Below are 57,671 nucleotides of genomic sequence, written 5' to 3' on the forward strand. Positions count from 1 at the left end.
CGGCCGCGGGGATCAGAGCCGCTGAGCTCAGGCCTCGCCGACGCCTCGGCCCGCCATAGCATCGTCGGGTGAGCGAAGAACGCAGCGGTGACCGTTTCGGCGTCGATCATTCTGGAGAGGTCGATCCTTCCGGAGAGACAGCGGTCGAGTCGTTCTTCACCGCCGACCGCGCCAAGGCGTTCATCGATGCGGTGGTCGCGATCGCGCTGACGCTGCTCATCCTGCCGCTGCTCGACGCCATCACCAGCCTGGTGCCCGAGCACGGTTCCAATGTGCCCACCGCTGCGCAATGGTTCACCGACAACTGGCTGCTGCTTCTGGCGTTCTTGATCAGTTTCGTCTTGATCGCGATGTTCTGGATCAACCATCACCGAATGTTCGCGGGCGTGCGGCGGGTGACTACAGGACTGCTGTGGCTGAACGTGGCGTGGCTGCTGACCATCGTCTGGCTGCCGGTGGCGACGGCCATGATCAGCATCCTGAACAGCGAAGAGCCGCTCGTGAAAGTGTCGTACGTCGGAACGATGACCCTGACCAGCCTGGTCGCGCTCGCTCAGGAGCTGTTCCTTCGCGCACATCCCGCGCTGCACGACATCGCGCCGGATGCCCTGTTGCGTGGCATCGCCGTGAACATCGCGATGGCGGTGCTCTTCGGTGGGAGCCTCGTGCTCGCCATCCTCGTGCCCGACGTCAGCTACTTGGCGCTGTTCCTCCTCATGCTGACGGCGCCCGTGGCCCGTCTGATCGGGCGGATGCTCGGGGTGCGGCGACTCGCCCGGCCCGCGTCCCACTCGTGAAGCGAGACCCGATCGGCTTGTTGCTTCTGGGCTATTGCCACGACGTTGAGAGTCACGTCGAAAATCGTGCTGCGCCAGCCGACCGTAGTGGCCTGAGGCTGATCGGGCGGATGCTCGGACTGCGGTGGGCGAGAGCACCTGCGCAGCGCGAGTCTCTACGGCCACATCACGGCGGCCGGACTCAGCGCGAGAGTCCGAGCCGATCCGCGATCTCGGGAAGCGCCCGTGCGAAGACGTACCGCACCGTGTTCCAGTCGTGTCCCGAGTCCGGCGACACGATGAGTCGTGTCTTCATGCCGGCGCGGGCAGCAGCCGAGTGCAGCGTTCTGGCGTAGCCGGAAAAGGTGACGTCCTGGCTTCCGGTGCCGAAGATCGCGACGCTGTCAGGGTAGGGCGTGTGCTCGGCCAGGAGTGTCAACGGCTTGGCCGCGTCGTAGGCCGCGGCCGACCCGTTGAACGCCTTGGCGACCGTGTCCGGCCCGATCGTCGGTTCCCGTTCACCGAGCACGTCGATGACGGATGCGAACAGGTCGGGATGCCCGGCACCGAATTGGATCGCGCAGGTCCCGCCTTCGGAATAGCCGCCCACCGCCCAGTAGCGGCCGCTGTCGGCCACCGGCAGATGGCCGCGCAGCCACGTCGGCACGTCGACAGTCAGGTAGGTGGCGGCGTTGCCGAGCGGGGAGTCGACGCACATCGGGTTGCGGCCCGGGTACGCAAGCTGGTCCGCTGCGACCACGATCGGTGCGAGGCCGTTGTGTCGCGCGGCATACGCGTCGAACGTCTCGGCGACGCGGCCGGAGGTGAACACGTCCGACGGAGCGCCGGGCTGCCCTGCGAACAGGACCATGACGGGGAGAACGGGCGGGTTCTCCACCAGCGCGGCCGGTGGCAGGTAGATGATTGCGGGTCGGGCGTGGAACTTCGAGCGCGTACCCGGAATGGTCGCGGTGCCGACGATTCCGTGTCGGGGCATGTCGTGTGGCGCGATCCAGTCGGTGCCCAGGTGGGCATCCATCCTCCCAGCGTGTCCCGACAGACGCGCTTCCGGCAGCGCGGAGTACGGCACGATTCCGAGCGCGTCTCGAAGATGCGGGTACGCGCCGTAATCCACGTTGATGCCGGCAGCTGCGGACGCCAGAACGAGCGGCACGAAGATCAGGGCGATCGCCTTGCGCCACCATCTGGTGCGCCACAGATTGATCGCCGCCAACGACACGCCAGCACACGCCAGGGCGATCCACATGCGCGTCACCGGTTTGAGCGCGACATCGAACGTGTCCCAGACATCACTGACGAGCCACCCGATGAGCACCCCGAACCCGGCACCCACCGCGAGCGCTATCGCGATGCGAAGCAGCCGTGCCCGTCGCAGCGGTCCGCACACGAGATACAGCGCCAGCGCAGCCACGCTGCCGTACAGCGGGAAGAGGAACTCGGCATGATCGATGCGCAGCATCGACAGCCAATAGGGCATCCGATCGCTCCTGCAGAAGAGGCGTCCACGTCCGCGGAAGCTGAGGTGCGGATCCCGGCTCGGCCGTGGAGGATTCCGGAAATCGAACCTGACAAGGCGCCCCGATAGGCGCATCCCCATGACTCGTCGCCCACTGTATCGCATCGACCGGGCGTCGCCGCGAGGCGATCGGAGGGCCGGGGCGTGACGGGCATCCGGTGTCCTCATCGATGCGTGATGCCCGTTACCTCGAGCAACCGGAACACCGGATGAGAGCGGATGACGGGAATCGAACCCGCGCTATCAGCTTGGGAAGCTGAGGTTCTGCCATTGAACTACATCCGCGTGCCGCTGACACGGCATCCATCATCGTAGCCGACGGCATCCGACGGACGCGATTCGTTCGGTCTCACGTACCCCGACCAGCATTCGCTTCGGCCGAGTGAGCAAGCTCCCTCGGCTCTCAGCTCAATCGCCGGTGCTCGCGCTTCGCGCTCAACCGACTCAATCGCTTCGGCCGAGTGAGCAAGCTCCCTCGGCTCTCAGCTCAATCGCCGGTAGCCTGGATGTGTGCTGCTCTCCGATCGCGACATCACGGCCGAGCTCGACGCGGGACGCATCGCTCTGGAGCCATACGATCCGGCGATGATCCAACCGTCGAGCATCGACGTGCGCCTCGACCGCTTCTTCCGACTGTTCGACAACCACAAGTACGCGTTCATCGATCCGGCTCAGGATCAGCCCGAGCTGACGCACTTGGTGGAGGTGGACGGCGACCAGCCGTTCATCCTGCATCCCGGCGAGTTCGCGCTCGGGTCGACGTTCGAGCGGGTCACGCTGCCCGACGACGTCGCCGCACGCCTCGAGGGCAAGAGCTCGCTCGGGCGTCTCGGCCTGCTCACCCACTCCACCGCCGGATTCATCGACCCGGGATTCACCGGCCACGTGACCCTCGAACTCAGCAACGTCGCCACACTGCCCATCAAGCTCTGGCCGGGCATGAAGATCGGGCAGATGTGCTTCTTCCAGCTGTCGTCGCCGGCCGAGCAGCCGTACGGCTCCGCCGCATACAGTTCTCGCTATCAGGGCCAGCGTGGGCCGACGGCATCCCGCTCGTTCCTGGGCTTCCACCGCACCGATGTCAGTGGCACGGATGCCAGCGGCACCAGTGCCGGTGGGACCGACATCGGCAGCACCCATGTCGATAGCACCGATGCTGCCCGCGCCGATGCCGGCAGCACTGACGACGGCAGCACCGGCGTCGGCGAGCCCGCACGCCAGGCGGCACCGACCGCGAGCTGACCATTCGGGACACGGAGGAGGGCGAGCCGATGGACGACGAACCAGGTGCCGGTTCGGTCGCCGAGGACTCCTCCGGCACTGTGGCGCAGCGGATGTTCGCGGATGCCCTCGTCAGCGCGGGACCGTCGCCGGAGCATCCGAAGCGGATGACCCGGTTCGGGCAGCTCGTCGGCGCGTGGCGCGTGCGCGGACGGCGGCTCGACGAGTCGACCGGCGAGTGGCGCGAACGGGACTTCACCTGGCTCGTCTCGTGGGTGATGGACGGCCGTGCCATCGAGGACCTCGAGGTCGTCGAGAAGGACGGGCGTCAACAGACCATCGCGGTCGCCGTACGGGTGTACGACCCGGCGGCAGGCATCGTGCGGGTGAGCTACTTCTCACCCGCACTGAACCAGTACGCGAACCTCGTGGCGCAGGGCTGGCGAGACGGCATCCGTCAGGACGGCACGCAGAACGACGAGCGGCCCATCCGCTGGAACTTCAGTGCGGTGTCGGCGCAGAGCTACGCGTTCGACGGCTGGGTGAGCGACGACGACGGCGCCACCTGGAAGCTTGTCGAGCACCTCGAAGGCGAGCGGCTGGGCTGAGCCGGCCTCGCGCGCATCGAACCCGGACGCCGCCGGATGCCCGTGCGACGAATCGGAGACACGCCGAGCGCGCTCGCTCACGTGGCGATTCTGGAGCCTGCGCCCGGCGTGCCTCCGATTTGCGGCACCGCGTCGACAGCGGGCACGCCCCACGAGCTCGTGGAACGGGGCCCCTCGCTTCGCTTGCGCGGGGCGCTGATTCGACACTTCAACAAGCTAAGGACAGGCCAAGCTCAGCAGCGCGGTGCAAGGCCGCTCAGCTGAGCTGGTTCTGCTTCGCCTTCACGGGGATCATCACGGCCAGCCCGACCGCGAGTACGAGCACGATGCCCAGGATTCCCCAGTACTGCGCTCCGCCGAAGGTGACGAAGAGTCCGAACATGAGCGGCGCGATGAACGTTGCGGCGCGGCCGGTCGTGGCGTAGAGGCCGTAGACCTCGCCCTCGCGTCCAGGAGGGATGAGGCGCCCGAGGAACGTGCGGCTGGCCGACTGCGCCGGCCCGACGAAGAGGCAGAGGGCGAGGCCGAGCGTCCAGAATACGATCTGCCCGCCGTCATGCAGCACGAACACGAGCGATCCGCAGATGACGAGGCCGATGAGCGATGTCAGGATGACCGGCTTCGGCCCGAGCAGGTCGTCGAGTGTGCCGACCGCGATGGTGGCGATGCCCGCGACGACGTTCGCGGCGATGGCGAAGATGATGACCTCGCCGGGCGAGAAGCCGAACGATCCAGCGGCGAGCACTCCGCCGAACGTGAACACGCCGGTCAAACCATCACGGAAGATCGCGCTGGCCAGCAGGAAGTAGACGGTGTGGCGGCTGGCCTTCCAGAGCCGTGCGATATCGCTGCCGAGAACGGCGTACGAGCGGAAGAAGCCCACCCGAGGCCGCCCGAAGTCGGCGAGGGCGCGATTCTCCGGAACCGCGAACAGCACGGGGAGCGCGAACACGGCGAACCACAGTGCGGCAATGAGCATCGAGACGCGCACCGAGAGACCGTTCGCACTCGTCACTCCGAACAGGCCGACGCTCGGGTGGATGAATCCGAAGTAGACGATGAGCAGCAGTGCGATTCCGCCGACGTAGCCCATGCCCCAGCCCAGACCGCTCACTTTGCCGATCGTCTTCGGAGTGGAGATCTGGCGGAGCATCCCGTTGTAATTGACGCCCGCGATCTCGAAGAACACCGTGCCGACCGCGAGCAGTGCGAGGCCCAGCCAGACGAACGACGGTGCTGCCTGCACGAAGAACATGAGCGCCAAGCACACGACGACGACACCCGTGTTCAGGCCGAGCCAGAGCTTGCGGCGCCCGGAGGTGTCGGTGCGTTGCCCGAGCACTGGGGCGAGCAGCAGCACGACGATTCCAGCGGCGCTGATCGCCCAGCTGAGAAGCTGAGTGAGCTCCGTCTTGTCGCCGAACGACTTGCCCGTCAGATACACGCTGAAGACGAACGTCGTGGCGACCGCGTTGAAGGCAGAGGATCCCCAATCCCATGCGCCCCAGGCGAGCACCCGCCCGAATCCGGTTCTTGTCGGGAGGCTGGGCGCCGTCGCGGTCGTCGCTCCGGCGGGCGCGGCCAGGGCGTCGTCGCCGGAGCCGCTCGGGTGGTCGGTCATGCGCCAAACACTAGCGATTGAGCGGGTTCCGTGGCGCCGAACCCTTCGGTACTAGCCCGAAAACAGGCAAACCGCTCGGGAACAGGCACAATTGGCCTGTTCCCGGGCGGTAGGCGCTTTCCTGCCTGTTTTCGGTCGGGGAGCCCGACCTACGTCGGTCGGAGTCCCCCACCGGTCGGGGAGCCCGACCTACGTCGGTCGGAGTCCCCCACCGGTCGGGGAGCCCGACCTACGTCGGTCGGAGTCCCCCACCGGTGGGGGAGCCCGATCTGCTTCGGTCGGAGTCGCCAACGCACTTCGGTCGGAGAGCCCGACCTGCTTCGGTCGGAGTCCCCGACCTGTTCGACGGGAGAGCCCGACCCGTGGGTGGGATGGCGGGAACTGCGGCGGAGGGAGGGGAACGACCTCAGGCGTCGTTCTCGGCGAGCCAGGCGTAGGACTGCGCGATCCCGTCGAAGACGTCACCACGGTAGGCGTCGAACTCGACGACGCGCAGCGCGTTCGGGGCGGCCTGCAGAATGGCCAGAACGTCGAGGTCGCCCTGCCCCGCCGGAGTCTGGTTCTCGAACGCCGCCTTCAGCGCATCCGGCACGATCAGTGCGCTCTCGCTGCTGGGCAGCACGTTCGCGATGTCGTCGGTGATCTTGCCGTCCTTCACATGCAGTGCGCGCACCCGGTCGCCCAGCGAGCGCAGCACGGCTGGCGTGTCGGCGCCGCCCACGGTCGCCCAGAACGTGTCGACTTCGAGCACCGTGTCGGGGCCGAGCAGTTCGATGAACAGGTCGTAGACGGGGCGGCCGTCCACCTTGTTCACGAACTCCCACTGGTGGTTGTGATAGCCGAACTCAAGCCCGCGCGACCTGGCCTCGGCGGTCAGCTCGTTGACCCGCTCCGCGATGCGGTGCACGTCATCGGATGTCTGCCACCTGTCGGTCGGGATGAACGGGTCGATCACCGTCGTCATGCCCAACTCGGCGGCGGCGTCGAAGATCGATCCCGGGGCATCCGAGTCGATGACGGGCGCGTGACCGGACGGTGCGGTGAGGCCGGATGCCGCGAACGCGCGCTTGTAGTCGGCTGTACGCAGGTGGAAGGCGTACGGCTCGACCTGGCGGAAGCCGATCTCGGCGACACGGGCGACGGCGCGGTGGAGGTCTTCGTCGATGGCGTCGCGCACCGAATACAGCTGAACGGAGGGGTTGGACACGGTTGCTCCTTCACATGGTGGTCATTGCAGAACAGCAGAACGCGTCGAGAACAGCAACTCTGCTGCTGTTCTCGACGCGAGAGCGCGATCTCTGCTGGTCTGCCTGCGCGGGCGGCGTGTGGCTGCGGTCATCTGCAGAGGGCGGATGGCGGTGGGCGGCGAACCGCCGGCATCCGAGCCGTCGAACCGTGGGGCGGGAACGGTCGGCCGGAGAGCGGTCGGCCGCGAAGGGGCGGCCGGAAAACACACGGTCGGCCGGAGGGCGGTCGGCCGGAGAACACACGATTGGCCGGAGGGCGGTCGGCCGGAGAACGCGCGATCGGCCGGAGGGCGGTCGGCCGGAGAACGCGCGATCGGCCGGATGGAAGTGCTTCAGATTTCCGGCGTACCGTGCGATTTCCGGCGTAGCGTGCGACATCCGGCGCGTGCCGCAGTTCGCGGCGCGGCGTGCGATGTGCGGGATGGCGCGTTTTCGACCGCAAGGGGACGGATGTGCCCACTTCGGGAGCATCCGTCCGCGATCGGCCGACCTAGACTCGGCTCATGATCGGCTGGGGGCGGCTCACGGGCGCTCTGGCCATGACTGCGGTGGCGGTCGCGGGCATCCTGATGGTGCCTCCGGCCGGCAAGCAGTTGATCGAGGACGGGCTGCAGGCGCTGTGGAGCATGTCGCCGAAGCAGGCGCAGGCGTACCTGCTGAAGAATCCCGCGATCGCCATCGACCTGGCGAATGCCGACGGCCGGTACGTCGACGAGTTGTGGAACGATGCGTCGGCGAAGGAGCGCGCGGCCGCGCTGCGCAACGCGCCGCAGCTGATCGGCAACCTCGATGGCGTCGACTACGCGGATCGCGACAAGGCGAACCGCATCTACCTCACCCGCGCGCTGGCGTCGACGAGGAAGCGGGTGGCATCCGCACCACAGGACGAGTCTGCGCGGTTCCGGCTGCGCGCGCTGAAGGCGGTGAAGGCGACACTCGGCGGTTCGCGCAACCCGCGCAGGTACCTCATCGAGCTGACGCCTGCGCCGCGTCCGCTCGCTGCGGTGGCCGTCGGCAACCCCGACACGGCGATGCAGGTCACGTTCGATGTGCCGGGCATGGGCACGTACGCCGACGACATGCAGCTATGGACGCAGGCCGCGCAGAACGTTTACGACGAGCAGGGCAAGGCGGGTGCTCCGGCGAACCGCTCGGTGATCGCCTGGATCGGATACGTGACCCCGCCGCCCGGCATCGACGCGGCGCTCGGCGCCTATGCCGCACGCGGAGCGCCACGTCTGGTGACTGCGCTGCGCGGCTTCAAGGCCAGCCGCGGCGGTGCGAAGAAGGTGGACATCAGCATCATCGCGCACTCCTACGGCACGACGACGGCGGCGAACGCGCTGGCATCCGCACGACTCGGGGTCTTTGCGTTCGTCATGCTCGGCTCCGCCGGCATCGAAGAGAACATCAAGGATGCCCGTGCCCTGCATTGCGAACGCGTGTACGCCGGTGAGGCCGCCGGCGACACTCAGGCGCAATGGGGACGGCTGACACGCAGGGATCCGCGGGCGCCGTCGTTCGGGGCGAGGGCTTTGCACGTCGAGGGATCCGGCGGCAAGCTCCCGGTGACCAACCACGAGCCGATCAAGCACTCGAACTGGAACAACGACCCCACGTCGGCCGCCTACGCACGGTTCACCGACATGGACGAGCTCACGAAGAAGTACAGCGACCACGTGACCACGTTCGGATACCTGGATGCCGGCACCGAGTCGCTCGCGAACGCTGCCACCGCGACGACGCGCGACCCGTCACGCGGACTGCTCTGAGGTGCACCGCTGGTTTCGACAGGCTCAACCGGCGGGAGGGGTCGAAGGGTTGAGAGTGCGGCTGGGCGGTGGTTTCGACGGGCTCGACCGGCGGGAGGGGTCGAAGGGGCGAGAGCGCGGCTGGACGGTGGTTTCGACAGGCTCAACCGGCGGGAGGGGGTGGAGGGTGCCGGATGTGGTGGTTTCGACAGGCTCAACCGGCGGTGGGGGTTGAAGGGGCGAGCAGGCGGGCGCGCTCCTGCTCGTTGAGGCGCACCATCGGTCGGTCGCCGAGCCGGGCATCCAGGCTCACCGCCGCGTTGATCAGAGCGAGGTGGCTGAACGCCTGCGGGAAGTTGCCGAGGTGCTCGCCGCGCCTGCCGAGCTCCTCGCCGTAGAGGCCGAGGTGGTTGGCGTAGCTGAACATCTTCTCCAGCGTCCACCTGGCCTGCTCGACCATGCCGGACTGAGCCAGCGCCTCCACGTACCAGAACGAGCAGAGCGAGAACGTGCCCTCGTCGCCGGCCAACCCGTCCGGCGCCGCCGACGGGTTGTAGCGGTACAGAAGGCTGTCGGAGACGAGCTCGTCGCGGATCGCGCCCAGCGTCGAACGCCAGCGCGGATCGTGCGGCGACAGGAATCCGCTCGTCGGCATGACCAACAGCGAGGCGTCGAGCACGTCCGATCCGTAGTGCTGCACGAATGCCTTGCGATCCGCGTTCCAGCCGCGGGCCATGATCTGGCGATAGACGGCATCCCGCTGCTGCGTCCAGTCCGCGACGGCGCCGGGCCAGCCGCGGTCGTTGCTCATGCGGATCGCCCGGTCGAACGCGACCCAGCTCATCAGGCGGCTGTACGTGTGATCCCGGGCACCGCCGCGGCTCTCCCAGATGCCCTCGTCCGGCCGGTCCCAGTTCGTGCTGAGCCAGTCGACCATGCCAGCGATGCCGTCCCAGTCGCTGTTGTCGATGCACGCGCCCGCGCGGTCGGCCAGGGCGAGGCATCCGACCACCTCGCCGTAGACGTCCAGTTGCAGCTGATCGGCGGCACCGTTGCCGATGCGCACCGGCCGCGAATCGCGGTATCCGGCGAAGTGGGTGAGCTCCTCCTCGACGAGGTCGGATGATCCGTCCACCCGGTACATGATCTTCAGCGGTCCGGATGCGTCGCCCTCGTGCTCCTTGACGCGGTCCGAGATCCAGCGGGTGAACGCCTGCGCCTCGTCCGTGTAGCCGAGCCCGAGCAGCGCCTGCACCGAGAACGAGGAGTCGCGCACCCACGAGTACCGGTAGTCCCAGTTGCGCTCGCCGCCGATCTGCTCAGGCAGCCCCGCGGTGGGTGCCGCCACGAGCCCGCCCGTCGGCGCGTAGGTCATCATCTTGAGCGTCATCGCCGAGCGCATCACGTGCTCGCGCCAGCGCCCGCGGTACGAGGATGCGTTCACCCAGGTGCGCCAGAAGCGTCCGGTGCGCTCGAGCGTGTCGAACGCGGCACGCGGGTCGATCCGCTCCGGCGTCGTGTCGGCACCCGAGCGCAGAATCAGTGCCCGCAGCTGGCCCGCGGAGAGATCGCAGACCCCGCGCGCCGATCCACCGTGCGCCTGCAACGGGATGCCCGTGCTCAGGCTGAGGCGCAGGCCGGGCGTCTCGAAGACCGCCCCTGCGTCATCCACGTGCAGGTCGTGCGCGGCGCGCCCGTAGTCGAACCGAGGCGCGCACTCGATCTCGAACCGCATACTTCCGCGCACGACGTGCACCAGGCGCACGAGGTCATGTCGCGAGGTCGCCCGTTGCGGATCATCCGCAAGCGGCATGAAGTCGATGATCTCGCCGACGCCGTCGTCCGACATGAACCGAGTGATCAGAATGGCGGTGTCGGGCATGTAGAGCTGCCTCGTCACGAAGCCGCCGCCCGCCGGTCTGATGCGGAAGTGTCCGCCTCGCTCCCGGTCCAGCAGCGACGCGAACACGGTAGGCGAGTCGAACCGCGGACAGCAGAACCAGTCGATCTCCCCCTTGTGCGACACCAGCGCCGCCGTCTGCAGATCGCCGATCAGGCCATGCTCTTCGATCGGTGAGTACCCGTCCACGAGATCCCCCGCCCCCCGACGTGATGGTGGTTCCACGCTATTGCGAGCATCAGAGCTTGTCCATGTTCGCCTGATCGGGCTGAACGGGCCCCGTGTTCGGGGGCCAGCGGATGCGACGGCATCCGGCTTACATTCGGCGATAGGGCCGCGGACCAGGCTGCCCGGCCTGTGTCGCGGGCGCAGCACCACCCGACATGCCGCCGCAGCCCCGCTCACCGGTCTCGCCCCGCCGGCCGCCGTTGGGCAGGGTTGGGCAGGGCACGCATGTCGTCCTTTCTTTACAGCGTCGGCCGGTGGGCGTTTCGCGCCCGTGCCCTCGTTCTCGCACTCTGGCTGGTGCTCGTGGCGCTCGCCATCGCAGGCGCCGCGTTGTTCGGCACGGGCACCCAGAACACGTACGCGATCCCGGGCACCGAGTCGCAGCAGGCGCTGGATGCCCTGGCCCGCACGTTCCCTCAGGTCAGCGGCGCCTCCGCTCAGCTGGTGGCTGTCGCACCGAAGGGCGGGAGCGTGAAGGATGCCGCGTTCCAGTCCGCCGTCGAGGCGAGCGTCACGCGGCTGGAGGCCATCCCGCAGGTGACGTCGGCCACCTCACCGTACTCGTCGACCTCGAGTGCGAACATCAGCAAGGACGACTCCGCGGTGATCGTCCCGATCCAGCTCGAGGTGGCGCAATCCGCGGTGCTGCCCACCACGGCGGATGCCCTCCAAGCCGAGGCGCACCACCTTCAGACGCAGCTGCCGAAGGGATCGCAGGCCTCGATGGGAGGCCAGCTGTTCGCTCAGACGGCGGCGGGAATCAGCGTCACGGAGCTGCTGGGCATCCTCGTCGCCTTCGTCGTGCTCGCGTTCACGTTCGTCTCGCTGCTGCTGGCGGCGATGCCGCTGGTGACGGCGTTGCTGGGTGTCGCGGTGTCGCTGTCGATCATCGTGGCCATGACGTCGGTCACGACCATCACGTCGACGACGCCGCTGCTGGCGCTCATGCTCGGACTGGCGGTGGGGATCGACTACGCCCTCTTCATCACCTCGCGACATCAGGACCAGGTGCGTAGCGGGATCGACCCGGAGGAGTCGGCCGCGCGGTCCATCGCGACGGCGGGGTCGGCCGTGGTGTTCGCGGCGGTGACCGTGATGATCGCGCTGCTCGGGCTGAGCGTGGCGGGCATCCCATTTCTGACCACGATGGGTGTGGCCTCGGCCGGGGCGGTGGCGCTGGCCGTGCTCGTCTCCACGACGCTGACGCCCGCGCTGCTCGGATTCCTCGGCTGGCATGTCGTGCGGCGCAAGTACCGTCCGCCGAAGCCATCGAAGCCATCGAAGCCAGCGAAGCCATACGCGGCCGAGGTGGCCGAGCACGCGGGCGGTGAGGACCCCGATCCGGCCGATTCGATCACGGAGTTCGAGGCGGTTGATGCGGCGGCACGGTCGGAGGCGGCCGATCAGCTCGAGCCGGATACCGAGGAGAGCGTCGAAGAGGACGCCGAGGAGGGAACTGAATCGACAGGAGATTCCGATGAGGAGGAGCAGACTGAAAGTCCGACCGCTGACCGACCGCCGAGACGGCGGTCGGCGCTGGCGTCGCGGAGGAGCCCAGAAATGGCCTCCTCCCCAAGCTCCAGCGCGCACGGATTCTTCTTCGGCTGGGTGCGCGGCGCGACCAAGTGGCCCATCCTCACCGTGGTGATCGTCGTCGTCGGGCTGGGCCTGCTCGCCGTGCCCGCCGCACACCTGCGGCTGGCGCTGCCGGATGCCGGATCCCTGCCGGAGCACGAACCCGGCCGCGTCACGTACGACCTGATCGACGAGCATTTCGGACCGGGATACAACGGCCCTCTGATCGTGACCGGGTCGATCATCCAGAACAACGACCCGGTCGGGCTGATGAACGACCTCGGCGCGAGCATCGCCAAGGTGCCAGGCGTTGTCGCGGTGCCGCTGTCGACGCCGAACCAGCCAGGTGACACGGGGATCGTGCAGGTCATCCCGTCCGGAGCACCCGACTCGAAGGCGACACAGGATCTGGTCGCCCGCCTCCGCGGCATGCACGACCAGTTCCAGAAGCAGTACGGCGTCGACCTCTCGGTGACCGGCTATACCGCCGCCGGCATCGACGTCTCCGCGCGGCTGGGCCAGGCGCTGCTGCCGTTCGGCATCCTCGTCGTCGGCCTCTCGCTGGTGCTGCTCGCGATGGTGTTCCGGTCCATCGTCGTGCCGGTCACCGCCGCACTCGGCTACCTGCTCTCGATCGGCGCCGCGTTCGGGGTCACGAGTCTGGTCTTCGAGAACGGGATGCTGGCCGGGCCCTTGGGCGTGGCATCCCTCGGCTCCGTGATCAGCTTCATGCCGATCATCCTGATGGGCGTGCTGTTCGGGCTCGCGATGGACTACGAGGTGTTCCTGGTCAGCCGCATGCGCGAGGATTACGTGCACCACGGCGATGCGCACGAGGCGATCGTGACCGGATTCCTCGGCTCGGCCAGAGTGGTCACGGCGGCGGCGATCATCATGTTCGCGGTGTTCGCGGCGTTCGTTCCCGAGGGCGACGCCTCCATCCAGCCGATAGCGCTCGGACTCGCGGTCGGCGTGGCGATCGACGCGTTCATCGTGCGCATGACGCTCATTCCCGCCGTGCTCATGCTCTTCGGACGGCACGCCTGGTGGATGCCCCGCTCACTCGAGCGCGTGCTTCCGCACTTCGACGCGGAGGGCGAGGGCATCGCGCGGGAGCTCGAACTCGCCCACTGGCCTGGAGAGGTCCAGCCGCCCGGGAAAGCCCAGCCGCTCGGAGGAGCCCGGTCACCCGGAAACGCCCAGTCGCCCGGGGAGGCGCGGCCGCCCGGATCGAACCGGCCGCCGGGGGACGGCGAGCGGTTCGCCGTGGCCGCCGAAGGCGTGTCGCTCACGAAGTCCGGGCTGGAACTCGTGAGCGGGTTCGACGCTATGGTGCCGGCCGGGAGCGTGCTCATCGTGCGCTCGAGCGATCGGCTGGCGGCCGCAGCCCTTGTCGCCGCGCTCTGCGGGCGGTATCCGGTCGCATCCGGAAAGCTCAAGGTCGCGGGGCTGGTGCTGCCGACCCGTGCCGGGGCGGTGCGCAAACGGTCGACGCTCGTGCAGGTGCGGCCATCGCCCGCGCCCGTCGAGGAGGTGCGGAGAGCGCTCGACGCCGACGCGGAGATCCTCGGCCTGTGCGACCTGGACAGCCTCGGCGAGCGAGGCGAGCGGGCAGCGATTGCCGAGCTGTTGACCCGCGCGCGATCCGCGCGGCTCCCGGTGACGGATGCCCGTGCAATCCACGCCGACGCCGTCGCGATCACGATCGTCGCCTCGTGCGCCCCCGACGCGAACATCGCCGAGATTCTGGGCGCCGCGTCCACCGGCGCGGGGCTGTTCGACGAACGCGCCGTTGTCGAGGTCACGATCGGAGCGGGCACTCCGGTGCGCTCCTCCAGAGATCCGTCACCCGATGAGCTGACCGTGGGGGTGGGCTGAGATGGATGCGAAGCCGCGCGCAGCGAGCGCACTGTCGGCGCGAACCGGTGTCGAGCATCCGAGCGCCGTCATGCTCGCCGTGCTGCTCGTGCTGCCGCTCATCATGGGGATGCTGCTCATGTGGGGCCTGTCGACGCCCGCGCTGCACCTGGACCGGGTGAGCGCGGCCGTCGTCAACGACGACTCGCCCGTCACGATCAACGGCAAGACGACTCCGCTCGGAAGGCAGTTCGCGGCGGGACTCATCGCCGGTTCGGCGCCCACCAGCGGCGCGTCGGCGAACGGCAACATCCCGACCCAGCCGGCACGCGTCGGCTCGAACTTCAACTGGGTTCTGACGAACGACGGGGATGCCGCCGGTGGCCTCGCCGACGGACGGTACGCCGCGGTACTCATCATTCCGGCCACGTTCTCCACGTCGATCAGCTCGCTGTCCGGTTCGGCGCAGAGCGCGGTTCAGACGCTCGTGCAGGTGAAGACGAGCCCGTCGGCCGCGTTGCTCGATCCCGCGCTGGTGCAGGCCGTGACGGCGAACGCGGCGGCCCAGCTCAACCGGCAGGTCATCGACCAGTACCTGCAGGGTGTGTACGGCGGCTTCAACTCGGTGCACGACCAGATCGCGCAGGCATCCACCGGTGCTGCACAAGTGGCCGGCGGTGCCGACTCGGTGTCCAGTGGAGCGCAGCAGCTGTCGTCGGGGGCTTCGTCGCTCAGCTCCGGCCTTGGCACGCTCTCCTCGAGCACATCCGGCCTGCCGGGGCAGACCGCTCAGCTGGCAGCGGGTGCCTCGAAGGTCGCAGCCGGCAACGACGCGATCTCGGGGTCGCTGACCGCGGCTGTCACCTCGTTCGCAGCAACGGTGGCGACGATCTGCCAGCATCCGGGAAACGTGTGCGATCAGGCGACTGCGGCGCTGGACAAGCTGCAGAGTGCGGCGACCAGCGCGGGCACGCTCTCGTCGGGAGCCGACCAGGTAGCCTCGGGCGCCTCGCAGCTCGCCGGGGCCATGCCGCAATTGGTGAACGGAATCGGCCAGTCGGCATCCGGTGCGTCGTCTCTGGCGGCGGGGTCGGCGAACCTCGCTTCCGGTGCGCAGCAGACCAGTACGGGAGCGGATCAGCTGGCATCCGGGCTGTCACAGGCGGTGGCGAAGATACCCTCCTACTCCGATTCGGACATCCAGGTGCTGTCCGAGGCCGCGTCCCAGCCGGTCGTGATCGATCCGCGATCGGCGCCGTCGGGCATCCAGGCGGCACCGTTGTTCACGGTGATCGCGCTGTGGATCGGCGGCCTCGCGCTCGCTCTCGTGAGGATGCCGGTGCCGCAGTCCAGGCTCATGACGGGTGCGTCCTCGCTGCGGCTCGCCGGCAGGTCGGCGGGGATCACGGCGGCGCTCGGGGCGGTTCAGGGGCTGCTGCTGTCGTCGGTGGTGCTGATCGGCCTCGATCTCGCGCCGGGCGTCTGGGCAGGGTATGTCGGGGCATCCGTGTTGCTCGGCGCCGTGCTCGCGCTCGTGAACCAGGGGCTGGCCGCGGCGCTCGGCGCGCTCGGACGCGCCCTCGCCCTGCTGGTGACGATCGTCGCGCTCGCCGTCGGCATCGCGTCATCGGTGCCACCGGTGCTGGTCGGGATCGCCGGGCTGCTGCCGACGACCCCCGCACTCGTCGCACTTCGCGGTGCGATCGGCGGCGATGTCGGGCTGGCGCTGGGCGCGGGTGCGCTCGCGCTCCTGTGGGGCGTCGTCGGTGTCGCCCTCGTGCTCGGCGGCGTGCTCGGGCGGCGTCGGCTGCGGCTGGCGTGATACGCGTGCCGGGAGCTGAGCCAGGCGCGGGGTGCACCGACGAGAACTCATGGCCGGAACTGTCGTTTCGTCGCCGGATGACGACGGTTCGGGCCATGGATTCAGCGCGGCTCCCGGGTCGTCGCGGTCGGGGCCGGGCGGCCGATGGTCTGCGCGGCGGCGCGTGCGCGCTCGAGACGTGCGGCGAGACCGCTAGCGGAGCCGGCCGGAAGGCCGTCGACGGGGAACCAGGCCACGTCGTCGCTCTCCTCGCTGACGGCGACACGGACCGCTGGATCCACCACCGCGACGAACCCGATGTCCCAGTGCGCCGAGCAGGCGAAGCCGCTGCCGAGCTCGTGGCGGTCGAGGTCCACGATCGCATCGGTCAGCAACTCGAGATTCCGGATGCCCGACTCCTCGCGCGCCTCCCGCGCCGCCCCATCCGCGATCGAAACGTCGTGCGGCTCGACGTGACCGCCGAACTGCACCCAGAAGCCGCCCTTGCGGTGAAAGCACAGTAGCGTGCGCCCCAGGTCGGGCGAGAACACGAAGCACGACCCGGTCACGTGCTCCGGGCCGCCGTCGCGGCGGAGCGCGGCGTCGCCGTTGTCCGTCACGAATCGCACGAACGCGTCGCGGGCATCCGATGCTTCAAGGGCGGACAGGCGGTCGAGCAGGTCGTCGTGGGTCATACGCTTCTCTCTTGCGAGCAGGATCTCGGCACCGGTGCTCACGCGTCAGGACAGCGCCAGAATGCGCTTCAAGATCGTGTCGATGCGTGCGAGCACAAGGTCGTCGACGGTCCCGAAGCGCGTCTCGAGGCGAAGCGGAGAGATGGAGCGTATGTCCTCACACTTCGCGTAGCTCGTCGCACGGAGGCCCGACGAGCCGGGTTCGATCTCGACGTGCGTCGACTGCCCGCGGAACGTACGCGTCACCGGGAGCACTGCGATCACCGGCGGAGTTGATGCGAGCCACGGATCAGCGCTCACAATCACGACGGGGCGCCGTAGGCCTTGCTCGTGGCCGATCGGCTCGCCCAGGTCGGCGAGATGGATCTCGCCTCGTCTCACCAGTCACCGCGATTGCTGATCTCGTCATCGGAGGCGTCGGCCAGGGCGTCCGTGCCGCCGGATCGGAGGTAACCGTCGCGCGCCTCGGGCGTCAGCGCTTCATTCTCTCTGCGAACGGCATCCCAGAATCGCTGCTCATCGCTCGCGTCGAGGGCTGCCTCGATCGCATTCGCCATCGTGGTGTGCTGTGCGTGCGCGCGTTCGGCGATTCGATCGCGAAGGGCGTTGGACACTTTGATCGTGGTCGATGACATACCATCAGTATACAAGCGGTATACCACCACTGCACGGCGCAGATTCCCGACGATGGCCCCGCGCCGAACCGCCCGCGCGGTCGCATTGCGGATGCCTGCTACTGGTCCCCGACGGAGGGAACGAGTTCGGCGAGCAGGCCGAACACGGCATCCAGCTGGCCATCTGGTAGAGGCGGCAGCGACATCGTCGCTCCGATCAGAAGCAGGTGCGGCACCAGGGCAGCGATGTGGGCCCTGCCCGGATCGTGAAGGCTGCGAGACCAGATGCCCTCGAGCGCAGCGAGCCTCGCAGAATCCACCCTCGCCTGAGCCGCTGCCGCTTCAGGGCTCTGAAACGCCCAGGCGCGCACAGCGGCCTCGACACGCACGTCGACGAGCCGCCCGATGCGCCCCGCCAGGTCGGAGAGCAGCGTCTCCGGCGGGATGTCGGCGGCGACCTGCATCGATCGGTGTTCCCATTCGTCGAGCAGTGCATTGCGGTAGTCGTCGATGCCGCGGAAGTGGTGGAAGAACGACCCCTTTGTGACGCCGAGTCGTGCAGCGAGCCGGTCGATGCGGATGCCGGAGAGCCCCTCCTCCGAGAGCACGTGCACACCTTCGGCGACCCATTGATCTCTTGTCACGCTAGCGACCATACCACACCGTATGGTATGGTCCGGATATGTCCGTCCTTCCCGATCCGGTGTGGCCGGTCGTCGTGCTGGCCGTGATCTCTCTCGGCGACGGCCTTCTTTGCCTCAAACCCGTGAGTTTCATCGCTCAGTGCTTCGACGACGTGGGTTGGCCGCGGCGGTATTGGCGTCTGATGCCCCCGCTCAAGTTCGCCGCCGCGGCGGGCCTGGTCGCCGGGGTCTGGATTCCCGGCCTCGCGGCCCTCACCACTGCGTGTCTGGTGATCTACTTCGTCGTCGCGATCGCCTTCCACCTCAGGGCGCGGGACTTCGGGCGGAACCTTTTCGTCAACGCCACCGGGATGCTCGTCATCTGCGTCGCCGTCGGGTTGTACTCGTTCCTCGGCTGAATTCACGGCCAGAGCTCATGCCGCTGCGCGAGACGGGCTCGACGGCCGGCGATCACTCCCCGCTCGGGCGGGCCTCGCCGGATGGCCTGCGCAGACGACGCAGGCGGAACGGGAAGATGAAGAAGACGGCGATGATCGCGTACCCGACGAGCGCGACGACCGGTACGAACCATCCGACGATGATGAGCACGACGTAGGCGACGAGTCCCGGAATCAAGCGCTGCGTGAAGATGACGTGGTCTTCTTCCGGAGCATCGGGATCGAGAAGTCCGGCACGGCGCGCGTACCACCAGAGCGTCCAGAGCAGTCCGGTCAGCACCAGAACGGAGCCGCCGTAGAGGCTGACGGCGAACTGTTCGGGGTGGTCGGTCTCGATGAACGCCGAGAGGAACTTGGTCGGGTACGGCATGAACGAGACGAACAGCAGCACGAGCAGGTTGAAGCGCACGAAGTTCGAGTCCGTGTGTACAAGGTGGTCGGTGATGGCCGAGTGCGCCAGCCAGACAGCGCCGATCGTGGCGAACGAGATGACGTAGGCGAGAAATGTCGGCCACTCCCCCAGGATCTTCACAACGACATCGCCGCCGGTCAGGGTCGGCACCACGAGATCGAGCACCAGCAGAGTGATCGCGAACGCGAAGACGCCGTCGCTCAGCCCGATCATGCGGTCGGTGCGGTACTTGCGCGCCTTCCGGCCCCTCGCGCTTGGTCGAGACGATTCCTCTGACTCCGCTGTCACGTCGGCCCCTTCCCATCCGAAACGGCGCACCGATCAACATTCTGTCGGGCCGCCGTTCGGCGTGGAAGGAGTGAAGCGCGTGGCGTCGATTTCGCCCGAAGGATGGGATGGCGCCGGTGGATGGATCAGAGGGCGGGTGGCGTCGGCGAGCGGGCGGATCAGAGGGCGGATGCCCCCACGGCGATCAGGAGGATCCCGCCGCCGAGCATCGCGAGCGAGAGCACCGTGAATCCCGCCCAGATCAGTGCGCGCCAGGCGTTCGGCCGCTGCGGATCGTGCCCGATCACCGAGAAGAAGAAGCCGCCGGGGATGAGCAGCGCACAGCAGAGCACCGCGATTCCGATCACGGTCCCCCAGATGCCGGCGCCTGCCGCGCTCGTCGCCAGCAGCACCACGAGGCCGAGGATCACCAGCACGCCGGCATGCGCGTGCCCCGCCCGGAAGAACGACTTCTGCAGGTCGTTCGCCCCTTGCTTTCCGGCCACGACGCGCAGCATGAACGCACCGCCGTAGGCGATCCCGATCACGGTGAGAAGCACGGCGCCGACAATGATGGTGATCGACGGCGTGAACAACGGTTCGTGCACTGTGGTGTTCAACATGCTCTCCCATTCGGTACTTGAGCTGGATAGTGGCGCTATCCATATTGGATACTTGTACTATCTGTTGTCAAGCAGTGCAACTGGAGGGCGACCCGACGATGCGAATTTCCGACCTGGCCCGAATGAGCGGGGTGCCCGTCGCGACCATCAAGTACTACCTGCGCGAAGGCATCCTGTCGCCGGGCGAGGCGCGAGGGGCCACGCAGGCCGAATACGGCGAGGGGCACGTGCGCCGGCTACGCCTGATCCGCTCGCTCGCAGATGTCGCCGGCCTGCCGATAGCCCGGATCAAGGTGATCCTGAGCCTGATAGATCAGCCGCACGACGATCTCTTCACCACGCTCGGCGAGGCGATTCAAGCGCTGCCGCCGTATCCCGATCGATCTTCAGGTGGCGAGCATGAGCTGGCGAAGGCGGCGATCGAACGTCTCGGCTGGACATACGACGGCGACTTCGCCGCGACCGCGCAACTCGAGCTGGCGCTGCACGCGGTGGCGGATGCCGGCATCCCGATCACCGACGAGCGACTCGACGCGTACGGGGCGTCGCTGCATCGACTCGCCGAGGTCGACATCGCCTTGATGCCGGGCGCGTCGACGGCCGGTCCCGGTGGCACGGCGGGTGCGGGTGCCACGACTGGTGCGGGCGCAGGGGCAGGGGCAGGTGCGGGTGACGCGACCGGTGCGGGTGACACGACTGGCGCCGGTGCAGGAGCAAGTAGCTCTGGTCAGGGCGAGGAGGCGCCCGCGTTCCTCCCTTCGGCGGCTGTGGAGTATGCGGTGCTCGGCACCGCTCTGTACGAGCCCGTCGTGACGGCACTCCGGAGGCTCGCGCATCAAGACGTCGTCGCGCGGATGCTGTCCACCGCGCCGCGTAAGCCCGCAATAGGCGGGAGCCGGCCGCGATGACGAGCAACGCTCGTCGAGCCGGAATAATGGATGCGCGACGAAAGTTGATATGAATACGCTCAACTTTTTGGCGGCCGGCTTGACAGGCATCCAGCGTCGGCATAAGTTGAGCCTGCGAGACTCAACTCTCCAGGCGCGTCGCTGCGGAGTCGAGTCTCGATCCATGGCTTCGGCCGCGGCGCGGAAGGCGCTCAGGCCATAAGGGTGCACGTCGTGTGCGCCCGAGGAAGGGAAACACAACACATGTCACGTGCAGTAGGTATCGACCTCGGAACGACGAACTCCGTCGTCTCGGTGCTCGAGGGCGGCGAGCCCGTCGTCATCGCCAACGCGGAGGGATTCCGCACCACCCCGTCGGTGGTGGCGTTCACCAAGGACGGCGAGGTGCTCGTCGGCGAGACCGCCAAGCGCCAGGCCGTCACCAACGTCGACCGCACGATCTCGTCGGTCAAGCGCCACATGGGCACGACCTGGACGCAGGAGATCGACGGCAAGAAGTACACGGCGCAGGAGATCTCCGCGCGCATCCTGCAGAAGCTGAAGCGCGACGCCGAGCAGTACCTCGGAGACACGGTGACGGATGCCGTCGTCACCGTTCCCGCGTACTTCAACGACGCCGAGCGCCAGGCCACCAAAGAGGCCGGTGAGATCGCCGGCCTGAACGTGCTGCGCATCATCAACGAGCCGACAGCGGCCGCTCTCGCCTACGGCCTCGACAAGGGCAAGGAAGACGAGCTCATCCTGGTCTTCGACCTCGGTGGCGGCACGTTCGACGTCTCGCTGCTCGAAGTGGGCAAGGACGACGACTTCTCCACGATCCAGGTGCGCGCCACCGCCGGTGACAACCGCCTCGGCGGCGACGACTGGGACCAGCGCGTCGTCCAGTGGCTGATCAAGAAGTTCAAGGACACCACCGGTGTGGATGTCTCGGGCGACAAGATCGCGCTCCAGCGGCTCAAGGAAGCCGCCGAGCAGGCGAAGAAGGAGCTCTCCAGCTCGATGTCGACGAGCATCCAGCTGCCCTATCTGTCGCTGACCGAGAACGGGCCGGCGAACCTCGACGAGACGCTCACGCGTGCCCAGTTCGAGCAGATGACGTCTGACCTTCTCGACCGCACGAAGAAGCCGTTCCAGGACGTCATCAAGGAGGCCGGCATCAAGGTCGCCGACATCGCCCATGTGGTGCTGGTCGGCGGTTCCACCCGCATGCCTGCCGTCTCCGAGCTCGTGAAGCAGGAGACCGGCGGCAAGGACCCGAACAAGGGCGTGAACCCCGACGAGGTCGTGGCCGTGGGCGCGGCGCTGCAGGCCGGTGTGCTGAAGGGCGAGCGCAAAGACGTTCTGCTCATCGACGTCACCCCGCTGAGCCTCGGCATCGAGACCAAGGGCGGCATCATGACCAAGCTCATCGAGCGCAACACGGCCATCCCGACCAAGCGCAGTGAGACGTTCACGACGGCGGATGACAACCAGCCGTCGGTCGCGATCCAGGTGTTCCAGGGTGAGCGCGAGTTCACCCGCGACAACAAGCCGCTGGGCACGTTCGAGCTCACCGGAATCGCCCCGGCTCCCAGGGGCATCCCGCAGGTCGAGGTCACCTTCGACATCGACGCGAACGGCATCGTGCACGTGTCTGCGAAGGACAAGGGCACCGGCAAGGAGCAGTCGATGACGATCACCGGCGGCTCTTCGCTGCCGAAGGACGACATCGAGCGCATGGTGCGCGAGGCTGAGGAGCACGCCGCCGAAGACAAGAAGCGCCGCGAATCCGCCGAGGTGCGCAACAGCGCCGAGCAGATGGTCTACTCGATCGAGAAGCTCATCAAGGACAACGACGACAAGCTGCCTGCAGACGTGAAGACCGACGTGCAGGGCGATGTGGATGCCCTCAAGTCCGCACTCGCAGCCGACGACGACGAGGCCGTGAAGGCGGCGCACGACAAGCTCACCGCCAGCCAGCAGAAGCTGGGCGAGGCGATCTACCAGTCGGCTCAGGCCGCCGGTGAGCAGGGCGACCCGAACGCGGCCGACCCGGGCAACGGCGAGGCGCCGAACCCTGAGGAGGACGTGGTCGACGCGGAGGTCGTGGACGACGAGGAGCCTTCGACCGGTTCAGGACAGGCTAAGTAGCATGGCGAAGAACGACGACCCTTCGAAGGGCCGGGGGCCCGGCGAAGAGCACGAGGAGCCGATCGTGCGCGATAAGCGCAGGGTCGACCCCGAGACGGGCGAGGTTCGTCGGCCCGAAGCCGCCGGCTCCGAGCGCCTCGAGCACGAGCAGGTGGTCGACCCTTCGGCAGGTTCAGGGCAGGCCGAGGGCGAGGGCTACGAGGGCCCGGATGTCGAGACATCCCTCTCCGAAGCCGACCTCGCCTTCCTCTCCGGGCAGTCCAGCGCCGAGGACCTCGCCGCAGAGCGGCTCGCCGACCTCCAGCGGGTGACCGCGGAATACGCGAACTACCGCAAACGCACCGAGGCGAACCGCGAGGTGGAGCGGGAGCGCGCTGTCGCCGATACGGCGAGGGCGATCCTGCCGGTGCTCGACGACCTCGACAGGGCCGAGAAGCACGGCGACCTCGAGACCGACAGCGCGTTCGCGACCATCGCCGGCAAGCTGCGGGCGGCATCCGAGAAGCTCGGACTTCAGCCCTTCGGCGCGGTAGGCGAGGCGTTCGACCACAACGTGCACGAGGCGATCTTCCAGCAGCCGTCGGCCGAGACGACCGAGCCGACCCTGCTCGACGTCGTCGAGGTGGGTTACACGCTCGGCTCCACGCTCGTGCGCGCGGCCAAGGTGGTCGTGGCGGTCCCGCAGTAGCGTCCGCATTCCGTTCAGGTCGCAGTTTTCGTCGCTTTCGAGCCCAGATGGTGACGAAAACTGCGACCTGAACCGATGACACGCAGCCGCTCACAACAGAACACGTAAGAACTGAACACACAGAACGGAGGTGCCGGGTGGCCAGTCAGGACTGGTTCGACAAGGACTTCTACAAGGTGCTCGGCGTCTCCAAAGACATTTCGCCGGCGGAGCTGAAGAAGACCTACCGCAAGCTCGCACGGCAGTATCACCCGGATTCCAACCCGGGCGACACCAAGGCTGAAGCCAAGTTCAAGGAGATCAGCGAGGCGTACTCCGTGCTCTCCGACGACGAGCAGCGCAAAGAGTACGACCAGATCCGGGCCATGGGCTCCGGTGCCCGATTCACCGCGCCCGGCGGCGGCGCGAACGCCGGCGGGTTCGAGGACGTCTTCGGTGGCATGTTCAATCAGGGCGGCCGCGGGCAGTCCTACACGTTCCAACAGGGCGGCGGTCAATACGACGATCTGCTCGGCGGCCTCTTCGGCAACGGACGCTTCGGCCAGTCGACCGGCGGATACCGCGGCTACGGCGGCCCGACCAAGGGGCAGGATGTCTCGGCATCCACCACCATCGACTTCCAGACCGCGGTCACCGGCGAGACCGTGCACCTCACGGTCGACGGTGAGACCGTCAAGGTGCGCGTGCCGGCCGGGGTGAGCGACAAGCAGCGCATCCGCGTGCCCGGCAAGGGACGCCGGTCGCCGGATGGCGGGGAGCGCGGCGACCTGTACCTCACGGTGACGGTGCGCAGGCATCCGGTGTTCGAGCGCGAGGGGCTGAACCTGCGCGTCACCTTGCCGGTGACCTTCGCGGAGGCGACGCTCGGTGCCACGATCCAGGTTCCCACGCTGGACGGCGGCACGGTGCGGCTCAAGGTCGCGCCCGGCACGCCGAGCGGCAGGGTGCTGCGCGTGAAGGGCAGGGGCGTCTCCACGAAGAAGGACTCCGGCGATCTGCTCGCCGTTGTGCAGGTCGTCGTGCCTTCGCACCTGAGCAAGCAGGGTGAGGATGCCCTCGAAGCGTTCGAGAAGACGCTGCCCGACGAGAATCCGCGCGAGGAGCTGCTCGCGAAGGCGCGTGCCGCGGCACGATGACCGGGATGACGGCGGCACGATGAGGTGCATCGCGGCCGGTTGAACTTGGCCCCTCCAGAGCTTGTCGCAGGATCGAAACCGGCGGGCAGGGCAGACTTCGAATGGGCAGGCTCCGAATGAGCAGACCGCGAGTGTGCAGACTCCGAATACGGGGAGCGAGGTGAGTGGGGATGGCGCAACTGGATGAGACGACACCGGTCTTCGCGATCACCGCGGCCGCTGAGCTGGCCGGCATGCATCCGCAGACGCTGAGGCAGTACGACCGGCTCGGGCTGGTGAGCCCGCGGCGAACGGCGGGCCGATCCCGTCGCTACTCGATGCGCGACGTGGTGCAGCTGCGGGAGGTCGCCAGGCTCGGGTCGGAGGGTGTCAGCCTGGAAGGCATCCGGCGCATCCTCGAGCTCGAGAACCAGGTGAACCGGCTCGGCGCGCGCGTTCGCGAACTGGAGGGTGCGCTCGCCGACGAGATGCTGAACCGTCCTGGCCGCCGGGTGTTCGCCGCCGGTTCCGAGGGCGAGGTCGTCTCGTTGCGTGCCGGAACCCGAGTGCGCCGCAGCAACCAGGTGGTCGTGTGGCGACCGCTCGACCGGTGAGGGGCCGTGCTGCGGCCGGTCGACCGGTGAGGCGTCGTGTGGCGGCCGCTCGACGGATGAGGCGCGGTGCTGCCGTCGGTCCGCATCGTCGCCGAAAGGCCGTGCAGCGCGTGGAGAAGTTCCAGTCGTAGTGTCGACGGCATGACTCGCATGTCCACTGCCGCCGCCGCGCTCGGTGTGAGCGCGGCCGCAGCTGTGCTGGGCGTCGCCGCGCTCGTGGTCGCCGCGAGCCTGTCGGCGAATGTGCACCGGCATCCGATCACGGCGAAGTCGTCACCGACGACCACGGTCGTCGCCGTCGGCGATTCGATCATGGACGGCAACGGGCTCACGCCCGACGAGGCGTGGCCGAACGTCGTGGCCGGGTACAACGGGTGGCATCTCGCGAACCTCGCCACCGACGGCGCCGGGTTCGTCAACCAGGGGAACAACGGGTCGATCTTCGCCGACCAGGTCGACGAGGCCGTCGAGTTCGATCCGACGATGGTGATCATCTCCGGCAGCAGCAACGACCTCGGGGCGTCGGAGTCCGACGTGCAGAAGTCGATGATCTCGGCGATGCGCACGCTGCGCCACGACCTGCCGCATACGAAGATCGTCGCGGTGAGCCCGGTGTGGAACGAGTCGAAGCCTCCGGCCCAGCTCGACCAGATCAACGACGACATGGAATCTGCGGTCAGGTCGGTGGGAGGCACGTACCTCGACATCGGCAGGCCGCTGCTCGGAAAGCCGGGCTACATGCAGTCGGATGACGTGCATCCGACCGCGGACGGCCAGCTTCTCATCGCGGCGGCGGTGGAGCGGTCGCTGCAGAAGCACCACCTCGTGTGACGCGCGGCCGGGCCGAGCGCAATCGGGCTCGTCTCGGCTCGCAGGCGGCGCTGCCACCGACCGCTCGGCGGCGACCGTGCGTCCGAGGCTCGGGGGCGACCGCGCGTCCGATACTCCAGGTCGACAGTGCGCCCGGACGCTCCGGGTCGACGGTGTCCGGACGCTCCGGGTCGACGGTGTCCGGATGCTCGGGGTCGACAGTGTCCGATGCTCCGGGGCGACAGTGCGCGGACGCTCGGCGCCGACAGTGCGCGCGAGTCGCCAAGAGTCGTTCATAGGAACCTCATCGCCAGTGCAGGCCGAGCCCAACAGGGTGATTCGTAACCTGATCGTTATGAACGTCAAGGGGCTCATCACGCCGGCACTCGCCATGGCGTCGGTCGCACTGGCCGTCGCCGGAAACCTCACGATCGGCGCCCCGGCCGCCGCTGCGACCTCGGGGCGTTCGACGGCGGTCGCGATCGGAGACTCGATCATGGACGGCCACAATCTGCAGCCCGACCAGGCCTGGCCGGTCATCATCGCAGGCGACGACGACTGGGCGCTCACGAACCTCGCCGCCGACGGCGACGGCTTCGTGACCGTCGGCGACAACGGCACCATATTCCTCCAGCAGGTGAGCGAGGCGATCTCGTTGCATCCGCAGACCGTCGTGCTCTCGGCGAGCAGCAACGACCTGGGCGTGCCCGAGCCGGAGGTCAGGTCCGCCATGGTGTCGGCGGTCGACGAGTTGCACGCAGCCCTGCCGAACACCGAGATCGTCGGGGTCAGCGCGATCTGGAACCAGAACGACCCGCCGCCGCAGCTCGACCAGATGGGAACCGACCTGAAGCGAACGGTCACCGCCGTCGGCGGCACGTACCTCGCCATCGGCAACCCCTTGAAGGACAGGCCCGATCTCATGCAGGGCGGCGACGTGCATCCCACCGCGGCAGGTCAGCTCATGATCGCCGCCGCCGTGCAGTCCGCGTTGGCGAGGAAGGGCCTGGTGTAGGCGCGTCGACGGCACCCGAACGTGACGAACGAGCACGGGAGCGACGAGCCACCACGGGAGCGACGGGCGAGCACGGGAGCGACGAGCCACCACGGGAGCAACGAGCCACCACGCTGCGGGTGTCGATTGGATGGTGGTTCGTCGCCCGACGGGTCGGGCGGGGTGCCTCAGCGCGTCAGGATGATCTGCCGCGCGTGGCCGTGCCCGTCGAGGGCGAAGTGGAGAGTCAGCGGGCCGGTTCCGACGAGGGATGCGCCGGCATCCGCCTGGCTCACGGTGAAGCTCCCGGCGTCGGGCAGCACGAGCGTCGCGGTCGACTGGGTGCGGCTCGGATCGGCCAGCGCGACGGTGATGGTGTCGCCGTCGCGGTGCACGCCGACCGAGCACGGACCGCTCACCTGCATTCCCTCCACCGGTGACGTCGGCGCTCCGTAGAAGTTCGCGAGCGTCACCCCGGAGCCGTCGTGCACGATCGCCTGCGCACTCGAGTTATTGGCCAGTACCTTCACCGGCTTCTGCGCCTCGGTGGAGAACGTCGTGCTGTGCGCGACGCCGGGCAGTAGGTAATAGGCGTATCCGCCGGAGGCGGGGTCGACGCCGTGCGGATGCGTGAGGGTCACGTAGTCGCGCTGCTTCACGTCTGTCGTGCCGCCGGTGTCGGATCCCGAGTTGATCGCGTTCCACGTGCCCTGCCGGCTCACCACCTGCACCTGGGGCGTCCCCGAGATACCCTCGGCGTCGAGCAGCACGATGCCGGCGTATCCCTCGACGTGCAGACTGCGTTTCACGGGCAGGGCCGGCTGGCCCGGCCGCATCCGCTTGTTCGCGTGGTCGACGCGCAGGTCCGGGGTTTGCCCGGCGGCGAACGACCGGTTCTCGACCGTGGTGAAGACGCTGTGGCCCCCGGTTCCGGCGATCCCTGCGCCGAGGCATACGATGCCGTCGTCGAGGAAGAACCATGACTTCTTGCCCGACAGGGTCTTGTCGAAGTTCAGGTGGTCCATGCCCTGGATGCCCCACCGCGACTCGAGCGCCAGTCCGCCCGCGAACGCCTGGAACGCCCGCGGGATGCCCGTGCCGACGCCGCCCGCGCCCGATGCCCGCACCTCGTCGTTGACGGTGGTGCCGGGCAGCCGGTATGGGTCGACTGTGGGCCAGAAGTCGGCGCTGTACTGCGACGGGTCCACACCCGGTAGGTAGACGAACTGCATGCCGTCGCCCTCGTACCAGCCGAGGTTGTTCTCGTCGTTGCCCCACTCGTACCGTCCGATGCGTTTGGACGAGACGTTCACCACCGACGACCACGCCGGCCGGTGGTGCACGAGCCTGTCCTGGTCGCCGAACGCGTGCGTGACTACGGGTGCGGGAGCGGCCTGCACGGAGGCATCCGTCGCGACGCCCGACACCAGAAGTGCCTGGGCGATCGTGAGCTTCGGCACGGCGACGAGGTTCACGTCGGTGCACTGCTCGAGCCAGCCCTTCGCGAGCGAGAGGAAGGTCGACTGGTACGGCTGCGGTGCTCCGGATGCCAGCAGCAGCGTGCTCGCGATGAGGGTCGCGCCGTCGACGTAATCGGGCTCGTTCTGCCGCGAGACCGCCCTGCCGCGCACGGTGTCCATGATGCGACCGCCCACGACGAACGGCTGGAACGACTTCTGGATCGAGTCGAGGAAAACGCTCTGGTTCGGGTCGGTGACGGCCCACGTGCTGCCGCCGAGCAGGGCGAGGATGGCGGCGACGCCGGAGAGCGTGACCGTGCCGTACGTTCCGACGTAGGGCAGGTAGCTGTGCTGGATGAACGAGCCGTCCCGGTAGAAGCCGTCGCCCGCGGTGACGTAGGTGAAGAGGCTGTTCCTGCCGCCGCCCGCCACGTCGCTGAGGGCATCCCTCGCCATGGCGACCTCGTCGGGACGATTGTCGAGGATGCCCCGCAGTGCCGTGTTCAGCGCCTTGTCGCTGCGGTTGGCTCCGGTCTCGGCGAAGCTGGTGCCGCGGCCCCGATAGTTGGGGTTCGGCGCGAAGTACCGCGCGGCGCCGAGCAGGTTGGTGCGCACCTCCGCGGGCACCTTGTCGTAGAGCAGCACGAGCGAGTCGCCGACCTGACGCGGCCCGCCGATCTCCCAGAACCACCAGTTGCCCGCTGCGGCTTTGCCTGCGACGTACTGGTTGACGCTCATCCAGGTGAGCGCGGAGACGAGGGCGGCAGCGAGCCTGTCGTCGCCGTACTGGTCGGTGCCCTGCGTCGCCCACGCCTCGGCGAGGCTCGTGATCCGGTCGAACGTGACCCCCATGTTGCCGGTCGCGGTGGCGGCGCTGACACCCCGCATCGGCAGATCGGGCCAGATGCCGGGCGATCCTGCGGTCAGTGCCATCGCCTGCCAGGAGGCGGCCGCGTCCGCGGAGATCTGCTTCAGGCTGTTCGCGAGCGCCGGCACTCCGGCAGCACTTCCCGACCCGACGAGCATGGTGGCGCGCCGCTGAATCAAGGCGCCGAGCGCCGTGTCGGAGGATGCCGTGTCGGCGGATGCCCGCAACGCGCCGGTTCCCGTGCCGATCAGAGTGGTGGCAAGGGCGCCTGCGCCTGCGAGCATGAGCACGCTGCGGCGTGAGAGCACGAACCCGTTCTTCGCGGGATCCGGGGAATCGCTGGTGTGCATTGTCACTCCTCGTTGAGATGTTCTTCTTACTTCCGAGTCAGCGCGGCTGATTCGGCGCTCGGCCCCGTCGCCGCTTGCGGCGTGACCGCCGTGCGATAGAGAGGGTCGCGGCGAAGACCCACTGGGCCTTCGCTCATAGCTCCCCCGCGCGAGGCGGCGCGACCGAATCGCGCACCACCACGTGCGTGCCGACGATGACCTCGTTCGCCGCGTGCCGGCCGAAGGCATCCTCGTGCCGCATCGCGATGCGCACCGACTCGCGCCCCATCTCCTCCAGTGGCACGTGCACGGTGGTGAGCTTGGGACGCAACTCGAACGACTGCGGGATGTCGTCGTATCCGACAAGCGAGACGTCGTCAGGAACGCGGATGCCCGCCTCGGTGAGCGCCTCGAGCGCGCCCGCGGCGACGAGGTCGTTGGCAGCGAAGACGGCGGTGTACCCCAGATTCGTGGCGAGGATCTGCTGCATGCGGGTGTAGCCGAACTGGCGGCCGAACGCGCCCTCGTGAACCAGATCGTCGGTCGGCTCGATGCCGCGCGCGAGCAACGCCCTGCGGTAGCCCTGGAGACGCGACGTCGTGGTGGAGAGCCCGGGCGGGCCGCCCAGGTAGAGGATGCGCCGGTGGCCCTGTGCGATCAGGTGCTCGGTGAGAGCGAACGCGCCGCCCTCGTTGTCGTAGCCGACCATCTTGGTGGGCACCGATTCGCCGAGCGAGGGCCGTCCGCACAGCACGAGCACGGATCCCACATCGGCCAGCGCGCGCGCCCGGTCGGCCATCTTGCGGCGCAGTCCCTCGTCGTGCATGGCGCCGCCGACCACGATCACGGCGTCGGCGCGCTGCTCCCGCATGCGATCGATCAGATCGAGCTCCTGGTCACGGCTGCTGCGCGCGGCGGCGACGATGCAGAGCCGATCGTTCAGTGCGGCCTCCTGCTCGACCCCGCGCACTATGTAGGAGAAGAACGGGTCGACGACGTCGTTGACGATGATTCCCACCGTGCGGGTCGCCGCGTTGGCGAGCGCCCTTGCGTGTGCATTCGCCGTGTACCGAAGCTCCGCAACGGCCTGCAGCACCCTGTCCCGCGTGGCCTTCGCCACGGGATAGTTGCCGTTCAGAACCCGGGAGACAGTGGCCGTCGACACCTCGGCACGCTGCGCGACATCGTCGATCGTGGGCATTCTGCCGGTCGCGGAACCTCTACTGCGGGTTGCTTCGTCGGTGCTCATGGTCGTGCGTCTCCCCAGATCGTCGACACGGTTGCCGGCACCGGCATTCTGTCGTGCCCCGCGGGCCGCCTCGTCCGCACCCGTGCCGAAATCCTCATCATGGCCTACGCGATCCTCGCCAGGTCCGCATGGCGGATCTCGTGCTGCAGCGGCGCGCCGAACACCAGGCGTTCGATCTCGTCGACAGCGAGGTCCCCGAGCCGCATCACCTCGTTGCCCAGGGCGCCTGCGATGTGCGGCGTGAGCGTGACGTTGGGCAGCTCGTACAGCGGCGAGTCCTCGGGAAGCGGCTCGGGCTCGGTGACGTCGAGGTAGGCATCCAGTCGCCCGGAGACGAGTTCGGTCGTGAGTGCGGAGGTGTCGATGAGCTGTCCCCTCGCCGTGTTGATGACGACGGCGCCGTCGTGCAGCAGCGCGAGCTGACGGGATCCGATCAGGCCGCGGGTCTCGGCCGACAGCGGGGCGTGCAGGCTCAGCACGTCACTGCGGCGGCACAGGTCGTCGAGCGTGGTCAGCTCGATGCCCAGAGCGGATGCCTCGGCGCGCGGGAGATAGGGATCGCTCACCAGGATGCGCACGTCGATGTTGCTCAGCAGCCGCACCACCTCGCGGCCCACCCGCGAGGCGCCGACCAGGCCGATCGTGACACCGCTGACTCCGATCGGCGGCATGCCGGCGGCATCCCGAGCGGAGTGCGTCTCGCGCAGCCGCGCCGAGAACCGGCCGGCGCGTTTGAGCCCGAACACGATGGACGCGAACGTGAACTCGGCGACCGGGATGGCGTTCGCCGCAGCGCAGCTGGAGACACGGATGCCGCGCAGCAGCACGTCTTCGGACAGGAACGTCTTGACGGTTCCCGCCGAGTGCACGATCGCACGCAGGTTCGGGGCGGCATCGATCACGGAGCCGTCCACCCGTGGCGGATTCCAGCCCGTGATCATGATGTGCGCGTGCGCCAGCGCCGAACGGGAGGCCGGCGAGTCGAACTCGACCATGGGGCGCGGCCCGATGAGTTCGACAGCACGCTCCAGCCGTGCGAGGGCACGGGGGGAGAACACCTCGCCGAGCGAGGCCTCGCTCATCGCAAGAACCGCCGGCATTCGGGCGCCCTCGTCCATGTTCCGTTCGTCCTTTCCGAGCCACATAGTAATCGCTTACTGTAATCGATTCACCTCTCGCTTGCGCAAGTTCCGGTGTCGATTGCCCTGTCAGGGTGCGGAACGTGCAGGAATCTGGCAAATTTGACTGCCTCGTTGACAGCGCGAAATGCGTCAGGTACTTTCATCCAAAAGAAACCGCTTACTATGACGTCGCGCCTTCGGCACCGAGTCGAGCGGTCACGCGAACCAACGACGCTTCCTTCTTGGAGCTCTCGGATAGGGAACCCGAATGAGCAGCTACAGCCAGTCCGTTGCGGACGACGGCGCGCGATCAGAGACCACGCGCACTGCCGCCGAGGACCGCGCTTCGCAGCGTGTGCGTGAGCGTGCCGGGCGACCCGCCGTGCGCAAGAAGACGCTGTGGCAGCGCATCAAGCGCGACAAGGTCATGCTGCTGCTGATCGCGCCGGGCTTCGTCTACTTCGTGCTGTTCCACTACCTGCCGTTGCCCGGCAACATCATCGCGTTCGAGAACTACCAGCCGTATCTCGGGTTCATCAACAGCTCGTGGGCAGGTGTCGACAACTTTCTCGCGATCTTCGCCGACGCCACGTTCTGGCAGGCGTTGCGCAACACGCTGGTGATCACCTCGCTGCAGCTCGTGCTCTTCTTCCCGGTGCCGATCATGCTGGCGCTGCTGCTCAACAGCATCATGTCGGGCAAGGTGCGCAAGTTCGTGCAGAGCGTCGTCTACCTGCCGCACTTTCTCGGCTGGGTGATCATCGTCTCCATCTTCAGCCAGGTGCTCGGTGCATCCGGCGTGGTGCCGAATCTGCTTCACATGCTCGGGCTGCCGCAGTGGGACGCGATGACCACGCCGTGGTTCTTCCCTTTCCTCGTCACGATTCAGGAGATCTGGAAAGACACCGGCTGGGGGACGATCATCTTCCTCGCCGCGCTGATGAACATCGATCAGGAGCTGTACGAGGCGTCGGCCGTCGACGGGGCAGGCCCGTGGGCGCGCCTGTGGAAGATCACCATCCCGGGCATCATGCCCGTGATCATCCTGCTGTTCATCCTCAACCTCGGCAGCATCCTGTCCGTCGGGTTCGAGCAGATCGTTCTGCAGCGCAACAACGTCGGGCCCGGCGCAGGCGAGGTGCTCGATACGTGGGTCTACTTCCACGGCATCCAAGACGGCCAGTGGGGCCCTGCAGCCGCCGTCGGCCTGGTCAAGGGCGTCGTCGGGCTGGCACTCGTGCTCGGTGCGAACAAGGTCGCCCACTGGTTCGGGCAGGAAGGGGTCTACTCAAGTGGCAAGTGAGACACCGGCAGCACAGGCCGTGCGAATTCCGCACAAGCCCCGCGCTCCGCGCAAGAGCAGTGTGGATGCCCGCCCCGCCTGGATGGAGAAGCCCTCCGCGATCGGCCGGGTCGGAAAGGTCGTGGCGATCGTCGTGATCGCCGTGCTGACCATCTACCCGTTCCTCACGGTGATCTCCACCAGCCTGTCGGACAGCACCGACATCGCCAACGCGAACGGACTCGTGCTGTTCCCGCTGCATCCCACACTGGCGGCGTACCAGACGATCTTCGCGGGCGGCGTCGTCACCGCGGCCTTGCTGCGCAGCATCGTCATCACCGTGGTCGGCACGATCCTGTCCCTGGCGGCAACAGTCGGCATGGCCTACGGGCTCTCCCGTCGCGACCTGGTGTTCGGCAAGTTCATCCTGCTCGTCGCCCTGTTCACCATGCTGTTCAGCCCGGGAATCATTCCGAGCTTCCTGATGGTGAAGCAGCTCGGCCTGCTCGACAGTTACGCATCGCTGGTTCTACCGGTGCTGATCTCCGCCTTCAATCTCGTGGTGGTGCGGTCGTTCTTCATGAACCTGCCGCAGGAGCTGTTCGAGGCGGCACGCATCGACGGCGCCGGCGACTTCCGCATCCTCACCACGCTCGTGCTGCCGTTGTCGAAGGGCGTGCTGGCCGTCGTCGGGCTGTTCTACGCGGTCGCGTACTGGAACGCGTTCTTCAACGCGATGCTCTACCTGAACAGCGACAAGTGGCCGCTGGCGATGATCCTGCGCCAGTACGTGCTGCTCGGCTCGCCGCTGAACACCGCTACCGCGGGTGAGATCTCGGCACCGTCGCAGGCCATCCAGATGGCCGTGGTCGTGATCAGTCTCGTTCCGATCCTGCTCGTCTATCCGTTCCTGCAGAAGTACTTCACCAAGGGCGTCCTCACCGGCGCAGTCAAGGGCTGACCGGCGTCTGCCCTGCACCACCCAACCATCCACACATCACCCGAAAGGAGCCTCCGATGGTCGCCACGACGACTCGGCGCGCTTTCCTCTCCTACACGGCGCTCGGCGCCCTCGCTGTTGTGACCGCGGGCTCGCTCTCCGGCTGCGGCGCGCAGAGCACGCTCAAGGCCGGCAGCGTCTCGAACGCCACACTGCCGAACTACACGGCGGTCAAGGGGGTCACGCCAGACCTGGCGGCGACCGCTCAGGGCGTTCCGCCGGCGTTTTTCAACTACCCGAAGAACCCCTACCGCTCGGTGCCGAGCCCCTTCATGAAGGGGCAGACGATCACGGGCATCACGAACATCTTCGGCCCGCCGCCCAACGGCCGCTCCGGCAACCCCGCCTGGCAGGAGATCGAGAAGCGGCTCGGCGGCACCGTCGACATCACAGCCGTGTCGAGCGGAGACTTCGACACCAAGCTCAACACCGTCATCGCGGGCGGCAACCTTCCCGACCTCATGCTCAACGACGGGGCGGCCATCCCCGACATCATCGGGTTCCTGGAGTCCTCCTGCGAAGACCTCACCCCATACCTCGCGGGTGACAAAGTCAGCGCGTATCCGAACCTCGCCAACGTGCCCCAGGTGTTCTGGAAGCAGACGGTGCAGAACGGCAAGCTCTACGGCCTGCCGATTCCGCGCAGCATGACGGGCGGTTCCGGCTTCATCAACCAGACCTACTTCGCCAAGGCCGGTGTCTCCGACACGAGCACCATCAAGAGTTCGGATGACTACCTCGCCCTCGCGAAGCAGCTCTCCGGCGCGAACCAGTGGGCGTTCGGCAGCACGAACTTCGGCCTGCCGCCCTTCCTGCACATCTTCCATGTGCCCTACAACTGGACCGAGCAGAACGGCAAGCTCGTCAAGGACTACGAGACGCCGGAGTGGCTCGAGGCGATCAGCTTCGTGCAGAAGATGCACGCCGCCGGCTCCATCGCTCCGGGCAGCGAGGGCTGGACGAAGCAGCAGATGCAGGATGCCTTCATCTCCGGCAAGGTCGCCCAGATCTACGACGGCCTGCCCGCGTACGGCAAGGTCGGCGGTTATCAACAGACGCTGCCCGCCGCGAACCCGGCGAACAAGGCCACGCCGTTCCTGCCCTTCAGCGCGCACGGCGGCAAGGCGATGGTGTGGCTCGACAACATCGACTTCGCCTGGACGATGGTGAAGAAGGGCAGCCCCAGCCACATCAAGCTCGTGCTGCAGGTGGCGAACTTTCTCGCCGCGCCATTCGGCAGCCAGGAATACCTGCTGATGAACTATGGCGTCGAGGGCACGGACTACACGCTCGACGGCAAGGGCAATCCCACCGCCACCGCCCAGGCCGCACTCGACACGGCAGTTCCGTGGAAGTACCTTGCGGCGGGCCCGAATGCGCTGTACTCGCCGCCGTTCCCCGACGCCATCAAGACCCTGCACGCGACGTACGCCACGCTGATCCCGCTCGGCGTCGCCGACCCGACGCAGGGCCTCTTCAGCCCGACGCAGGCGCAGAAGGGTCTGACGCTCGCGCAGACGATGACCGACGCCGTGAACAACTACGTCGCCGGTCGCAGTTCACTCGCCGACCTGAAGAACGCGATCGCCGGCTGGAAGTCCGGCGGCGGAGACCAGATTCGGTCGGAGTATCAGAAGGTCCTGTCGAAATCGAAGAAGAAGTCCTGATCGTGGCGCCGGCGCCGTCACCCGCCTTCCTGCCGCCGGATGCCCGCGAGCTGTCGCCGTTCACAGGCTGGGCGCGCGAGCACTGGCTCGCAACAGCCGACCACTGGCTCGGGCAGGTGCGCCAGTACTCCAGCGCGGAAGGCGCCATGACGCGCCTGCCCGGGCGGGTGACCGGTGACGGCGTGCGCCGCGAGTGCATGGAGACGGTGGGCAGGTCGTTCCTGCTCGCCGCCCCGCGCATCGCCGGCGCCGCCGACGCCGACCCCGTCGCCGAGCAGCACCTCGAGTGGTACGCGCGGGCGCTGCTGGCCGGAACCCGGCCGGGCGGCGCCGAGGAGTGGCCGAGGGGCGTGACCTGCCGCACCCCGCTCGCCGGGGTGACGAACTCCATCGTCGAGGCCGCCAACATCGCGTTCGGCCTGCACCTGACGCGCGACCGGCTGTGGGACAACCTGACCCGGCCCGAGCGGCGACAGCTCGCCGACTGGCTGCTGCACCACGCGAGGGCGGAGGTATGGCAGAACAACTGGCAGCTGTTCCCGGCGATGGCCGAGGGATTCCTTCGCTCCGTCGGCGAGAACGTCAGCGGCACCACGGGCCGCCGCAACGTGGCTCGGGTGGAGTCGTGGTACCTCGGCGACGGGTGGTACACCGACGGCCCCGAGCACTCGATCGACTACTACAACGCGTGGGCGATCCACCCCTACCTGTGGGCGTGGTACCGCATGAGCGACGCCCTGCACACGCCGGACGGGCAGCGCCATCTCGAGCGGCTGTCCGAGTTCGTCACGTCGTACTCTCGCTTCTTCGCGCGAGACGGATCCGTGCTGCACGTCGGCAGGTCGCTCACGTACCGCACGGCGGTGCTCGCGGCCCTGTGGTGCGCCGAGCTCTCGGGCGTGAACCCGCTGACTCCGGGGTCGACGCGGCGGCTGGCATCCGGTGTGCTCTCCCGGTTCGCCGCGAAGGGCGTCGGTGTCGACGGCCCGCTGAGCCTCGGCTGGTACGACCCGTTCGAGCCGATGTGCCAGGCCTACAGCGGTTTCGGTTCGCCGTACCTCGCCGGCATCGGATTCCTCGGGCTGGCGCTGCCGGCCGACGCTGCGGTGTGGACGGCCGTCGAGCAGGAGCAGCCGACCGACGGCGCCGCGTTCCAGATCGGAATGCCCGAGACCGGATGGCTCATCTCGGCTCAGGACGACGGCATCGTGCGTCTGGTGAACCACGGCACCGATCACACGTGGCTCTCCGTCGGCGACGACGTCGACGGCGACGACCCGCACTACGCGAAGTTCGCCTACTCCACGCACACCGCACCGGGAACCGCGCAGGCGTGGGTGGATGACGTCGACTCGCACTTCGCGCTGCTCGACGATGACGGTAATGCCAGCCGGCGCAGCGCCCTGCGCGCGAGCCGGGTGGAGGGCGACATCGCCGGGTCGGTGCACCTGCCGCAGCTCGGTCGTCGGCTGTTCGACGGATGCGCCGTCACCACGGTGTCGTTCATCGACGGGCCGTACGAAGTGCGAGCGCACCTGGTGCAGTCGCCGCAGGGCCACCGGGTGCGGGAGGGCGGCTTCGCCGTGGCAGGCCCGGTGCCGCCGGCGAGTGCGGCGGAGGGCACGGTTGCGTGGGCGCGTAACGCGGATGACGTGATCTGCGGCGTTGTCGGACTGCATGGCTGGGATGAGGCCGTGATCGTCGAACACAGCGGCGCGAACGCGATGGGCGACCACTCTGTGACGCCGGCGCTGTACGGCCGCTGCGTCGAAGGACTCACCGTGTTCGTGACGCTGCACGTGCTGACGAAAGCGAGCGACGAGCATCCGGATGCCGCCTCCCCCGATGTCTGGGCATCCGCCGCCGACATCGCCGTCGACGGCAGCACGGTGCGGGTGCGCTGGGCGAGCGGCCGCTCCGCCGAATGCGACCTCGCGACCTTCGTGCCGTGGGATCACCACACCGGCCCACGCGCCGCGAACCTGTGAACCCCGTCCCGCTGGTTGGGCCCGTCCCGCTGGTTGGGCCCGTCCCGCTGGTTGGGCCCCTCCCGCCGGTTGAGCCCCTCCCGCCGGTTGAGCTTGTCGAAACCGCAGCACCAGCTGGTTTCGACAGGCTCAACCAGCGGACTCGCCCAACCAGCGGACTCGCTCAACCAGCGGGCTCGCTCAACCAGGCGGACTCGCTCAACCAGCGGAAATCCATCTCGAGGAGAACCATGCAACTGAGATATGGTGCGCAGTCCACGCAACGGCGTGACGACCCAGCCGTGCGTGCGTTCCGGCACGACAGGTTCGGGCAGTTCATCCACTGGGGCCTCTACGCGCTGCCCGCCGGTGTCTGGCGTGGCGAGACCTACGACTTCGCGGCAGAGTTCCTGCCGAAGTCGGCGAACATCGCCGACGCCGACTGGCAGGCGCTGGCCGCCGACTTCACCGTGGACCGCTTCGACGCCTTCGAATGGGCTCGCGCCGCGAAGGCCATGGGCGCCAGGTACGTCACGGTCACCACGAAACATCACGACGGGTTCTGCCTCTGGCCCAGCGAGTACAGCGACTTCACCGTCGCCCGAACGCCGCACGGCCGCGACCTGCTCGGTGAGATCGTCGCGGCGTACGAAGCGGAGGGCATCGCCGTGCACCTCTATTACTCCGTGCTCGACTGGCACCACCCCGACTGGCGGTACCGCATCGAGTCCGTGGATGACGAGGCATCCTTCGCCCGCTTCCTCACGTTCGCGCAGAACCAGTTGCGTGAACTGGCCACGCGGTATCCGAGCGTTCGAGGGTTCTGGTTCGACGGCACCTGGGATGAATCGGTCAAGGCCAACGGATGGTGGACGCTCGAGGTCGAGCGCATGCTCAAACAGCTCATCCCGGGTGTTCTGGTCAACAGCCGGCTGCGCGCCGACGAGAACGGCGCCCGGCATCGCGACTCCAACGGCGACCTGATGGGCGACTTCTTCAGCGGCTATGAGCGTCGGCTTCCCGACCCCTGGGACCGCTCGGTCGCCGAGCACGACTGGGAGGCGTGCATGACGATCCCGCAGAACTCATGGGGCTACCACTTGAGCGCCGCAGTCGCCGCGACCCGCAAGCAGCCGGTCGAGCTCATCGAGCAGCTTGCGCACGCCGTGAGCCTGAGCGGCAACCTGCTGCTCAACTTCGGCCCGATGGGCGACGGCGCGCTGCCTGAGTTCGAGGGCGACATCGCCTGCGCAATCGGCGACTGGATGCGCGTCAACGGTGAGGCGATCCACGGCTGCGGGATGGCGCCGGGCTGGGATTATCCCGGCTGGGGGTACTACACGCAGAACGCCGAGACTGGTGTCACGTACGCGATCGCCACGAGGATGCCCGTCTCGGGCGCGATCAAGCCGCAGGCTCCGGCGGGCACGAGCATCCGTTCCGTGCGGGCACTCGGCTCACCCGAACGCGTCGAGTTCACCCGGCTCGACGGCCAGACCGTCTCGATCGCGGTGCCGCGTGCCGCTCGCGTGCCCGTGGTTCTCGCGCTCGAGACGGAGCGCGAGAGTGCGGCCGTGCCGAGCCTCGAGGTGAATCCCGACCTGGCCTAGCGCCCGGCGCGGCGTGGCCGTAGCCCGTCGGCCGACGGCGCAGAGATCCCGAACCCGAATGAGCACCACCTACCGCAACACCGACGTAAGGAAGGCACCATGCTCAACAGACCAAGGCTCAAAAGGCCGGGCACACGCCGACGTGTGCCCGCACGCCTCGGCGTGCTCGCGCCGATCGCGATCGGCACCGCCGTCGCGCTTGTCACGGCGCCGGCGGCCGGGTTCGCCGACCCCGTCGTCTCTCCGCCGCAGTACACGGCCGCGGCGACCGGCCGGCTGAACGGCGGGTTGCTCTCCGACATCGCAGGCTCCGCATTCGTCGACAAAGAGGGCCAGTTCCACTTCACCAACGCCTACACCGGCTACGCCGACGACCCGACGCAGGGCTGGGCGAACACGTTCACGAACACCGATTTGGGCGCAGTGACCGCCGGCATGGGCAGCACCACGCAGAAGACGGTGGCGGATGCCTTCTACACCACCCCCGGCAGCATCTGCTACCAGCTCGACAAACGCTCGAAGCATGCCATTCCGTCTCCGCAGCAAGACGACCACTGTGATGTCATCGGGGTGTGGGTCGACCCGGCCGGCACCTGGCATGCACTGTTGAACGACGAGTTTCAGTTCGATCCGTGGCAGACCAAGGGCGCCGATGCGACGGTCGCGCAGAAGATCTCAACTGGGCACCACAACAACCGCATCCTGCTGGCCACGAGCAACGACAAGGGTGCGTCCTGGCAGTATGCGGGCCCGGCACTGACCTCCGGGTGGGATGTCGACGGCGTCATCGATGCGTCGACGTCGCCGAACACGTCGTATCCGTTCGGCGACTCCGGATGCCGTCTCTTCGTCGACTACTCGTCCGGCTACTTCTACATCACCTACAACGTGAAGATCTACAAGAAGCCGGCGTCGTCGACGCTGGCCAGCTGGACCGAGATGGCGCGGGCGCCGATCAGCGGCGGCATGGCATCCGGAACCTGGCAGAAGTGGTACGACGGTTCCTGGTCGCAGCCGGGGGTCGGGGGCATCGACGGCAACGTCAACTCGGTCGGCGGTCTGAGCGTGTCGTATGACCCCAAGACCGACAAGATCGCGTGGGCCGGCTCCGGCGCGAACGCCTTGGCGTCGTACCAGGCGGCGAAGGTGCGGAGCGACCACCTCATCGTGTTCTCCGACGCGTCGGGCAACATGTACACCGCGAACACGCTCGCGCACACGATCGTGAACAACGCGACCGGAGCGTCGGCACCGGATCGCACCGTCACGTACACCGACCCGGTGACCGGCCAGAACATGACAGTCAAAGCAGTCGACGACGAGTGGGTGAACGGCGTCAAGACGGTGACCGGCGGCATCTATGTCACACAGGCCGACCCGAGCACGGGCGTCTCGCAGACCGTCGACCTCATGACGAACAGTGCGTACTACAAGGACCCGAACTCGGGACACATCTACCTGCCCGCGGCCAACAACGAGTCGGCGATCAGCTACAACGCGTACTCCGGCGAGTACCGCATCGTGGGATACGACGGCAACGTGTACGAGACCGCCGACCTCGGCGAACCGAACTCGTGGAAGGTCGTCGGACTGATGCCTGCCGGCTCGATCGGCGGATACTTGACCTCGCTCGACGACGGCAGCCTGACGAACCAGAACGTCACGGGGCGATCGTTCCTGACGGTGTCCGACCTGTCGGGCAAGGTCTACGACATCGACCAGACGAATGCGACGAACCAGACGGTCGTCAGCAAGCAGTACGTGCCGAGCGACACCAGCGGCGATGCCGTCACAGCGAACGGATCGTACGTTCTGCGCGTGGGCGGCAAGGCCGTGAATGCAAACGAAGGACCGTCCCTCGTCGGCGGCAACGGCGCTGCCACCAGCTCGTCGTCGTGGCAGCTCGCGCCGGTCGCCGACCCGAACTCGCCGAGCCACGACAGCGGGTTCTTCCGTCTCGTGAACCCGGCCACCGGTCAGGACCTCCAGATCGCCGGTGAGGGCATCGTCGCCAAACGTGCCATGGGTGCCGTCGCCACAGCCGGCGACCGGCAACCGAACGGGCAGCAGATGACCTCGAGCAGCCTCGGCTCCTCCGGCGGAAGCGACCAGTGGTACCTGCAGCGCGTGGCAACGAACGGCACGTCGCTGGCCGGTTCGAGCACGTACCGGCTGGTGAACCGCAACACCGGGCTCGCGCTCGAGTTCGACCACGGCCGGTTCCGGCTGGTGCAGCAGAGCCAGGGCGACCGCGGCCAGTACGTGACGTTCGCGCTGCGCCAGCACTGACCGCGGGCCGGTCGAGTCGGCTCGGCCGGATCCGCGCCGACTCGCGCCGGGGATGCACAGGTCCAGTGCGTCCCCGGCGCGTAACTGGCTGATTCCCTGCCACGCCATCCACCGCGCAATGCAGTCCTTCTGCAGTGACCGCGCGCCCTACGCCACTGCGCCCCCACGCCCCTGCACCCCCACGCCAGTGCGCTCCGTGATTGCGCCACATTGCGGCGACTGCGCCACAAGTTCGGGCGCAATCACGTCGAGCTGGCGCAATCACGGGTGGGTGGCCGCCCCGAGTCGGCGCTCAGGGATCCGGCTTAGCCTGGAGGCATGCCTCAGAACCTCACCGAAGCCCCCGTCGACCGCGTCACCATGTACGGTGCAGCCTGGTGCGGCGATTGCCGCCGCTCGAAGGCGCTGCTCGACCGAGTCGGCGCTGACTACGAGTACATCGACCTCGAGGTGCACCCGGAGCAGGCCGACACGGCGCACAGTATCAGCGGTCGCACGAACATCCCCGTCGTCGTCTTTCCCGACGGTACGCATTTCGTCGAGCCGACCGACCCCGAGCTGCAGGCGAAGCTCGACGCGCTGGCGCCGAGCCGCTGACTGCCGAGCCACTGATTGCCGAGTCACTGAGCCGCCGAGCCACTGAGCGTCTGACGGACTGACCGCGCGGGCTGAGGCCGGCTGCGCGGGCTCTGACTGCCGGGTTCAGCTCCAGAACTCAGCGAGCCGCCGGGCAGCCGCCTTGCCCTGCTCGTAGCCGGCACGAGCGGATGCCGGGCGGCGCGACCCATCCATCATGTCCTCGCCGAACGCGTCGAGAGACGCGGCGTCGGGGAGGATCGTCTCGACCCTGCTGCCGGCCGCGACCAATTCCTCGACCTGAGCCGCCAGTTGCATGCGCCACTCGAGCGGGTGGCGGGTTCGTCCGCCGAACGGAGAGAGCACGAGCACCCGCTCGTACCCCGTCGCCAGGTCGGCGTTCTCGTTCCGTCGGTAGCCGCCGTCGATGTAGAGGTCGTCGCCGATGCGGTACGGATCGCCGCTGGACGTGCTCGCGGCGACGGCGTCCACCAGCTCGACTCCGCTATGCCGGTCGAACGCGACGCCTTCGCCGGTGCGCGCGTCGACCGCGGTGATGAGCACGGTCTGCTCCGGCCACTGTTCGCTGGGCAGTCTGCGGGCGACGATCTCGCGCCATCGGGCCGACCACGATCCGTCAGACGCCGCATCGAGTTCGAGCGCACCGGCGCCCATCCTGCGTCGCATGTCAGCGGCATCCGTCGCGGCGGCGATGATGCGGTTCGTGCGCTCCAGGTGGTTCACGGGTGGCCGCGCGCCGGAGCGTCCGCCGTTCGCGCCAGCGGGCGGAACGCCCTGCTGCCGGCCCCGCAGAGGCGGGTCGTCAGACAGAATGTCCGCCAGCAGGTCGGTGGGATCGGCCGCGGTGATCTGCGCGGCCGCGGTGGCGCCGGCCGACGTGCCGACGATGAGATCGGCACGTGCCGCCGCCAGCCCGGCGTCGTGGAGACCGGCGATGACGCCGATCTCCCACGCGTTGCCGGCCGAGCCGCCGCCGTGGAGCACGAGAGCGCGCTCGCGCCGGCCGGAGGAGGGTGTGGAGCTCGAAGAAGGTGTGGAGCTCGAAGAAGGTGATGTGTTCATGGGAGTCGCCTTTCGCGGTGGCTTGGCGGGCGCTCCCTGTGCGACTACCTCAGTCGCATGATCGGGAGCTGATGGGGAGCGCCCATTGTCGATACTGCGTACACGGGTCTCACCTCCTGCTCCAGGGTCACGATCGACCACGAACGTAGCACGTCGGATGTCCGGTAGCCGTGTGACGCAATGTTGCGCCGCCGGAGAGCGCGCACACGTGCGTCGGCGACCATGGACGCATGCCACGCCAGATCCGTTTCAACGCCTTCGACATGAATTGCGTCGCGCACCAGACGTCCGGACTGTGGAAGCATCCGGCAGACCGCGCCGACCACTACAAAGATCTCGAATACTGGACCGAGCTCGCGAAGCTGCTGGAGCGCGGCCGGTTCGACGGCATCTTCATCGCCGACGTGCTGGGCACGTACGACGTGTACGGCGGAACGAACGAGGCGGCCATCCGCAACGGCGCACAGGTGCCCGTGAATGACCCGCTGCTTGTGATTCCCGCGATGGCATATGTCACCGAGCATCTCGGGTTCGGGGTGACGGCGGGCACCGCGTACGAGCATCCGTATCCGTTCGCCCGTCGCATGTCGACGCTCGATCACCTGACCAAGGGCCGCATCGGCTGGAATGTCGTCACCGGATACCTGCCGTCGGCCGCACGCAACATGGGTCACGAGGACCAGCTCGAGCACGATGACCGCTACGAGGTGGCCGACGAGTACCTCGAGGTGCTCTACAAACTGTGGGAAGGCTCCTGGGAAGACGACGCCGTCGTGAAAGATGCCGCCAGCGGCATATTCACGGATCCGGCGAAGGTGCACGAGATCGGGCACAAGGGCGAGCACTTCAGCGTGCCGGGCATCCACATCGCCGAACCCTCGCCGCAGCGCACCCCCGTCATCTACCAGGCGGGCGCGTCGTCGCGGGGCGTGCGCTTCGCCGCCGAGAACGCGGAGGCGATCTTCATCGCGGGTCCGACCAAGGAGGTCGTCGCATCCACCGTGAAGAAGATTCGGGATGCCCTCGAGGCCGCCGGCCGCGACAGGTACGCCGCGAAGATCTACACACTGCTCACGATCATCACCGATGAGACGGACGAGGCGGCACAGGCCAAGTACGAGGAGTACCTGGGCTACGCGAGCGAGGAGGGTGCACTCGTCTTCATGTCGGGCTGGATGGGCATCGACCTCTCGCAGTATGCGCTCGACGAGCCGATCGGAAACGTGAAGTCGAATGCGATCCAGTCGGTGGTGGCGAGCTTCCAGGAGAACAACGCCGACGGCCGCGAGTGGACCGTCGGCGACATCGCCCGGCACAGCGCCATCGGCGGGCTCGGTCCGTTCGTGGTCGGATCAGGCGAGACGATCGCCGACCGCCTGCAGCAGTGGGTTGACGAGACCGACGTCGATGGTTTCAACCTGGCCTACGTGGTGACCCCTGGCACGTTCGAAGACATCGTTGAGCATGTCATCCCGGTGCTGCAGGAGCGCGGCGCCTACCCTGCCGAGTACGACGACGGCACGCTGCGCAACAAGCTGCACGGTGCGGGCGATCGCGTGCCCGACGATCACCGCGCCGCGAAGTACCGGGTGGGCGCGTTCGCGCGAGCGCTCTGACCAGAACGCCGAGGACCCGGCGACCAAACCGGCATCATCCGCCCTGTTCGCGGCGTCGCCCGCCCTGCGCGGTGTCGACGACAAACACGATGTCGGCGAACAATCACGATGTCGGCGTACAAGCACGGTGTCGACGACAAGCACGGTGTCACGACGAGCACGGTGTCGACGAACAAGCGCGGTGTCGGCGAACAAGCACGGTGTCACGACAAGCGCGGTGTCACGACAAACACGGTGTCGACGAACGAGTACGGAAGCGTCGATCGACCACGTGATCGACGCTCATTGCGTGGTGGATGGTCCGCACCTTGGTGGTTCGTCGATACCGTGGTGGTGGCTGGCCGTCATGGGATGCGGCGCGGCGGAGGGCGCAGGAGCACTCCTACGCTGAGGGGATGACGGAGTTCGAGTGGAGACGACTGCGTCGCTGGCCCGACGCGGAGGCCGACAACCTGTACGCCTCGGATGCCGCGGATCGCCTGATCGTCGACACCGCGGCATCCACTCTCGGCGAGACGCCGCCTGACGAGGTCGTTGTCGTCGGCGACACCTACGGCGCCCTCACGCTCGCCGCGGCCGACTTGCTACGTGGCGCCTCGGGTGTGGGCGGCGACGGGGCGGGCGCCGACAGAGCGGGCGCCTCGGGTGCGGGCGCCGACAACGCGGGCGCCAACGGGGCGGGCGGCGACAGAGTGGGCGGCGACGGGGCGGGGGACGACAGAGCGGGTGCCGACGGCGCGAGCGGCGACGGTGCCGTGAGCGGCGGCGCGCAGGCGCGGGGTGCCACAGGGTCAGGCGATGCCGTGATGGCGACTGATGTGGAAGCGACGCGCCCGGCCGGGGCCGGCGGTCACCCGGAAGGGCGCATCCGGGTGCATCAGGATGCCCTCCTCTCCGAGCGTGCGCTCGCCGCCAATGCCGAGCGGCTCGGCCGGCCGGACTGCTACCGGTCGTGCGGCCTCGACGCCGAACTCGTCGGCGGTGCACGCGTGGTGCTGATGCGGCTGCCGAAGAGCCTGGACGAACTCGACGACGTCGCACGGATGCTCGCAACTCACCTCGACCCCGCAGCGATCGTCTTCGCGGGCGGAATGCAGAAGCACCTCACGCCCACCATGAACGAGGTGCTCGCCCGGCACTTCGACCGCATCGACGTGGGCCTCGGCCGGGGGAAGGCGCGCGTGCTCACGATCACCGGGCCCCGGCCGGATCAGGATGCGCCGGCCGAGTGGCCGCACCAGGAGTTCCACGCCGACATCGCGCCCGGTCTCCGGGTGTGCGCGCACGGAGGTGCGTTCGCCGGAACGCGCATCGACATCGGCACTCGATTCCTGCTTGAGCACCTCGATGAGGCGGTCCCGAGCGCCCGCACGGCGGTCGACCTGGCGTGCGGAACCGGCTCGCTCGCGACCACCCTCGCGCTGCGCCGCCCGGAAGCGCACGTGATCGCGAGCGATCAGTCGGCGGCGGCCGTGGCATCCGCGCGGGCCACGGCCGAGGCGAACGGCGTCGGAGACCGGGTGGAGGCGCGACGCGAGAACGCCGGCGAAGGCATTCCCGACGGTTGGGCCGACCTCGTGCTGCTCAATCCGCCATTCCACAACGGCGCGGCGCTCGACCTGCGCGTCGGACGGATGCTCGTGGCCGCCGCCGCGCGCATGCTCGCCCCCGGCGGCGAGCTGTGGACCGTCTACAACTCGCACCTGGACTACCGCCCGGCGCTGCGCGGGCTCGTCGGTCCGACCCGGCAGGTGGACCGCAACCGCAAGTTCACGATCACCGCCTCGACCCGGGGTTGACGGCGCCGGGTGCGGTACCTCTGCCCGCCCCTCCGTTCATATTTCAGGAGCTGCCTGGTGGCCCAGCTCACATGCCCGACCAGCCGTGGGGTGAACGGGCTGCGGCGGCTGCTGCTCCTGAATCATGAACTGCTGCTCCTGAATCATGAACAGGCTGCGGCCAGCCGACTGCGCCGGGATGCCGGGCTCGGCGCGTATCGTCGCTGGCGTGATCCGGGGATATTCCGCCGAGCAGATCCGCGCGGCCGAGGCACCGCACCTGGCGGCGGGTGAACCGCTCATGGCGATCGCAGCGACGGGGCTCGCCGAGGTCATCCGCAACGAGCTCGGGTCGATGGGCGTGCCCGACGCGGACGCGCGTGTGCTGCTGCTCGTGGGTTCGGGCAACAACGGCGGTGACGCGCTGTATGCAGGGGCCGAGCTGGCGGCATCCGGATGCCAGGTGCGCATCGCCGTGCTCGGTTCGCGCGTGCACGGCGCCGGGCTGGCAGCCGCGCTGCACGCCGGAGCGCGCACCATCGACCTCGCGGGCGCGGGCGAGCAGGCACGTCCGCCGATTGCAGCGGGCGGTGGCGGTGGCGCTGACGGCGGTGGCGGGCGCGACGCTGAGGCGGTGGCCGCCGTGCTGGATGCCGCATCCGACGCCGAGGTCATCGTCGACGGCATCCTCGGCACGGGTGCACGCTCGAGCCCCGCACTGCGCGGCACCGCGCGTGAAGTGGTGGCGGCACTCGGGCGGTTTCGGGCGTCCCCTCGCCGTCGCGTCGTCGCCGTCGACCTGCCGAGCGGCATCGATGCCGACACCGGGGAAGTGCCGGACGACGCCGTGCTCGTCGCGGATGTCACGGTGACGTTCGGCGCATACAAGGCCGGCCTCCTGCGCGGTGCCGGCGCCACGTATGCAGGCCGCGTCGTGTTCGTCGACATCGGGCTGGGCCCCGACCTCGAAGGCATCGAGCCGCTCGTCGTGGTCTGAGCCGGGAGCCGTCACGGCGTCCGTTCAGCAGGTCGACGACGCACGTGCGCATCGGCCGTCACGTCGCCAGTCGGCCGGTACGTTCCTGTCGGCCGCAACAGTACCTCGCGACCGGGATGCTCCCTGTCGGCCGGAACGGTCGCTGTTGGCCGCCGCGTCGCCTGTCGGCCGGACCGCCCCTCGGTCGCGCCCCCACCGCCTGTCGGCCGCCATGTCGCCAGTCGGCCGGAACGTTCCTCGCCCGGTGCCGCCGCCGCACCGCCACTCGGGCGCCACTAGTACCCGCTGGTTGCGCCGCATCATGCATATGCTCACAGCAACGCGTCGGGGTCGTGTTCGAGCGCCGACACCGCGCGATGATGCACACCCCGATCGAGGAGCCGACATGCCCACACCGCACATCGCAGCCGGGCCGGGCGAGATCGCGCCGCTCGTACTGATGCCAGGAGATCCTCGCCGCGGCCACCGCATCGCGCAGGAGTTCTTCGACGGCCCGCGACTGGTCACCGACGTGCGATCGATCGAGGGCTGGACCGGCAGCATCCGGGGGCGCGCCGTCACGGTGCTCGCGTCGGGCATGGGCATCCCGTCGATGAGCATCTACGCCACCGAGCTCTTCCGCTTCTACGACGTGCAGCGCATCGTGCGCGTCGGCACGACTGGCGGGCTGGCCGAGGGACAGGCGCTCGGCGAACTGGTCATCGCCTCCTCGGCGCACACCGACTCGGCGCTGTCCGGCCTGCAGGTTCCCGGCGTCGCCCTCAGCCACGCTCCCGCCTACGGGATGCTCGAGGCCGCCGTTCGCGCAGCACGCTCCCGTGAAATCCCTTACCGCGTCGGCCCGGTGCTGAGTTCCGATACGTTCTACGGCAGCCCGCCGGAGAAGGTTGCGGCGCTCGCCGCGCGCGGAACGCTGGGCATCGAGATGGAGTCAGCCGGACTGTACGCGATTGCGGCGATGGAGGGGCGGGAAGCGCTCACGGTGCTGACCGTCAGCGACCATATCCTGCGGGGTGAAGAGCTCAGCTCGGCCGACCGCGAGACCGGTTACGCACCGATGGTGGAGGTCGCCGTCGAGGCGCTGTTCTCCTGAGCTGCACACCGCGACGTCCCTGAGCGACCCGACCTTGACGGTCCCTTCGCGACGTCGGCCTCTTTCGGCGGCTATCAGGGGCGAGCACGCGACTTCAACGGATGTCTTGTGCGACGGGCTTGACGGGAATAATCTGTACACAGATCATCCGTACACGGATTATACCCGTTGAAGGAGGGGCCACCATGTGGAGCACCGAGTACACCGCACACACGCCGCTGTCGGCCACGGAGGTCTGGGCTGCGCTGCGCGCCCTTCACGAGGGCCGGCTGAGCTACGAAGGATGCGACGAGTTCATGCTGCACGGGCCCTTCGCCGTGGGCACCCGCGTCTCCGTCACGCCGGAGGGCCAGGAGACCTTCGACTCCACGATCGTCGACCTCGTGCACGGCTCGACGTACGCGGATGAGACAGTGTTCGACGACCTCGTGCTGCGATTCCGACACACGCTCGTTGCCGACGGCGGCGGAACGAACGTGACGCACCGGCTCGAGATCGATGGGCCGTCCGCCGACGAGGTCGGGCCCGAGTTGGGGCCGCAGATCTCCGGCGACTTCCCGGAATCGATGCAGCGTCTGCTCGACGCCGCGACCGCCGGCGGGTTCGATCCGCAAGACGACGAGGAACGAACGGATGCCTGAGCTGCCTGCAGCGGTCGGCACCCGCGCCGGGGAGGGCCGCGGCGCGGCCCCCCCAGTCGGAACCCGCGCCGGGGAGGGCAGCGGTCAGCCCGCAGCGACCGGCAACCGCGCCGGGAAGAGCCGTAGCGCGGCTCCCGCGACCGGCACCCGGTTCGCCGGCGGCCCCGCGGAGAGCCCGGGGTTCCTGCTCTGGCGTGTGACGGGCGCGTGGCAGCGGGCGATGGCATCCGCTCTCGGTCCGTTGGGGCTCACGCATCCACAGTTCGTGCTGCTCGCATGCGCGTGGTGGCTGAGCCGCGCAGGCGAGACACCGAATCAGGTGCGGGTCGCCGCGCAGGCCGGGGTCGAGGTGAAGACCGCGTCGGAGGTGTTCGGCCGGCTGGAGACGAAGGGTCTGCTCACGCGTGCGACCGACCCCAACGACAGCCGGGCGAAGGTGGTCCGGGTGACGCCGGCGGGCGAGGAGCTGGCCGGCCGGGCGGTCGCCGTGGTCGAAGACGCCGACGCACGGTTCTTCAGCGGCGTCGAGTCCGCGCGCGTCGTCTCCGTGCTCCGGCCGCTCGCGGGCGACGCCGCCTGACCTCCCCGATTCCTCCGTAGCGAATGTCCGCGCCAGGTCGCGGACCTTCGCGGCTCGGATGTCCGCGCCAGGTTGTGGTGATTGCGCCACATCTTCTGGCGCAATCACCACAAAGTGGCGCAGCCCTGATGGGTCGGCTTGTCGCGGAGGTGGTGGTGCCTGAGGGGTCGGCTTGTCGCGGAGGGTGATGGCGTCTGAGGGGTTGTCTCGCCGCGGAGGGTGGCGACGCCACAGCGCTGTCTGGCGTGCGTGAGAGGATGCTGCGGTGCCCGGCCCCGCGTTCCCGATCGTCGAGCCGAGCGTCATCCGAAGCTACGTCGGCGAGGCGGCGTTCGGCCGTGCAAAGCCGTACGCGAGCACGGCGGTGCTCGAGCTGCGCTGGAAGCTGGGCATGCTCGAGGCCACCATTGCGGGATCCGATCCGCAGCCGTACCAGTGCTGGGTGACGATGGTGCCGGCGTCGGGAGGCCGCTACCGTCCGACGGCGAGCGCATGCTCGTGCCCCGTCACGACCCGTTGCAAACACGTCGCCGCGGCGATCCTCGCCGCAGGCGAAGCTCAGTCGCGGGCGGATGCCTCGGCCCCCGACGAAGGCCCCGGCTGGCGTTCCGCCGTGCGCTCGCTGGCCGCCGAGCGCTCCACTGAGCACCCAGGGGAGTACACACCGCTCGCACTCATCGTCGAGGTGCGCGAACGCGTCAGGCACAAGGCGGGCGGACGCTGGAATCGCGTCACCGAGACCGCGCACGCCGCGACCCGTGAGTCGACCGGGCGCAGCGAGATCACCGTGCGCGTCGGCGCCCCCGGCAAACGAGGCTGGGTCGGCGCCAAGCTGAACTGGGGATCGCTGCAGTACCGAACCCACGAGCTCGGCTACGACCCGTCGCACGTCCGCTGGTTCCTCGAGTTCGAGACGCTCGCGCGCGCTGCGCCCGGCCGCTACTTCCAGGTCGAGAACGGCAGGCTCGACCTGGCCGAGTTCCCCAGCCCGCTGCTCTGGCGGCTGCTGGCGGATGCCCGTGACCGCGGCATCCCGGTCGTCGCCGGCAACAAGAACGGTGCGGTCGTGCTCGCCGAACGGGCCGATGTCGTGGTGGACGCCTCGGAACGCGACGGCGGCCTGATGCTGATGCCGCGCATCCTCGTCGACGGCTCCCCGGTCGAGCCCTCGACCGTGCGCGCGATCGGCGACCACGGCGTCATCGTGCTGGAGTGGCCCTCGCCGCGCGACGGCGCGGCCGTAGACGGCGGCACCACAGGGACCGGCTCCGGTGACGGCCCCGTCGTGACGCTCGCCCCCACGGATCGCCCGATCTCCGGCGCCGTGCTCTCGGCGCTGCGCCGCGGCGCGATCGAGGTGCCGGCCGCCGAGGTGGCGGAGTTCGAGCGCGAGGCGTATCCGCAGCTGGCGCGCTCGGTGCAGGTGCGGGCCGCGGATGCCGGCATCCGGCTCCCCGAGCTGAGCCCGCCCCTGCTGGTGCTCACGGTCGAGTTCCGTGCGCGGCAGACCGTGGCCCTCGGCTGGTCGTGGGAGTACCGGTTCGGCGCGGAGGTGACGCGGTTCGGGGTGGCGGCGGGGGCATCCGATCGTGGCCGGCGCGACCTCGAAGCCGAGGCCGCGGTGCTCGCAGCGGTGACGGATGCCGTGCCCGACGCGGCCGTCGACGGCCGGCTTCTCAGCGACCGCACGATGTCGGGAGTGGATGCCGCCGAGTGGGTCGCCCACGTGCTTCCCCCACTCGAGGCGCCCGCGAATCCCGGCCTGCGCGTCGACATCGTGGGCGACCGCGTGGACTACCGGGAGCTGACGGACCGGCCCGAACTCACGGTGACGACGGTGCCCACCGATCAGCGTGACTGGTTCGACCTCGGCGTGCTCGTCACCGTTGAAGGCAGGCAGATCCCGTTCATGCCGCTGTTCCGTGCTCTGGCAACGGGGCGGAAGAAGCTCCTGCTCGTCGATCACAGCTACCTCTCCCTGAACCAGCCCGTGTTCGATCGACTCAAAGACCTGCTCGTCGAGGCCGAAGGGCTCGCGGAGTGGGAGACCGGGCCGCGCATCAGCCGCTATCAGGCGTCGCTCTGGGAAGACTTCGAAGACCTCGCCGACGAGTCGCGGCCCGCGCTCGAATGGCGGAAGACTGTCGCCGGGCTGCTGACGACGTCGAGTGAAGGGGATGGCGAGGTGGCCGGCCCGCGAGCCGGCGCAGCGGGCGGCGACACCTCGACGACTTCGGCCGACGGCGACGCCGCGAGCGTGGTCGCACACACCCCGCTTCCGGCCGGGCTGCACGCAGAACTGCGCCCGTATCAGCGCGCAGGCTACGACTGGCTCGTGTTCCTCTGGGAGCACGGCCTCGGCGGTGTGCTCGCCGACGACATGGGGCTCGGCAAGACACTGCAGACGCTGGCGCTGATCGCCCGGGCGAAGGAGCACCAAGCGGGTTTCGATACGCGGCCTTGGGCCGCTACTCAACCGGCGGTGGGGCCGGTACGGGGCGACCGGCCGTTCCTCGTCGTGGCACCCGCATCGGTGGTCGCGAACTGGGCGAGCGAGGCGGCGAGGTTCACGCCCGGGCTGCGGGTGGCATCCGTCACGGCGACCAGGCGCAAGGAGCACACTCCGTTGCAGGATGCCATCGCCGACGCCGACATCGTGCTCACGACGTACACGGTGTTCCGTCTCGACCACGAGGAGTTCACCGCGCAGCAATGGGCAGGCCTCGTGCTCGACGAGGCCCAGTTCGTGAAGAACCACGCGTCGCAGACGCACCGCGTGGCTCGCGAGCTCGATGCCCCATTCCGCCTCGCCGTCACCGGAACGCCGCTGGAGAACAACCTGCTGGAGCTGTGGGCGATGTTCCAGATCGTCGCGCCGGGCCTGTTCCCGTCGCGCCGCAGGTTCGTCGAAGAGTACGCGAAGCCGATCGCCGCTGCTGCAAGCCCCGTTCACGGCACGGATGCCGAGCACGGCCACGCACGTCTGGCGAGGCTGCGGCGGCGCATCCGTCCGCTCATGCTGCGGCGAACCAAAGACGTCGTCGCCCCCGAGCTTCCGGAGAAGCAGGAGCAAGTGCTGAGCATCCCGCTGGCACCGAAGCACCGCGCGCTCTACGACACGTGGCTGCAGCGCGAGCGGCAGAAGGTGCTCGGCCTGCTCGACGACCTGAACCGGCAGCGCTTCATCGTCTATCGCTCGATCACGCTCTTGCGCATGCTGGCGGTGGATGCCTCGCTCATCGACCCCGCGAACGAGGGTGTGCCTTCCACCAAGCTCGACGCGCTGCTCGACCAGCTCGGCGACGTGCTCGCCGAGGGACACCGGGCACTCGTGTTCAGCCAGTTCACGTCGTATCTCGGCAAGGTCGCAGCGCGACTGGATGCCGCAGGCATCCATCACTCGTACCTCGACGGGTCGACGAGGCGGCGGGCCGACGTGATCCGCGGATTCCGTGAGGGTGACGACCCGGTGTTCCTGATCAGCCTGAAAGCGGGCGGGTTCGGGCTCACTCTCACGGAGGCGGACTACGTGTTCCTGCTCGACCCGTGGTGGAACCCGGCGGCCGAGGCGCAGGCGATCGACCGCACACACCGCATCGGGCAGACGAAGCAGGTGATGGTGTATCGCATGGTGGCATCCGACACCATCGAGGAGAAGGTCATGCGGCTGGCCCGCAAGAAGGGCGAGCTGTTCGACGCGGTGCTCGACGACGACGGCGCGTTCTCGTCTGCGCTGTCGGCCGACGACATCCGCGCCCTGCTGGAATGAGTTCCGCTCCGGGCACTCCATGAGATCGAAAAGTCAAAAGATGTCGTGCCGGCGCGTGGTTCGTCACGTCTATTGACGTTTCGACGGATTCGCTCGCTGTCGATTTCGGGTGGGCGTCCGCGTCGGTATGAATGAGCCCGGATGTCGGGCGACCGCGACTGACCACCTGTCGCGGAACACGCGAGAAGACAAGGATGAGGCCATGGCCGAATACATTCTGCTGGTGCACACCGACGAGACCGAGATGCCGAGCGGCGTCGGCGACGACGTGAGCTCGCCGTATCAGGAGTTCATGCAGCGCAACGCCGACCGCCTGCTCAGCGGGGCGGGCCTGACCGGTCGTGACACCGCCACCTCGGTGCGCCACGACGAGTCGGGCGCCGTGACCGTCACCGACGGGGTCTTCGTCGAGAGCAAGGAGGTGCTCGGCGGTTACTGGATCGTCGACGTCGCCGATCTCGATGAGGCGATCGCCCTCGCGAAGGAGGTTCCTGTCGTGAACGGCGGCGTCGAGGTGCGTCCCGTCGCCATGCGGAGCTGACATGGGCGGCGCCCGCACGAACGATCCGCCGCAGGGTGCGGCATCCACGGTCGCCGTCGCCGCGGCGGTCGCGGAGGCGCACCGCTGCGAGTGGGCGTTCGTGCTGGCGGCGACGGTCCGCGTCACCGGCGATCTCGACGACGCGGAAGAAGCAGTTCAGGATGCCTACGCCAGCGCACTTCAGACCTGGCCGGAGCGCGGCATCCCGGCGAATCCCGCCGCGTGGCTGACGACGGCGGCGAAGCGCCGTGCGCTCGACCTCCGACGCCGAGCGGATGTTCGCGTACGCGCCCTGCCCAAGCTCGCCGACCCCGACGAGCGGGCCGCGGCATCCGGAGCGCCCATCGCCGAGACGCAGGATGCCTCACCCGTCACAGACGACCGCCTCCGGCTGATCTTCACCTGCTGCCATCCCGCGCTCGCGTTCGACTCCCGCATCGCGCTCACTCTGCGCATGGTGTGCGGCCTGAGCACTCCCGAGGTGGCGCGGGCCTTCCTCGTGTCGGAGTCGACGATGGCCGCGCGCATCACTCGGGCGAAGCGCAAGATCGCGCAGGCGCGCATCCCGTACCGGGTGCCGGGCGCGGCGGATATCCGCGAGCGCGTCGACGTCGTGCTCGACGTCGTGCACCTCGTGTACGCCACCGGTCACACCGCTCCTGCCGGAACCGAACTGGTGCGCCGCGAGCTCAGTGAGCGCGGCATCGAGCTGGCGGAACTGCTACGGATGCTGCTTCCCGGCGAGGCGAACGTCGCCGGCCTGCTCGCGCTGATCTACCTCACCGAGGCGCGGCGCCCGGCACGAACGGATGCCGCAGGCGACGAGCTTCTGCTTGAGGAGCAGGACCGCGACCGCTGGGATCGCCGCTTCATCGAACGGGGGCTCGACCAGCTCACGGTGGCCACGGATGCCCGCGAGCCGGGCCGCTTCACCCTGCTCGCAGCGATCGGGGCCGTGCACGACTGCAGCCCGAGCTGGGAGCAGACGGACTGGCAGCGCATCGCGCTGCTCTACGACCGGTTGCTTCAGCTCTGGCCGTCACCGGTGGTCGAACTGAATCGCGCGATCGCGCTCGGCTTCGCGCGGGGGCCGGCTGCGGCCATCCCGTTGCTGGACGAACTCGCCGTCGAACCGCAACTCGTGCGGTATCCGTACGTTCAGGCGGCGAGGGCGAGCATGCTCGAACGCCTCGGACGACTCGAGGATGCCGCACTCGCCTACGACGAGGCGATCGCGCTCTGCGACAACGAGCGCGAGCGCGAGCGCCTGAACCGTAAGCGGCTTGCGCTGCCCGTGTGACGCCGAGCTCGCGGCGCGCCCCTGGACGTGTCCTGAGCGTGTCGACGGGCGCTGTGCTCAGGGACCGCCGCGGGCGAGGTGAAGGACCCGCGCCCCCGCTGCCGCGCCCACAAGAAGTCGATGGCCAGGTGACATCCAGATAACAGGTGGATAACATAGGGACGCTGTGCCGTTGGGACGCCGTGCCGTTCGGCTCGGCGCTCCAGACTGTGCCGTTCAGGTGCGGTGCCCCAGCAAAGCTGCCGTGAGCCTCGCGGCGGTTCCGCCAGCCCCCCGAAGACCCCGCCCCCGTGACAGATCCCGTTCTCCCCGTTCGCCCCGCGACCGGGCCTGGCTCGGAGTCGAGCGCGCCCGATGCAGGGAGCAAAGCGCAGGCAACCGGAGCACAGGCAACGGGAGGGCAGGCCTTTCTCAGCCGCCGGGAACGTCGAGCGTTCGAGGAGGCACAGGCTCGCGGCACGGAGGCACAGTCTCGCGGCACGGCGGCCCAGACGCGGGGCACGGAGGCAGAGTCTCGCGGCACGGCGGCCACGGCGACGCAGGTCGATGTGCGCGACACGGATGCTCCCTCCGGCCCGGCATCGCGATCCGCCCAGCAGCTCAAGCTGAATCGGCCGGCGACGCCGAGATTCGAGGATTCCCGTCGGTCGCCCGACGCGGCGCGCGCGCACCAGCTCGATGCCGTCCCGGTGTCCACTCAGACCGGCCGCGTGCGGCTGCGTCCCGAGGAGCTGGCCAGGTCGACGGACTCGGCGCCCGTGCCGATCACTCTGCCCGGCCCGGACGCTGAGGCGCAGGCATCCGTCGCCTCGACCCGCCGCAGCGTACGCACCGCTCCGAAGCCGTCGACGGGCACGGGGGTGAAGCCCCGCAGGTCGAAGCAGGTGAAGGCCACGAAACGCCGCTCACCCCTCTCGCGCATGCTGAGCAAGGCCGTGATCATGCTCGCCGCAGCGGGTTTGGTGGCGACGACTGCGGTGCCCGCCTACGCGCAGTTCGAGCGGCCCACCTGGTTCGACCCCACCACAGGCAAGACGCAGACGCTCGCGGTCGGAGCCGTGCAGAGCGGCATCCTGATCCGCGACGACTTCGCCGCCCAAACCATGTCGGCTGCGCTCGACTCCACGCTGGGAACCGTCGTCGCGCCCGAGGTTCAGGCCGTAGCCCAGCAGCTGATGGCGGCCGTGGCCCAGGGGCGACTCTCGGGAAGCACACCCGACCACATCTTCGAGATCCGCTATCTCGCCGCCGGTGAAGCGGTGCCGGGGTGTGGCATCGACTACCGCGTGCTGCAGGCCATCGCCTTCGCGCTGACCAAGTTCAGTACGGTGGGCGTGAGCGACATCAACCGGCACTGCACCGGCCAGATCGAGGGTGCAGGCACTGCGTCTGCGCACTATACGGATGGCGGTGGGCACGCCGTCGACTTCTTCCGGTTGAATGGGCATTCGCTCACCGGCGGAGACTCCGATTCGGTCAAACTCATCGAGGGTCTCGACGCTGTCGTGCCGACGGATTCCACGGTCGGCCAGATGAACTGCCGCTCGAGTCTGCCGCTCAATCACTTCAAACAGATCGACGACACGTGCAACCACGTGCACGTCGACTTCCTCGACGCAAAGGGTGCAACCCTCCTCGGCGGCTGACCGGGTGCGTTGGCGCCCGGTGCACGGTCGCCCGGGTCAGGTGGTCTTCGGCGCGTGTGGCGGGATGCCGACGCATGTCGTGGCTGCCGTACGGTGCCGACGATGCCGCACATGCGGTGCGAACGGCACGGACCGC

44 protein-coding genes, 1 tRNA gene and 1 pseudogene are annotated in these 57,671 nt (G+C 68.4%); 31 read left to right on the forward strand and 15 right to left on the reverse strand.

The genetic code is table 11. The annotated features are described in order from the left end of the window. The first annotated feature begins 68 nt into the window (after positions 1–68). Positions 69–797: a TMEM175 family protein gene (locus ACYVDK_RS02050; RefSeq protein ID WP_460517190.1), complete on the forward strand. Its 729-nt coding sequence runs from the start codon at positions 69–71 to the stop codon at positions 795–797. Positions 798–978: 181 nt separating this feature from the next. Here the strand turns inward: ACYVDK_RS02050 and ACYVDK_RS02055 are convergent, their stop codons facing one another. Together ACYVDK_RS02055 and ACYVDK_RS02060 are read right to left on the reverse strand one after the other, a co-directional pair. Continuing rightward, the gene (locus tag ACYVDK_RS02055; protein WP_460517193.1) at positions 979–2,274 is read right to left on the reverse strand and encodes an alpha/beta hydrolase; all 1,296 of its coding nucleotides are present in this window, start codon (positions 2,272–2,274) and stop codon (positions 979–981) included. Between the two features lie 253 nt (positions 2,275–2,527). Next, positions 2,528–2,598 (reverse strand) — tRNA-Gly (locus ACYVDK_RS02060). A gap of 225 nt (positions 2,599–2,823) precedes the next feature. Here ACYVDK_RS02060 and dcd point away from each other — a divergent pair. Both dcd and ACYVDK_RS02070 read left to right on the forward strand, forming a co-directional pair. Next, positions 2,824–3,411: pseudogene (dcd, locus tag ACYVDK_RS02065) on the forward strand (dCTP deaminase); the annotation flags it as partial. A gap of 173 nt (positions 3,412–3,584) precedes the next feature. Next, positions 3,585–4,142: a hypothetical protein gene (locus tag ACYVDK_RS02070; protein ID WP_460517195.1), complete on the forward strand. Its 558-nt coding sequence runs from the start codon at positions 3,585–3,587 to the stop codon at positions 4,140–4,142. Between the two features lie 256 nt (positions 4,143–4,398). Here ACYVDK_RS02070 and ACYVDK_RS02075 read toward each other — a convergent pair whose 3' ends face one another. Next, on the reverse strand, positions 4,399–5,763 hold the full coding sequence (locus ACYVDK_RS02075) for an MFS transporter (RefSeq protein WP_460517198.1): 1,365 nt from the start codon (positions 5,761–5,763) through the stop codon (positions 4,399–4,401). Between the two features lie 406 nt (positions 5,764–6,169). Continuing rightward, positions 6,170–6,970, reverse strand: a complete 801-nt coding sequence (locus ACYVDK_RS02080) for a sugar phosphate isomerase/epimerase family protein (RefSeq protein ID WP_460517201.1) — start codon at positions 6,968–6,970, stop codon at positions 6,170–6,172. Positions 6,971–7,513: 543 nt separating this feature from the next. Between ACYVDK_RS02080 and ACYVDK_RS02085 the strand changes: the two genes are divergently transcribed. Beyond that, entirely contained in the window at positions 7,514–8,782 is a 1,269-nt protein-coding gene (locus tag ACYVDK_RS02085; protein WP_460517203.1) for an alpha/beta hydrolase family protein, read from the forward strand. A 193-nt stretch (positions 8,783–8,975) separates the two neighbouring features. Here ACYVDK_RS02085 and ACYVDK_RS02090 read toward each other — a convergent pair whose 3' ends face one another. After that, positions 8,976–10,850 (reverse strand): glycoside hydrolase family 15 protein, encoded by a 1,875-nt coding sequence (locus tag ACYVDK_RS02090; protein ID WP_460517206.1) that lies wholly within the window; start codon positions 10,848–10,850, stop codon positions 8,976–8,978. Between the two features lie 264 nt (positions 10,851–11,114). On the opposite strand from ACYVDK_RS02090, the gene ACYVDK_RS02095 reads away from it, so the two are divergent. Both ACYVDK_RS02095 and ACYVDK_RS02100 read left to right on the forward strand, forming a co-directional pair. Then, complete coding sequence (locus ACYVDK_RS02095) at positions 11,115–14,342, forward strand: MMPL family transporter (RefSeq protein ID WP_460517209.1); 3,228 nt, start codon at positions 11,115–11,117, stop codon at positions 14,340–14,342. Between the two features lies 1 nt (position 14,343). Further along, positions 14,344–16,143: a hypothetical protein gene (locus ACYVDK_RS02100; RefSeq protein WP_460517212.1), complete on the forward strand. Its 1,800-nt coding sequence runs from the start codon at positions 14,344–14,346 to the stop codon at positions 16,141–16,143. Positions 16,144–16,244: 101 nt separating this feature from the next. Here ACYVDK_RS02100 and ACYVDK_RS02105 read toward each other — a convergent pair whose 3' ends face one another. From ACYVDK_RS02105 to ACYVDK_RS02120, 4 genes are all read right to left on the reverse strand, one after another. Continuing rightward, positions 16,245–16,817 (reverse strand): NUDIX hydrolase, encoded by a 573-nt coding sequence (locus ACYVDK_RS02105; protein ID WP_460517215.1) that lies wholly within the window; start codon positions 16,815–16,817, stop codon positions 16,245–16,247. A 45-nt stretch (positions 16,818–16,862) separates the two neighbouring features. Then, positions 16,863–17,198, reverse strand: a complete 336-nt coding sequence (locus tag ACYVDK_RS02110; RefSeq protein ID WP_460517218.1) for a type II toxin-antitoxin system PemK/MazF family toxin — start codon at positions 17,196–17,198, stop codon at positions 16,863–16,865. Further along, complete coding sequence (locus ACYVDK_RS02115) at positions 17,195–17,452, reverse strand: hypothetical protein (protein ID WP_460517221.1); 258 nt, start codon at positions 17,450–17,452, stop codon at positions 17,195–17,197. The genes ACYVDK_RS02110 and ACYVDK_RS02115 overlap by 4 nt, the downstream gene beginning before the upstream one ends. Before the next feature lie 98 nt (positions 17,453–17,550). After that, positions 17,551–18,075 (reverse strand): TetR/AcrR family transcriptional regulator, encoded by a 525-nt coding sequence (locus ACYVDK_RS02120; RefSeq protein WP_460517224.1) that lies wholly within the window; start codon positions 18,073–18,075, stop codon positions 17,551–17,553. 38 nt (positions 18,076–18,113) lie between these two features. Between ACYVDK_RS02120 and ACYVDK_RS02125 the strand changes: the two genes are divergently transcribed. Further along, on the forward strand, positions 18,114–18,473 hold the full coding sequence (locus ACYVDK_RS02125) for a DoxX family protein (RefSeq protein WP_460517229.1): 360 nt from the start codon (positions 18,114–18,116) through the stop codon (positions 18,471–18,473). A 52-nt stretch (positions 18,474–18,525) separates the two neighbouring features. Here ACYVDK_RS02125 and ACYVDK_RS02130 read toward each other — a convergent pair whose 3' ends face one another. Then, complete coding sequence (locus ACYVDK_RS02130; protein ID WP_460517233.1) at positions 18,526–19,212, reverse strand: TMEM175 family protein; 687 nt, start codon at positions 19,210–19,212, stop codon at positions 18,526–18,528. A 158-nt stretch (positions 19,213–19,370) separates the two neighbouring features. After that, positions 19,371–19,814: a hypothetical protein gene (locus tag ACYVDK_RS02135; RefSeq protein WP_460517236.1), complete on the reverse strand. Its 444-nt coding sequence runs from the start codon at positions 19,812–19,814 to the stop codon at positions 19,371–19,373. Between the two features lie 98 nt (positions 19,815–19,912). On the opposite strand from ACYVDK_RS02135, the gene ACYVDK_RS02140 reads away from it, so the two are divergent. The 7 genes from ACYVDK_RS02140 (at position 19,913) to ACYVDK_RS02170 (ending at position 27,094) form a co-directional block, all read left to right on the forward strand. Then, complete coding sequence (locus tag ACYVDK_RS02140; protein ID WP_460517239.1) at positions 19,913–20,722, forward strand: MerR family transcriptional regulator; 810 nt, start codon at positions 19,913–19,915, stop codon at positions 20,720–20,722. Positions 20,723–20,965: 243 nt separating this feature from the next. After that, positions 20,966–22,852 carry an Hsp70 family protein gene (gene dnaK, locus ACYVDK_RS02145; protein ID WP_460517242.1) on the forward strand — a complete coding sequence of 629 codons (1,887 nt, stop codon included), beginning with the start codon at positions 20,966–20,968 and terminating at the stop codon, positions 22,850–22,852. Between the two features lies 1 nt (position 22,853). After that, entirely contained in the window at positions 22,854–23,540 is a 687-nt protein-coding gene (locus ACYVDK_RS02150; protein WP_460517245.1) for a nucleotide exchange factor GrpE, read from the forward strand. 137 nt (positions 23,541–23,677) lie between these two features. After that, on the forward strand, positions 23,678–24,676 hold the full coding sequence (locus ACYVDK_RS02155; protein WP_460517248.1) for a molecular chaperone DnaJ: 999 nt from the start codon (positions 23,678–23,680) through the stop codon (positions 24,674–24,676). Positions 24,677–24,846: 170 nt separating this feature from the next. Next, entirely contained in the window at positions 24,847–25,269 is a 423-nt protein-coding gene (locus ACYVDK_RS02160) for a heat shock protein transcriptional repressor HspR (protein WP_460517251.1), read from the forward strand. A gap of 141 nt (positions 25,270–25,410) precedes the next feature. After that, complete coding sequence (locus ACYVDK_RS02165) at positions 25,411–26,100, forward strand: SGNH/GDSL hydrolase family protein (protein WP_460517254.1); 690 nt, start codon at positions 25,411–25,413, stop codon at positions 26,098–26,100. A 334-nt stretch (positions 26,101–26,434) separates the two neighbouring features. Beyond that, complete coding sequence (locus tag ACYVDK_RS02170) at positions 26,435–27,094, forward strand: SGNH/GDSL hydrolase family protein (RefSeq protein WP_460517257.1); 660 nt, start codon at positions 26,435–26,437, stop codon at positions 27,092–27,094. A gap of 167 nt (positions 27,095–27,261) precedes the next feature. Here ACYVDK_RS02170 and ACYVDK_RS02175 read toward each other — a convergent pair whose 3' ends face one another. From ACYVDK_RS02175 to ACYVDK_RS02185, 3 genes are all read right to left on the reverse strand, one after another. Then, positions 27,262–29,751, reverse strand: a complete 2,490-nt coding sequence (locus tag ACYVDK_RS02175; RefSeq protein WP_460517260.1) for a polysaccharide lyase 8 family protein — start codon at positions 29,749–29,751, stop codon at positions 27,262–27,264. 133 nt (positions 29,752–29,884) lie between these two features. Next, positions 29,885–30,979: a LacI family DNA-binding transcriptional regulator gene (locus ACYVDK_RS02180; protein ID WP_460517263.1), complete on the reverse strand. Its 1,095-nt coding sequence runs from the start codon at positions 30,977–30,979 to the stop codon at positions 29,885–29,887. A 104-nt stretch (positions 30,980–31,083) separates the two neighbouring features. Further along, the gene (locus ACYVDK_RS02185; RefSeq protein ID WP_460517266.1) at positions 31,084–32,061 is read right to left on the reverse strand and encodes a hydroxyacid dehydrogenase; all 978 of its coding nucleotides are present in this window, start codon (positions 32,059–32,061) and stop codon (positions 31,084–31,086) included. 307 nt (positions 32,062–32,368) lie between these two features. On the opposite strand from ACYVDK_RS02185, the gene ACYVDK_RS02190 reads away from it, so the two are divergent. The 7 genes from ACYVDK_RS02190 (at position 32,369) to ACYVDK_RS02220 (ending at position 42,512) form a co-directional block, all read left to right on the forward strand. Next, positions 32,369–33,403: an ABC transporter permease gene (locus ACYVDK_RS02190; RefSeq protein WP_460517269.1), complete on the forward strand. Its 1,035-nt coding sequence runs from the start codon at positions 32,369–32,371 to the stop codon at positions 33,401–33,403. A gap of 82 nt (positions 33,404–33,485) precedes the next feature. After that, positions 33,486–34,343, forward strand: a complete 858-nt coding sequence (locus ACYVDK_RS02195; protein WP_460517378.1) for a carbohydrate ABC transporter permease — start codon at positions 33,486–33,488, stop codon at positions 34,341–34,343. Positions 34,344–34,399: 56 nt separating this feature from the next. Further along, positions 34,400–36,049, forward strand: coding sequence for a type 2 periplasmic-binding domain-containing protein (locus ACYVDK_RS02200; protein ID WP_460517272.1), 1,650 nt, complete (start codon positions 34,400–34,402; stop codon positions 36,047–36,049). Between the two features lie 2 nt (positions 36,050–36,051). Then, on the forward strand, positions 36,052–38,037 hold the full coding sequence (locus tag ACYVDK_RS02205; RefSeq protein ID WP_460517275.1) for a DUF2264 domain-containing protein: 1,986 nt from the start codon (positions 36,052–36,054) through the stop codon (positions 38,035–38,037). A 230-nt stretch (positions 38,038–38,267) separates the two neighbouring features. Further along, on the forward strand, positions 38,268–39,626 hold the full coding sequence (locus ACYVDK_RS02210; protein ID WP_460517278.1) for an alpha-L-fucosidase: 1,359 nt from the start codon (positions 38,268–38,270) through the stop codon (positions 39,624–39,626). 99 nt (positions 39,627–39,725) lie between these two features. Continuing rightward, positions 39,726–41,915, forward strand: coding sequence for a hypothetical protein (locus ACYVDK_RS02215; protein ID WP_460517281.1), 2,190 nt, complete (start codon positions 39,726–39,728; stop codon positions 41,913–41,915). A gap of 318 nt (positions 41,916–42,233) precedes the next feature. Further along, entirely contained in the window at positions 42,234–42,512 is a 279-nt protein-coding gene (locus ACYVDK_RS02220) for a glutaredoxin family protein (RefSeq protein ID WP_460517284.1), read from the forward strand. A gap of 105 nt (positions 42,513–42,617) precedes the next feature. On the opposite strand, the gene ACYVDK_RS02225 is transcribed toward ACYVDK_RS02220, so the two are convergent. Continuing rightward, on the reverse strand, positions 42,618–43,574 hold the full coding sequence (locus ACYVDK_RS02225; RefSeq protein WP_460517287.1) for a patatin-like phospholipase family protein: 957 nt from the start codon (positions 43,572–43,574) through the stop codon (positions 42,618–42,620). A gap of 230 nt (positions 43,575–43,804) precedes the next feature. Between ACYVDK_RS02225 and ACYVDK_RS02230 the strand changes: the two genes are divergently transcribed. From ACYVDK_RS02230 to ACYVDK_RS02275, 10 genes are all read left to right on the forward strand, one after another. After that, positions 43,805–45,190, forward strand: coding sequence for an LLM class flavin-dependent oxidoreductase (locus tag ACYVDK_RS02230; protein ID WP_460517289.1), 1,386 nt, complete (start codon positions 43,805–43,807; stop codon positions 45,188–45,190). A gap of 395 nt (positions 45,191–45,585) precedes the next feature. Continuing rightward, the gene (locus ACYVDK_RS02235) at positions 45,586–46,989 is read left to right on the forward strand and encodes a class I SAM-dependent methyltransferase (RefSeq protein WP_460517292.1); all 1,404 of its coding nucleotides are present in this window, start codon (positions 45,586–45,588) and stop codon (positions 46,987–46,989) included. A 208-nt stretch (positions 46,990–47,197) separates the two neighbouring features. After that, positions 47,198–47,965: an NAD(P)H-hydrate epimerase gene (locus ACYVDK_RS02240; RefSeq protein ID WP_460517295.1), complete on the forward strand. Its 768-nt coding sequence runs from the start codon at positions 47,198–47,200 to the stop codon at positions 47,963–47,965. 385 nt (positions 47,966–48,350) lie between these two features. After that, complete coding sequence (locus tag ACYVDK_RS02245; RefSeq protein ID WP_460517298.1) at positions 48,351–49,058, forward strand: purine-nucleoside phosphorylase; 708 nt, start codon at positions 48,351–48,353, stop codon at positions 49,056–49,058. A 185-nt stretch (positions 49,059–49,243) separates the two neighbouring features. Further along, on the forward strand, positions 49,244–49,699 hold the full coding sequence (locus ACYVDK_RS02250; protein ID WP_460517301.1) for an SRPBCC family protein: 456 nt from the start codon (positions 49,244–49,246) through the stop codon (positions 49,697–49,699). Then, positions 49,692–50,279, forward strand: a complete 588-nt coding sequence (locus ACYVDK_RS02255; protein ID WP_460517304.1) for a MarR family winged helix-turn-helix transcriptional regulator — start codon at positions 49,692–49,694, stop codon at positions 50,277–50,279. The genes ACYVDK_RS02250 and ACYVDK_RS02255 overlap by 8 nt, the downstream gene beginning before the upstream one ends. A gap of 265 nt (positions 50,280–50,544) precedes the next feature. Then, a complete protein-coding gene (locus ACYVDK_RS02260) occupies positions 50,545–54,048 on the forward strand; it encodes an SNF2-related protein (protein ID WP_460517307.1) in 3,504 nt (1,167 codons plus the stop codon). A 202-nt stretch (positions 54,049–54,250) separates the two neighbouring features. Further along, positions 54,251–54,589, forward strand: coding sequence for a YciI family protein (locus ACYVDK_RS02265; RefSeq protein WP_460517310.1), 339 nt, complete (start codon positions 54,251–54,253; stop codon positions 54,587–54,589). A gap of 1 nt (position 54,590) precedes the next feature. Beyond that, positions 54,591–55,889, forward strand: coding sequence for an RNA polymerase sigma factor (locus ACYVDK_RS02270; RefSeq protein ID WP_460517313.1), 1,299 nt, complete (start codon positions 54,591–54,593; stop codon positions 55,887–55,889). Between the two features lie 290 nt (positions 55,890–56,179). Further along, complete coding sequence (locus tag ACYVDK_RS02275; RefSeq protein WP_460517316.1) at positions 56,180–57,535, forward strand: hypothetical protein; 1,356 nt, start codon at positions 56,180–56,182, stop codon at positions 57,533–57,535. Positions 57,536–57,671 lie beyond the last annotated feature (136 nt).

It is taken from the genome of Humibacter antri (assembly GCF_054777235.1).

Excerpts from the sequence above, each read along its gene's own strand:
- ACYVDK_RS02185 (WP_460517266.1), bottom strand. The coding sequence starts at position 32,061 with ATGAGCGAGGCCTCGCTCGGCGAGGTGTTCTCCCCCCGTGCCCTCGCA.
- ACYVDK_RS02200 (WP_460517272.1), top strand. The coding sequence starts at position 34,400 with ATGGTCGCCACGACGACTCGGCGCGCTTTCCTCTCCTACACGGCGCTC.
- ACYVDK_RS02210 (WP_460517278.1), top strand. The coding sequence starts at position 38,268 with ATGCAACTGAGATATGGTGCGCAGTCCACGCAACGGCGTGACGACCCA.
- ACYVDK_RS02150 (WP_460517245.1), top strand. The coding sequence starts at position 22,854 with ATGGCGAAGAACGACGACCCTTCGAAGGGCCGGGGGCCCGGCGAAGAG.
- ACYVDK_RS02175 (WP_460517260.1), bottom strand. The coding sequence starts at position 29,751 with ATGCACACCAGCGATTCCCCGGATCCCGCGAAGAACGGGTTCGTGCTC.
- ACYVDK_RS02135 (WP_460517236.1), bottom strand. The coding sequence starts at position 19,814 with ATGTTGAACACCACAGTGCACGAACCGTTGTTCACGCCGTCGATCACC.
- ACYVDK_RS02190 (WP_460517269.1), top strand. The coding sequence starts at position 32,369 with ATGAGCAGCTACAGCCAGTCCGTTGCGGACGACGGCGCGCGATCAGAG.
- ACYVDK_RS02075 (WP_460517198.1), bottom strand. The coding sequence starts at position 5,763 with ATGACCGACCACCCGAGCGGCTCCGGCGACGACGCCCTGGCCGCGCCC.
- ACYVDK_RS02100 (WP_460517212.1), top strand. The coding sequence starts at position 14,344 with ATGGATGCGAAGCCGCGCGCAGCGAGCGCACTGTCGGCGCGAACCGGT.
- ACYVDK_RS02245 (WP_460517298.1), top strand. The coding sequence starts at position 48,351 with ATGCCCACACCGCACATCGCAGCCGGGCCGGGCGAGATCGCGCCGCTC.
- ACYVDK_RS02230 (WP_460517289.1), top strand. The coding sequence starts at position 43,805 with ATGCCACGCCAGATCCGTTTCAACGCCTTCGACATGAATTGCGTCGCG.
- ACYVDK_RS02180 (WP_460517263.1), bottom strand. The coding sequence starts at position 30,979 with ATGAGCACCGACGAAGCAACCCGCAGTAGAGGTTCCGCGACCGGCAGA.
- ACYVDK_RS02235 (WP_460517292.1), top strand. The coding sequence starts at position 45,586 with ATGACGGAGTTCGAGTGGAGACGACTGCGTCGCTGGCCCGACGCGGAG.
- ACYVDK_RS02250 (WP_460517301.1), top strand. The coding sequence starts at position 49,244 with ATGTGGAGCACCGAGTACACCGCACACACGCCGCTGTCGGCCACGGAG.
- ACYVDK_RS02255 (WP_460517304.1), top strand. The coding sequence starts at position 49,692 with ATGCCTGAGCTGCCTGCAGCGGTCGGCACCCGCGCCGGGGAGGGCCGC.
- ACYVDK_RS02225 (WP_460517287.1), bottom strand. The coding sequence starts at position 43,574 with ATGAACACATCACCTTCTTCGAGCTCCACACCTTCTTCGAGCTCCACA.
- ACYVDK_RS02215 (WP_460517281.1), top strand. The coding sequence starts at position 39,726 with ATGCTCAACAGACCAAGGCTCAAAAGGCCGGGCACACGCCGACGTGTG.
- dnaK (WP_460517242.1), top strand. The coding sequence starts at position 20,966 with ATGTCACGTGCAGTAGGTATCGACCTCGGAACGACGAACTCCGTCGTC.
- ACYVDK_RS02055 (WP_460517193.1), bottom strand. The coding sequence starts at position 2,274 with ATGCCCTATTGGCTGTCGATGCTGCGCATCGATCATGCCGAGTTCCTC.
- ACYVDK_RS02125 (WP_460517229.1), top strand. The coding sequence starts at position 18,114 with ATGTCCGTCCTTCCCGATCCGGTGTGGCCGGTCGTCGTGCTGGCCGTG.
- ACYVDK_RS02165 (WP_460517254.1), top strand. The coding sequence starts at position 25,411 with ATGACTCGCATGTCCACTGCCGCCGCCGCGCTCGGTGTGAGCGCGGCC.
- ACYVDK_RS02085 (WP_460517203.1), top strand. The coding sequence starts at position 7,514 with ATGATCGGCTGGGGGCGGCTCACGGGCGCTCTGGCCATGACTGCGGTG.
- ACYVDK_RS02160 (WP_460517251.1), top strand. The coding sequence starts at position 24,847 with ATGGCGCAACTGGATGAGACGACACCGGTCTTCGCGATCACCGCGGCC.
- ACYVDK_RS02195 (WP_460517378.1), top strand. The coding sequence starts at position 33,486 with ATGGAGAAGCCCTCCGCGATCGGCCGGGTCGGAAAGGTCGTGGCGATC.
- ACYVDK_RS02095 (WP_460517209.1), top strand. The coding sequence starts at position 11,115 with ATGTCGTCCTTTCTTTACAGCGTCGGCCGGTGGGCGTTTCGCGCCCGT.
- ACYVDK_RS02105 (WP_460517215.1), bottom strand. The coding sequence starts at position 16,817 with ATGACCCACGACGACCTGCTCGACCGCCTGTCCGCCCTTGAAGCATCG.
- ACYVDK_RS02140 (WP_460517239.1), top strand. The coding sequence starts at position 19,913 with ATGCGAATTTCCGACCTGGCCCGAATGAGCGGGGTGCCCGTCGCGACC.
- ACYVDK_RS02220 (WP_460517284.1), top strand. The coding sequence starts at position 42,234 with ATGCCTCAGAACCTCACCGAAGCCCCCGTCGACCGCGTCACCATGTAC.
- ACYVDK_RS02270 (WP_460517313.1), top strand. The coding sequence starts at position 54,591 with ATGGGCGGCGCCCGCACGAACGATCCGCCGCAGGGTGCGGCATCCACG.
- ACYVDK_RS02170 (WP_460517257.1), top strand. The coding sequence starts at position 26,435 with ATGAACGTCAAGGGGCTCATCACGCCGGCACTCGCCATGGCGTCGGTC.
- ACYVDK_RS02070 (WP_460517195.1), top strand. The coding sequence starts at position 3,585 with ATGGACGACGAACCAGGTGCCGGTTCGGTCGCCGAGGACTCCTCCGGC.
- ACYVDK_RS02265 (WP_460517310.1), top strand. The coding sequence starts at position 54,251 with ATGGCCGAATACATTCTGCTGGTGCACACCGACGAGACCGAGATGCCG.
- ACYVDK_RS02115 (WP_460517221.1), bottom strand. The coding sequence starts at position 17,452 with ATGTCATCGACCACGATCAAAGTGTCCAACGCCCTTCGCGATCGAATC.